Genomic DNA, 57671 nt, shown 5'->3' on the forward strand with positions numbered 1-57671 from the left:
GACATCCCCCACTATGAGCAGCTCTGGCGCGAGGGGCGGCTTCCGGTGGACAGGCTCATCACCTCACGCATCCGGCTTGAGGACGTCAACCAGGCGATGGACGACCTCGAGGACGGCCGCGCCGTGCGGCAGATCATCGAGTTCGACGCCGGACCCCTCACGGCGTCCTGACGCCCTGACCATCTCGCCACCTCCACCGACAGGAAGCATGACCATGGCTCAGACGATCCAGAACCTCGGGGACTCTCCGGGAGAGCCGGGCGACGGCGCCCCCTCCTCACCCCATTGGAAGGCCGGCCCCTTCGAGATCCGGCTGCCCTTCGTCCACTACCGGCTCGAATGGCCCGACTACACCCAGGGCCTGCTCATGTGCGCCGTGGACCTGGCGGCCATCCCGATGATGATCACTCTGCTGGGGATGCCCTTCGAAGTGGCGCTCGCGGTGATCCTGCTGAACGGCTTCCTCTACCTCACCCACCACCTCCTCGGAGACCCTGTGGTCCCCGGGTGGATCACACCGGCGATCCCTCTGGTGATGGCCTACTGTATGACATTCCCTGAAGGACCCGAACGCGTCCACGCGCTGATCTCCTTCCAGATCCTGCTGGGCGTCTTCTCCATCCTGCTTGGGGTGACGGGGCTGGCCAAACGCGTGGTGCGCGCCATTCCGCCCGCCATCAAGGCCGGTGTGCTCATGGGCGCCGGCATCGCCGCGGTGCAGACCGTCTTCGGCGAGGAGGGCCAGTTCAACCAGTTCCCGGTGACCATCACCCTCGCCATCGGGCTGGCGTTCTTCCTGCTGTTCTCGCGGCAGTTCCCGGCCTGGCGGGAGCGCAGTCGACTCGCCATGCAGATCGGCAAGCTGGGTGTGCTGCCGGCCATCCTGGTGGCGGTCATCATCGCGCCGTTGGCGGGGGAGGCCCGCTGGTCCGAGATCGAGTGGGGCATCGTGCAGCCCGACTTCGTGACCCTGTGGCGCGAGTACACGGTCTTCGGGCTGGGCCTGCCGCCGCTGATGATGTTCGTGACCGCGATTCCGACGGTGCTTGCCACCTACATCGTGGTCTTCGGCGACACCCTCCAGGCGAACTCCGTGCTCAAGCAGGCCAACAAGGCCCGCCCCGATGAGAACGTGGCGTACAACCCGAACCGTTCGCACATGATCTTCGGCGCACGCAACGCGATCATGGGGGTCATAGGCCCGGACGTGGCGATGTGCGGGCCCTCCTGGTCGGCGATGCTCGTGGTCATCACCGAGCGGTACAAAGAGGGCAAGAAGGCCATGAAGTCCCTCTACGGGGGCGCGGGGTCCTTCCGCTGGGGCACCAATACGGGCCTGCTCCTGCTGCCCATCGTCACTCTGGTGGAGCCGGTGCTCGGCGTCGCGATGGCTCTGACGCTGCTCATCCAGGCATTCGTCAGCGTTCGGATCGGCATCATGGAGGCTCGGAGCCAGCGGGATCTGGGGATCGCCGGAGTGACGGCCGGGGCGCTGGCCCTGCTCGGTGCGGCCTGGGGTCTCGGTGTCGGGATCCTGCTGTGCCTGGTCATCTACGGCCGGGACTTCTTCCGCGGGGAGAACGACGGCACGTTCGCCGAGGAGCAGGACTGAGCCCTGCCCTACTGCGTTGTCTCCGCGGTTTGAGCCCTTCTGAGTCGTGATCCGACGTCAGAAGGGCCCGAACCGCGGAGGCAACATCGTCTGAGAGGCCTCACGCCCAGTGGCGTACGCGGCCTCCGGTGATCACCCCGGCCACCGGGATGTGCGGGAGGTCGGAGGGTGTGACGGCGTACGGATCTTCCCGCAGCACGGTGAAGTCGGCGAACATTCCGGGGCGGATCTCCCCGCTCAGGTGCCCCATTCCCGCGGCATGGGCGGCTCCGGTGGTGAAGCCGGCGATCGCCTCACCCACGCTGAGGCGCTCCTGGGGCTGCCAGCCGCCGTCGGGCCTGCCCTCCGGCCGTTGGCGGGTGACCGCCGCGTGGATCCCGCCCAGCGGCGACGGCGGCTCCACCGGCGCGTCCGAGCCGAAGGCGAGCGTGGCCCCGGCGTCGATCAGCGATCGCCAGGCGTAGGAGGCCATCGGCCGACCACCCATCAGGCGGTCGGCCAGCTCGAAGTCCGCGGTGGCATGCAGCGGCTGCATCGACGGCACCACGCCCAGCGCCGCGAAGCGCCGCACGTCTTCGATCCCGAGATGCTGGGCGTGCTCGATCCGATGCACCAGCGGAGACGACGGCACGACGCCGGAGCTCACCTGGTCCGCCAGCCACTGGTAGGCGTCCAGGACCAGCTCATTGGCGCGGTCGCCGATCGCGTGGGTGGCCACGGCCAATCCGGCGCTCGCGGACCGGACTAGGAGATCGCGCAGTCCGGCCTCCTCGGTCACCGCGACCCCGTGCCCGTGCCCGGAGCCTGCCAGCGGCTCATGCATCAGGCACGTGTGGGATCCCAGGGCTCCGTCGGAGAAGATCTTCACCGGCCCGGTGCGCAGCCAGGCGTCGCCGGAGCCGGTGAAGCGTCCTTCGGCCAGTGCCACATCCAGCTCGGGGGCGAGGATCGCCTTGGTGACCCGCATCCTCAACCGCCCCGTCTCGTGCAGGGCGGCGAATCCGGCGCGGATGTCCTCGCCGTCGAAGTCGTGCACACCGACCAGCCCCTGTGCCCAGAGCTGCCGCTGGGCGTGTTCCAGCTGAGCGGTGAGGTCCCCGGCGGCGCCTGAGGCCAGGATCTGGTCGACCGCTCGCCCCGCGGACTCCCGCAGGATGCCGGTGAGCTGCCCGGTGCAGTCGCGGTCGAAGCTTCCGCCCACCGGGTCCGGCGTGGAGGCGTCCAGCCCCAGGGCTTCCAGGGCGGCGGAGTTGACCCACCAGGTGTGGGCATCGGTGGAGTGCAGAGCGGTGGGGAAGGCGCCGGTGACGGCGTCGAGCGCTCGGCGGTTCGGCACCTGGGGGACCTCCCAGATGTTGTGGTCCCAGGCCTGTCCGAAGATCCACTGTGGCTGTTGCGGCCAGGCGCCCTCGGCCTTGGCGGCCTCCACCCGGTCCCGCAGGTGGGTCGCGACCCGCTGGAGGGCAGTCTCCAGGGAGGTGCAGTCCCGCAGGTTGGCTGAGAACAGCCCTCGTGCGTAGAGGCCGGTGTGGACGTGGGCATCCACGAATCCGGGCAGCACCACTGCGCCCTGCAGGTCGATGACCTCCTCGCCGGCGGCGAGATCGGGATGCAGTCGTGTGGCCTGTCCGACGGCGGCCACGCGTTCGCCGCGGACCAGCACGGCGTCGCCGCGGGCCTCACCGATGCGGGCTGAGGAGATCACTCGGGCGTTCACGAAAAGCGTCACGCGATCACTCTAGCGAGAGTGTGCCGGGGAGCCGGAGGTCGACACCGTCGGCCACTGGATGGTCCGGTCCCCAGGCATGGGCAGGGCGGCGCCGGGGCTCCCGACGCCGCCCGCTCCCGGCTCACGCGGCCGAAAGGCTCGGCACGCGTGAGGTCTGGTGCTCCGGTCCGAGGCTCAGCTCAGACCGGGCCGTCTCTCAACAGGGGTTGCCTGCGGTGACCTCTCCTTCTGAGACCTGCTGCTCGCCGGCGGCGATGCTGTAGTCCTGGTGGTCGTTGTTGTCCCAGGTGCCGACGCCGTCGTTGAAGGCGGCAGTGATGGTGCGGGCGGTGCCGAGGTCGATCTCGGTGTGGGCCCACCCCTCGCAGACCTCGGTCAGTGTCTCGCCCGGCGCCTCGGTCCACTCACCCTCGCCCACCTGGTAGTGGACGTGCGGGGTCTCCCAGTCGGTGGCGTAGAACAGGGACAGCTCGCGCTCTTCCGACGGCGTCGATCCGTCGCCGTCTCCGTCGCCGCTGGCCGGGGTGGCGCCCACGTGCAGAGCCACGGCGGAGTCCGGGCCCACGTGGGCGCTGAAGGTGCCGTCGGCCGCCACGGTCACAGTCTCCCCGGAGCAACCCTCAGAGGTGGCTGCTCCGGTGTAGACGTTGCAGTACTCGCCGGCCGGCAGGGAGGTCTGCCAGGTGTGCTGCACACTGTTCGGTCCGCTGTTGGCCACCAGGAAGCCCTGGTCGCCACGGCCGAAGGCCAGGGCGTGGGAGTCGTTGGTCCACGTGTCGGTCACCGGGGCGTCCCCGACGGCGTTGCGGAACCCGACCATGTTGGCCACCTCGGTTTGGGCGTGGAGGCACGTCCAGTTCTCCTCGCCGCAGACCGCGTCGCGGATCCGACCGTCCTCGTGCTGCACGGGGCCGGCGTCGTAGTCGCTGAACGAGTAGCCGGAGTGCACCGCGGGCATGCCGTACGGCCAGGCCAGTGTGAAGGCCTGGGCCAGGCGGTAGGCGTCCCCGTCCTTGTAGCTCAGGGTCTCGCCGTTGCGTTCGGTGTCGTGGTTGTCCACGAAGGTGCCGGCGTGCTCGTCGGCGATGAAGCCTTCCCAGGTCTCACCGATGCCCTCGCCGGAGAGCAGCCAGTGGATGTCGCCGCCGTCGAAGGCATCCTTGAGCGTGCGGCCCCAGGTGAACTCGTGGACGTCGCCCAGGTGCTGATACTCCTCGGGCTGGATGGGTTCGCCGCCGCCGCGGATGACCTCGGAGACCACATAGACGTCGGTGAGGTCCACATGGTCAAGGATCCCGGTGAGGTCATCGGCGGAGATGTGCTTGACCGCATCGATGCGGAAGCCCTCGACGCCCAGGTCGATGAGGTCCTCGAGGTGCTCGGCGATTCGCGTCTGGACGTAGTCGGAGCTTGTCTTCAGGTCTGCCAGTCCGAGCAGGTCGCATTCCTGGACCTGCCAGCGGTCGGTGTAGTCCTCCACCTCGCAGCCGTGGTTGTGGAAGTCGTCGGGGGAGTAGGTGCCGGGATAGTTCGTGTGGGTGAACTCGCTGCCGGTCCAACCCACGCCCTCGTCCTGTCCCGTCATGTGGTTGATGACGACGTCGGCGATGACCTTCACGCCGGCGTCGTTGCAGGTGGAGACCATGTCCGCGAACTCGTCGCGGGTACCCAGGCGAGATTCGATCTGGTAGCTCACCGGCTGATAGTGGGTCCACCACGGCTCACCGTGGATGTGCTCCTGGGCCGGTGAGGTCTGCACATAGCCGTAACCGGCCGGGCCGAGGGTGTCGCGGCATTCGCGGGCGATGCTGTTCCAGGTCCACTGGAACAGCACGGCCGTAGCCTCCTTGGGCCCATCCGGCTGGTGGGCCCCCGTGCGGAAGTCCGGGAGGCGATCGGTGTGGTGGGCCGAATGCTGTGAGGCGTTCTCCCCGCCGCGGTCACCGACATGCTCGGCCGCCTGGTCGGACGCCGGTTGCCCGCCGTCGAAGGCGGTGGCCGCAGGCATGGTAGCGGGTGCCAGCATGGCACCGGCCAGTCCGAGAGCCCCTGCCGTCCGCACCGCATGTTTCCGCAAGCGCTTCCAAGGTGAGTGCGGCGCAGGCTCCGCCGTACTCTGTGTCGTCGTCATCAGTGCTGTCTCCAAGGTGCTGGCTTCTCAGCCCGCCGGGAATCGGTTGAGAGGCGTCGTCGCCGAGGCTTCGGCGACCGCGTCGAGTCGACGTCTCCTGAGAGAAGATAGCGTGAATGTGACCCAGATCGCAAGGTAAGTGGAAGCGCTTGCAGAAAAGTGGTCGTTCAGTCCAGGCGCCAGTCCGAGATGCCAGTGCGCCAGCCGGTGTCCGGGCCGGGGTCCAGGAACTGCTCGAAGCGCACGTCGTCGTCCAGGTGTCGCTTCAGCCAGGCGATGCTGTATTTCGCGATGGTCGTGTTGGGGATGTTGGGGGCGAAGTGGCTGGCTCCGCGCAGCTCCAGGTAGGCGCGCTGTTCGGCGTTGGCCAGGGACTCGTAGAACGGGATGGAGTGGCTGCGCACCGGGGCGGTGCGGTCGTCCTCGGCCCCGATGATCAGGGTGGGGGCGTCCACGGAGCTCCAGTTCTTCTTCGCATTCCACGGAGTCAGCGGCACCACGGCCTGGATCTCGTCCCTGTCCTCGGCGGCCTGCAGGGCCCCGCCGCCGCCCATCGAATGCCCCATCACGGCCTGGCGATGCTCATCGATGAGAGGGCCGACGACGTCGTCGTCGATGGCGTGGTCCAGCGCGCTCAGCAGCTGGGTGGCGCGCTGGCGCGGCTGGTCATAGCGGGAGTTGGTGTCGAAGGTGACTGCCACGAAGCCGAAGGAGGCCAATCGGGGCCCCAGCCAGGAGATCGAGGATTCTCCGGCGGTGTAGCCGGGGGAGATGGCGACGACGCCGAAGGTCTCGTCAGTGCCGGTCGGGTAGTGCATCGTGCCGCCGCGGAAGCCGTCGGCGCTGAACCGTGAGATGCTGCGCTCTCCGACGCTGTAGCTGCCGCGGGTCTGCTCGATGGAGGAGTCTGTGGGGTCGGGTCCACGGGTGAACCCGGTCTCGGCGTGGGCGGCAGGTGCGGTCAGCCCGAGAAGAGCGGCGATGGCCAGGATCATCATGACTGCGCGTCTCATGACGTGTGTGGATCTCCCTTGCGCTTGCGTCGCCCGGAATGGACGACTAATACGTGATGACTTGGCACGATGTGTGCCAAGTCATCACTGTTCAGCTTGTGTCAGCTGATGTCAAGGGTTCATGCAGTCGGTGCGGAGGAACGGTGTCGACGGCTGGCGGTACCGCCGACAGCCTCGGCTCAGCTCTTCGCCGGACCCATCTCGGCCGCGGGGTCCGTCCACCGTCCCGCCCGGACGCCGCGGTGGTAGATCATGCCGGCGGAGATCGCCACGATGAACAGCACCGCCATGGGGATCAGCACGATGTAGACGCTGCCCGTGGCATACATGACCGGGATGGAGATCGCCGTGATCAGCCCTCCGCCGAAGAACGGCTCGAAGGCCAGCTGCTTGTAGCCGAAGGCCTCCAGCGCGGGGGACTCGTCATCCGGATCGGCCACGCGCAACAGCGCCAGACCGGTGGCGGTCACGCCCATGGACTGGCCGAAGTCGGCGATGCCGCGCTCCAGCCAGAACTCCGGGACGATCCGCGGGGTGAAGTAGAGCAGCATGAAGGTGCAGAACGCGACCCCTGCCACGGAGAGGATCAAGAAGGTCTGCCAGAACTCGGCGATCACCGTCAGCGAGATCGTGGCGAGCGCGGCGACGATCAGGATGTCCAGGGCGAGCCCCTGGATGCGCTTCATCATCTCGTGGTCCAGCAGGCTGGTGTTGCCGGTGCGGTCGAGCACCACCTGGATGATCACTCCACCGATCATGGCCAGCGGGAACAGCGGTACGTAGCCCAGCAGGGTGGTGCCCTCCTCCCCGGGAGCGGTCCACAGCGAGTCGGGCTGGCCCCACAGGGCGTCCTCGATCCATACGATCCCCTCCAGCAGCAGCCAGCCGATGATCACGGCGAGGCCGACGACGGCGACGTGCAGGGTCAGCGGCTCGATGGAGCCGGGGCGGGCCGTCATGCGACCGGCGTAGACGGTCTCGTCATCGGAGTAGAGGCCGCGCAGCTCGGCGGTGGACTGCTCCGAGACCTTCTTCAGCACACGGGTGCGACCCGTGCGCACACCCCAGTTCACCACTGCGACGCCGATGACGATCGCCGAGACCAGGCCGACGGTGGCCATCGCCAGGGCGAGGTCCGCGGCCTCCGGGATGCCCATGTCCTCGAACGCCGGCCGCATGCCGCCGGCGGTGCCGTGACCGCCCTCGAAGGCGATCTCGATCAGCGCCCCCATCATCGGGTCGATGCCGAACAGCGGGGCGAGCACCAACAGGGCGAGGAGGAGCCCGACCACATACTGGCCGGAGCCGTAGGCCACACCGATCGACAGCTGCGGGCCGGCAAGCTTGGCGACGCGCTTGGGAGAGGGGATCCGGGAACCGAGGAAGAGTGTGGCGAAGACCACCGAGATCAGCAGGCCGGGCATCTCGCCCCAGACGTCGAAGATGTCCGCGGTGAACATTCCGCCGTCGGCCAGCCACTCGATGCCCAGCGGCTCCGCGAGCCTCCCGATGACCTCCGGGCCGAGGATCAGTCCGAGGAACCCGGCGATGATGCAGCTGGGAAGCAGGAGCTTCTGGATGAACGGGACCTTCACGCGAAGGTACTTGCCGAGCAGCATGATCGCCGCCAGCAGTACGATCGCGAACCCGATGGACTGGGGACTCATCGTCGTGTCCTCTTCCTCCCGTGTCACGGGTGGTTCGAGCACCGCCGCCGTGGGTCGGTGCGCAGGTGGTCTTCCTCGCAGGGAGACGCCGGGTCGACGACGTAGACTGGGCTCGCCGTCCGCACCGGGCGTGACGGGCAGTCCGCTGTCGCGGCGCATCCCAGGGAGCCCCAGGCCAGCAGTTCTCTGGCCAGGAACGCCTCAGGGTGGTGTGATCCGTATCGCGTGACCTGTCTGACAGGCCCGGGATCCACAGTGTAAGGCGTGAAAGTCGAGTTCGCTATGCCCATCTCATCTCCCGCCGGAGAGTCCTCTGAGCACACCTCTGCAGGTCAGCCCACCGCCGAGGGTTCCGACGTCGCCGGCACCCCCGAGCAGCGCCGCACCACCGTGGTCGGAGACCTCGTGCGCGGCGCGCTCATCGGCACGGTGGAGACCGTTCCCGGAGTCTCGGGCGGCACCGTCGCGCTCGTCGTCGGGATCTACACCCAGTTGATCGAATCCGCCTCGCATGTCGTCTCGGCGGGCCGCAGGCTGATCACCGGGCCCGAGCGGCTGGTCGGCATGCGCCATCACCTCACCGCAGTGCGCTGGAAGCTGGTGATCCCGGTGCTGATCGGCATGGCGCTGGCCGTGTTCACCATCGCCGGCCCCATGGCCGACGCGGTGGAGAACCACCCGGAGGCCACCCGTGCCGCGTTCTTCGGCATGGTGCTGGCCTCCATCGCCGTGCCGCTGCGCATGGCCCTGCACGTCCCCGACGCCCAAGGGACCGGAAAGGGACGCACCTGGAGCCTGCGTGCGCTGAGCTGGCGTCACCTGGCCGCCGGACTGGTGGCCGCAGGGGCCACCTTCTGGCTGGTCTCCGTGCCGCCCGCCGCCGTGGAGGCGACTCCGGTGACCATCGTCCCCGCCGCCGCCGTCGCCGTGTCCGCGCTGCTGCTGCCTGGTCTCTCGGGCTCCTTCCTGCTGCTGACCTTTGGGCTCTACGAACCGACGCTGCGCGCGGTGGAGGAGCGGGACCTGGGCTACCTTGCGCTCTTCGCCGCGGGGATGGTGATCGGGGTGATCGTCCTGGTGAAGCTGCTGCAGTGGCTGCTGGAGCACCGCCACAGGATCACCATGGTGGTCCTGGCCGGGGTGATGCTCGGGGCGCTGCGCACCCTGTGGCCTTGGCAGGACGAGGACCGCGGGCTGCGCGCGGCGTCCGGGGACCTTCTGCCGATCCTCGGGCTGGCGGCGGCCGGGTTCGCGGTGGTCACGGTGCTGGTGATCCTGGATGCCCGGATGGTCGCGAAGCAGGAGCGGCAGGGGCAGGGCGTCTGAGCTGAGCGGACGCCCTCCCCGACCTTCCGCTCACCTCGACTGGGGGCTCTGGGCGCTCTGGGGCCGCGAAGGGCCCGATCGGGGTGCCGGTCGCCCGGTCGCTGAGGACAGCGGAGAGTGATCCACTCCGCGTGAGGCGGGTAAGATGGGCCACAGGTCAACTGAATACGCCATGCCCCCTGCATGGGAGAGCCCGGAGCGCGTCGCCGACAGGCGGGTGCGAACACCGGCGCCGAAGGAGCAACATCCTCCCCAGGAATCTCTCAGGCACCCGTACCGTGCAGGGGTGGCGACTCTGGAAAGCAGGACCCGCTGACAGGCCGCATGTGTGGCCCGTGACGTCGGTGTCCTCACCCACGGTGCAAGCCCGGCCTCCTCGACGGCGACATCTCGCCTGATGCCGGGTCAAACTCTCAGGTTCCCTACAGAGCTCGGGGAGGGACACGAACACGTCCACCCCCTCTGCTTTCCGGAAGGAACCCTCCCCGATGACGAGCAGCACCTCCAGCAGCACCTTCGGTCCCACCACCGACGACGGCGCCCAGCCCGCCTTCTCCGTGCCCGCCGGCTTCGCCTCCCGGCACATCGGCCCCACCTCCGAGGCGGCGGCCACCATGCTGGCAGCTCTGGGTCACGATTCGCTGGCCGAGCTGGTCGACGCCGCCGTCCCCGGCTCCATCCGGCAGTCCGCGCCCCTGGATCTGCCCGCCGCGCTCTCTGAGGCGGAGGCCCTGGAGGCGCTGCGCGGCTATGCCCGCCGCAACACCGTGATGACGCAGATGATCGGGCAGGGCTTCTCCGGTACGCACACCCCGCAGGTGATCCTGCGCAACGTGCTCGAGAACCCCGGCTGGTACACCGCGTACACGCCGTACCAGCCGGAGATCTCCCAGGGCCGGCTGGAGGCGCTGCTGAACTTCCAGACCATGGTCGCCGACCTCACCGGACTGGACATCGCCAACGCCTCACTGCTGGACGAGGCCTCTGCGGTGGCCGAGGCGATCCTGCTCATGCGCCGCGCCAACAAGAAGAAGGCCCAGGGCACCGTAGTGCTCGATGCCGACATCTTCCCGCAGACCCGCCAGGTCGTCGCGGGTCGCGCGAAGGCCGTCGGGATCGACGTGCAGATCGTCGACCTCGCCACCGAGGGTCTGCCGGAGGGTGAGCTGTGCGGCGTGGTGCTGCAGCAGCCGGGGGACTCCGGCGCCGTGGTCGACCACTCGGCACTGATCAGCGAGGCCAAAGAGCGTGGAGCGATGGTCACCGTCGCCGCCGACCTGCTGTCCCTGACGCTGATCACCCCGCCGGGGGAACAGGGTGCGGACATCGCGGTGGGCAGCTCCCAGCGCTTCGGGGTGCCGCTGTTCTTCGGTGGACCGCACGCCGCCTACATGGCGGTGCGCTCAGGGCTGCAGCGGCAGCTTCCCGGGCGTCTGGTGGGGGTTTCCCATGACGCCGAGGGCCGCCCCGCCTACCGGCTCGCTCTGCAGACCCGCGAGCAGCACATCCGCCGCGAGAAGGCCACCTCCAACATCTGCACCGCCCAGGCGCTGCTGGCCGTGGCCGCCTCCATGTACGGCGTCTACCACGGCCCGGAGGGCCTCACGCGCATCGCTGAACGTGTTCACGGCCACGCGTGCGCCCTGGCCGCCGGGCTGAAGGCCGGCCGACGTCGACTGGTCAGCGAGTCCTTCTTCGACACCGTCCAGGTGCGGCTGGACCTCGACGCCGAGGCCGAGCACATCCTGTTCGCCGCCGAGGAGGGCGGGATCAACCTGCGCCGGGTGGACGAGACCACCGTGGGCATCAGCGTGGACGAGACCACGACCGCCGAGCACGTGGACGCGGTGCTGCGGGCCTTCGGTGCCCCGTTTGAAGCCTCGGAAGGCACGCCGGCCGGCTCTGCGGCTGACTCAAGGGACGATCGCACGGCCTTCCCCGAGTCCCTGCGCCGCACCAGCGAGTTCATGACCCATCCGATCTTCCACGAGGTCCGCTCCGAGACCCAGATGATGCGGTATCTGCGAAAGCTCGCCGATCGGGATCTGGCCCTGGACCGCACCATGATTCCGCTGGGCTCGTGCACCATGAAGCTCAACGCCGCCACGGAGATGGAGGCCATCTCCTGGCCGGAGTTCGCCGGCATCCACCCGTACGCGCCGGCCGAGCAGGCCGCCGGCTGGCGGGCGCTCATCGAGGACCTCGAGGCGAAGCTGACCGCTGTGACCGGCTATGCGGCCGTCTCCATCCAGCCCAATGCCGGCTCCCAGGGGGAGTACGCCGGGCTGCTGGCCATCCACCAGTACCACCTGGCCCATGGCGACGCCGACCGGGACATCTGTCTGATTCCGGCCTCCGCCCACGGCACCAACGCCTCGTCGGCCGTGCTGGCCGGCCTGCAGGTCGCCGTGGTCGCCACTGCCGAGGACGGCACCATCGAGATGGCGGACCTGCAGGCCAAGACCGCCCAGTATCCGGACCGTATCGCCGCGATCATGCTCACCTACCCCTCCACCCATGGCGTCTACGAGGCCGAGGTCCGGGAGGTCTGCCGCATCGTCCATGAGGCGGGAGGCCAGGTGTACGTGGACGGCGCCAACCTCAACGCGCTGGTGGGTCTGGCCCAGCCGGGTGAGTTCGGCGGTGACGTCAGCCACCTGAACCTGCACAAGACCTTCTGCATCCCCCATGGGGGCGGGGGCCCCGGCGTCGGTCCGGTGGCCGTGGCCGAACACCTGAAGCCCTTCCTGCCCAGCACCGCAGTGGGCGGCGCGGGGGAGAACGGCGCGGGCACCGACGCCGTCTCCCGTGGGGGTGCTCCGGTGACCTCCACCCCCTACGGCTCGGCTGGGGTGCTGCCCATCTCCTGGGCCTACCTGGCGATGATGGGGGCCGAGGGCCTGACCAGCGCCACCGCTCACGCGCTGCTGGGCGCCAACTACATCGCTCGGCGACTGTCGGGGCACTTCCCCACCCTCTACACGGGCGAGGGCGGGCTGGTGGCCCATGAGTGCATCCTGGACCTGCGCGAGCTCACCAAGCTCTCCGGGATCACGGCTGAGGATGTCTGCAAGCGGCTCATCGATTACGGCTTCCACGCGCCGACACTGGCCTTCCCCGTCAACGGGACCCTGATGGTCGAGCCCACCGAGTCTGAGGATCTGGTTGAGATCGACCGGTTCATCGAGGCGATGATCGCCGTCCGGGCCGAGATCCAACAGGTCATCGATGGCGAGCTGGAGGCTGCGGACTCACCGTTGCGGCACGCACCCCACCCGGCCGCCGTCGTCGCCTCGGATGAGTGGGACCGCGCCTACTCCCGGCAGCAAGGCGCCTTCCCGGTCTCCGGAGTGCTGCAGGACAAGTACTTCCCGCCGGTGAGCCGCATCGACGGCGCCCACGGGGACCGCAACCTGGTGTGCAGCTGCCCGCCGCCGGAGGCCTTCGAGATCCGCTGAGCGCCGAGCCCCCGTTTCCGTACACGCTCCGTACCCGCACAGATCGTCTTCTCGTTGCGGATCGTCTCTGCATCCAGCGACGATCCGCAAGGAAGAGACGATGAACTGATCAGGAGAGCTCCTATGACCGAGACCACCTCACAGCCGGGCCAGACGACGACGTCGACGGCCCCGGACCTGCGCGACACGGCCCTGGCCGCCGAACACGAGGCACTGGGCGCCAGCTTCACCGACTTCGGCGGCTGGCGCATGCCGCTCAAGTACACCTCCGAACTCACCGAGCACCACGCGGTGCGCCAGTCCGCCGGTCTCTTCGACCTCTCCCACATGGGTGAGATCAGGGTGGCGGGCCCCGACGCCGCCGTCTACCTCAACACGGCCCTGGTGGGGAACTTCGCGAAGGTCCGCATCGGCAAGGCCAAGTACTCGCTGATCTGCCGAGAGGACGGCGGAATCCTCGACGATCTGATCGGCTACCGCATCACCGAGGACGAGTACCTCATCGTCCCCAACGCCTCGAACCGGGAGACGGTCTTCGCTGCGATGGAGGAGCGTGCCGCCGGCTTCGACGTCGAGGTCTGGGATGAGTCCGAGGCGATCAGCCTCATCGCCGTCCAGGGGCCCCAGGCCCAGGCCATCGTGTCCTCCCTGGTGCGCATGGACGAGACCACGATCGTGGAGAACCTGCCCTACTACGCGGCGGACACCGTGACCATCGGTGGGGAGGAGATCCTGCTGGCCCGCACCGGCTACACCGGGGAGGACGGCTTCGAGATGTTCCTGCGTGATGACAAGGTCGGTGCCTTGTGGCGGGCCCTGCTCAGCGGCGGCGAGGACTTTGGCCTGACTCCCTGCGGGCTGGCCTGCCGTGATTCGCTGCGTCTGGAGGCCGGCATGCCGCTCTACGGCAACGAGCTCTCCACCGAGCGGACCAGCTTCGAGGCCGGGCTGCCGGTGGTCGCGCTCTCCAAGGAGGAGGACTTCGTGGGCCGTGCCGCTCTGGAGCAGGCCAAGGAGGAGGGTCGCGGGAAGACCACCGGCCAGCGGCTCGTCGGACTGACGGGCCTGGGCCGCCGGGCCGGACGCGGCGGCCACCCGGTGCTCGCCACCGCGGGAGATCGCGCCGGCCAGCCGGTCGGCGAGGTGACCTCCGGTCAGCCCAGCCCCACCCTGGGCCACCCGATCGCCATGGCCTATGTGGACGTGGAGTTCAGCGAGCCCGGCACGCGGCTCGACATCGACGTGCGCGGCAAGGGGCAGCCTTTCGAAGTCGTCCAGCTGCCCTTCTACCGCAGGGAGAGGTGATCTGTCATGGCGATCAGTGTCTTTGATCTGTTCAGTGTGGGGATCGGTCCGTCGTCTTCCCATACGGTGGGGCCGATGCGTGCGGCTCGTCGGTTCGTGGTCGAGGAGCTGACCGCCCTTCTGGAGTCAGCGGAAGGCGGTCCTCTCGCGGAGGTCAGTGTGGACCTCTACGGCTCCCTGGCCGCCACCGGGCAGGGCCACGGCACGTTCGACGCCGTGCTGCTGGGCCTGGAGGGTTGGGATGCTGAGGAGATCCTTCCCGAGCAGGTCGAGGAGCGGCTGGCTGATATGCGGGCCACAGGCACGGTCCGTGTGGCCGAGCAGCTGGGGCGACGTCGTGACATCACGCTGCGTACCGAGGATCTGGTGCTGAGGCCCCTGACCTTCCTGCCGCAGCACAGCAACGGAATGGCCATCACAGCCCTCGACGACGACGGCGGCGTCTTGGTCGAGCAGACCTATTTCTCCATCGGGGGAGGGTTCGTGCTCACCGTGACCGAGGCTGAGGCTGCCTCCCTGGGTGATGCCGTGGAGTCCACCGAGGCGGAGGTTCCCCACCCCTTCACCACGGCGGCCGAGCTCATGGAGCACTGCCGCAGCACCGGCCGGGCTGTCTCTGAGGTGATGATGGCCAATGAGACCGTGATGCGCCCGGAGGAGGAGGTCCGGGCTGGGGTGCTGCACATCTGGCAGGTCATGGAGGAGTGTAAGAACTCCGCGTTGGGCCGCGCCGGGGTGCTGCCGGGTGGGTTGAACGTCCGGCGTCGTGCCCCGGGGTGGCATGCCCGGCTCACGGAGCAGGATCCGGATCGGTCGTATGCGTATTGGCAGGAGTGGGTCAATCTGGTGGCTTTGGCGGTCAATGAGGAGAACGCCTCGGGTGGCCGGGTGGTGACTGCGCCGACCAACGGGGCGGCGGGGATCATTCCGGCGGTGGGGTTCTATGCGACCCATTATGGGCCGGGAGGCAGTTTCATCGCGCCGGAGGATCGTGAAGAGGCGGTGGTGCGGTATTTGCTCACTGCTGCGGCGATTGGGGTGCTGTATAAGGAGCAGGCGTCGATCTCTGGTGCTGAGGTGGGGTGTCAGGGGGAGGTGGGTTCGGCGTCTTCGATGGCGGCTGCTGGGCTTTGTGAGGTCTTGGGTGGGTCTGCGGAGCAGGTGGAGAATGCTGCGGAGATTGCGATGGAGCACAATCTGGGGTTGACCTGTGATCCGATCTCGGGGTTGGTGCAGGTGCCGTGTATTGAGCGGAATGCGATTGCGGCGACTAAGGCGGTCAATGCGGCGCGGATGGCGTTGATGGGGGATGGGCAGCATCGGGTCTCGTTGGATGAGGTGATCGTGACGATGCGTGAGACGGGGGCGGATATGTCCTCGAAGTATAAGGAGACTGCTCAGGGCGGGTTGGCTGTGAACGTCATCGAATGCTGAGGTCGGATCGGTGAGGCGGCCGTACAGTTGGCCCATGAGGCTCTTCCGACGGCGCCGGCACCCGGTGGACCACCTGGACGCGCGCCTGCGCGAAGACACCCCGGAGCTTCTCGTCGTCCTCCTCGTCCACCGTGTCTCACGAGATGAGGCGGTCATCCAGGTGGTGGCTGACGAGCAGTCCGCGCAGGAGGTCGCGGCTACCGCCGAGGGGGATCCCGCGTGGTCCGTGGAGTGGCAGGCGGTGCCGGTCCTGGACGCCCACGGCGGGGAGCTCGTGCCCGGTGTGACGGTGCACCTGGTCAGCGACGACGGGCCCGCAGACGACGCCCCACAGGATGTCTCACCGGTGCCACGGGCGGCCTTCGTGTCCCGGGAGGAGGCCGAGGCCTTCGCCGAACAGGAGCGTCACGCCGACGTCGGAACGGGTGTCTCGCGGATCCTCACGCTGGTGATCGGCGCATCGATCAGCCCTGAGTCCGGCGGTATCGCTCATAGACCACGCGATTGCCGAAGACGCGGCTCTCCATGAGCTCCAGTGGCACGGCCTCCGGCACCGGTGGCAACAGCGGGGTCCCGCCGCCGACGATGATCGGGTATCGGAAGATCTGGAACTGATCGACCAGCCCGGCCTCGACGGCCTGACCCGCCAGAGTGGCGCCGCCGATCTCCACGTCCTTCTCCGTGGAGTCGAGCACCGCGGGGATCTCTTCCGTCAGCGGGCGATCAGCCAGCCGGGCATTGCCCTCGACCCGGTCCAGGGTGCGGCTGAAGACGATCTTCGGCAGGGCTACCCACGCGTCTGCGAAGGCGCTGAAGAGCTCGCCGTGCCGCATCGCCGGGTCGCTCTCCCAGGGAAGCATCGTCTCGTAGAGGCGCCGGCCGCACAGGCAGGCGCCGAGCTCGCGCACAGTGTCCAGGTGGAAGCGGAACTGCTCGTCATCCGGCATCGTCCAGTCGAACGCCCCGGTACGGTCGGCGATGAAGCCGTCCACTGAAGTGCCCATAGAGATCGTCAGCATGGTCGTCGAGTCCCTTCCTGCGTGGTGCACCGGCACGACCGGCGATCGGGACCGCCACCCTACGGCGGCGGACGCGCCGGTGGCGAGGCTCGACGCCCCAGGGATGCTCAGGCGAAGGCGGACACCCCCGTCAGGTCACGGCCGATGATCAGGCTCTGCACGGACTCGGTGCCCTCATAGGTGTGGATCGCCTCGATGTCGGCCATGTGCCGGGCCACCTTGTTCTTCAGCAGGATCCCGTTGCCGCCGAGCATGTCGCGTGCCACCTGAGCGATCGCCCGGGCCTTGCGGGTGTTGTGGTACTTGGCCATCGAAGCCTGCGGGCCGGAGAGTCGGCCCGCGGCGTCGAGCTCGGTCACCTTCCGCACGTGGAGCTGCATGGACGTCAGCTCAGAGGTCATCCAGGTCAGCCGCTCCTGGACCTGCTGGAAGCCGGCCAGCGGCTTGCTGAACTGATGACGCTGCGTGGAGTAGCTCAGCGCAGCCTCGACGACGGCGGCCGCGTGCCCGACGGCCGACCAGGCCACACCCAGGCGAGTCGCGAAGAGCACTTTGGAGGTGTCCTTGAAGGTGTGCGAGCCGGGCAGCACCGCGTTTGCGGGCAGCTCCACGTCCCGGTACTCGATGACGGCCTGATGGATGGCGCGCAGGGAGGCCTTGCCCTCGATCACTTCGGCACGGTAGCCGCGAGTCTCCTGGTCCACCAGGAAGCATCTGACCTGGCCGTCATGCGAGCCCCCGGCGACCCGCGCCCAGGTGAAGGTGATGCCGCCGGAGGCTCCATTGCCGATCCACTTCTTGGCCCCGTTGAGCACGTAGTGGCCGCTGGACTCGTCACCGACCAGCTGGGCGGTGGTCTCCAGGGACACCGAGTCTGAGCCGTGGGTCGGCTCGGTCAGCGCGAAGGACCCCAACGTGCGAGCGGTGGCCAGGTCTGCCAGGTGCTGCTCCTTCTGTTCCGGCGAGCCGAACATCGCCAGGGTGCGCAGTGCGAGGCCGCCCTGGACCGCCAGCGCAGTGCCCAGAGACCCGTCGGTGCGGGAGGTCTCCATGTTGACCAGTCCGGCGGCCAAGGGGGAGAGGGTGTGGAGGTTCGCCTCCAGGCCGTCGACCTCGACGCCGTCGGTCAGCAGACCCTGGGCTCCGGCTCGGCGGACCAGGTCCACCGGATACTCGCCCTTCTCCCAGTGCCCGGTCATGCGTTCCTCCAGCTCGGCGGAGAAGTCCCGTGCCCGGGTCCACCACGCGCGGTCCGCGTCGGGGACGTCAGCGAAGACGCCGTAGTAGTCCAGATCCAGCGGTGTGGTGACGTCGTAGTCCGGGTCGATCTCGTCTCGCATGGCGACCTCCAGCATCAGTTCGGGGCATGTGCGCTGCCCCACATGTTACCCGAGGGTCACTCAGCGTGCGACGCGGACCTCGGCCGGGGTCGAGTGGTCGCACTGTGTCACGCCGGGGAGATCTGCACCACATTCGATGTCTGGTGTCACGGGCCGATCTATCGCCTGGGGGGGCGTCCCGGGTGACAGGGGATCGGCCCGATGACAGGGCTGATGCGATTCAGGTGACGGCGGGGAGGGAAGGGTGTCGTGGAGTCTGGGCTTCCCTCTTCCAGGTTCCTCGCAGGATTACAGCACTTGAATGTAGCGTAATTGAAGTTATGCTCCCCTAACATGACAGCTTCACACGATGTCCTTCCTGATCAGCTTCCCTTCCTGCGCGGCGAGTCCAGCGCCGCCTACGACGCCCTGATGGCTGATGTCAGCTCACGGATCGCCCAGCGACTGGCCTCGTCCGAGGCGCCGTCCACCAACACTCCACAGCGCGAGTTGGCCGAACGCGCCGCACATCTCGACCTGGACGGCCCCGGCATCGGGGGTCAGGCCCTGCTGGAAGAGCTCGACGAGCTCTTCCTCGCCGAGGCGGTCTGGTACCACCACCCCGCCTACCTGTCTCACCTGAACTGCCCGGTGGACCTGAACGCCGTGGCCGCCGAGAGTGTCCTGGCGGCGGTCAACACCTCCGTGGACACCTACGACCAGTCGCGCATCGGCACGTTCATCGAGCGGCGGATCGTCAGTTGGATGACCGACCGCATCGGGTTCGCCCGCGGCGACGGGGTCTTCACCTCCGGCGGCACCCAGTCCAACCTGCAGGCCCTCTTCCTGGCCCGCGAGGCCGCGCTGACCGGCACGTCGGGACCCTCCCGCTCGGTGCGGCAGCAGCAGCTCGTCATCCTCACCAGTCCGCAGAGTCATTTCAGCATCGCCAAGGCGGCACTGATCCTGGGCCTGCGCGACGACGCCGTGATCACCGTGGCCACCGACCAGGCGGGCCGCATGGACCCGGCCGCGCTCCGCCGCGCGCTCCAGGATGTCGCCGGGGACGGCCGGGTGCCCATGGCTGTGGCCGCCACCGCGGGCACCACAGATCGGGGGGTCATCGACCCGCTGGAGCAGTTGGCCGAGATCTGCCGCGGGCAACGGGTCTGGCTCCACGTGGACGCCGCCTATGGCTGCGGGCTGCTCGCCTCTGCCCGGCACCGCCACAGGCTGGCCGGCATCGAGGCGGCACGCAGCGTGACCCTGGACTTCCACAAGGCCTGGTTCCAGCCCGTCTCCTCCTCCGCCCTGGTGGTCCGCGACGCCGCCGACCTGGGCCGTGGGGCCTGGCACGCCGACTATCTGAACCCCGCAGACGGTGGGGAGCCCAACCAGGTGGACAAGTCACTGCAGACCACCCGGCGCTTCGACGCGCTGAAGCTCTACGCGACGCTCCGGGGTGCTGGGCCCGACGCCGTCGGGCGCGCCTGGGATGCCCTGCTGGAGCTCACCGGGGAGGTGCGCCGCCACGTGGAGGACCACCCGGAGCTGGACCTGCTCGCCACCAGCGATCTCACCACGGTGCTGTTCCGCTGGCAGCCGCCGGGAGTGAGCGAGCAGGACGCCGACGCTCTCGTCTCTCTGGCGCGCCAGGTGCTCCAGGAGTCCGGGCGCGTGATGGTCGCCAGAACAGTCCTCGACTCACGGCCGTGCATGAAGCTCACGCTGCTGGACCCCGAGACGACCGTGGAGCAGGTCGCCGAGAGCCTTGAGGAGGTCTGCGCCTGTGCCCGCATCCTCCATCGGCACCGAGCCGGAGCGCCGGCCAGCCTCGCCGAGGAGGTGGCATCGTGAGCACCGCACGCCCCACGCCCGGGAGCACGGCGTCCGAGACTGTGCATGACGTCGTGGGGGTCGGGATCGGCCCCTTCAATCTGGGAATGGCCTGCCTGGCCCACCCGCTGGACGACGTCGACGCCGTCTTCCTCGATGCCCGGGACGGCTTCACCTGGCATCACGGGATGATGCTGCCGGAGGCCACGATCCAGGTGCCATTCCTGGCGGATCTGGTGACTATGGCTGATCCCACCTCCGAGTTCTCCTTCCTGAACTGGCTCAAGGAGACGGGACGTCTCTATCCCTTCTACATCCGGGAGGACTTCCACCCGCTGCGCAGCGAGTACGACGCCTACTGCCGCTGGGCCGCCGAGCAGCTGCCCACACTGCGCTGGGGGCGTCAGGTGGAGTCGGTGGAGCACGACGCCGTCAGCGACACCTTCGTGGTCACCGCAGTCACCGCCGAGGGGGTCGAGGTCCACCGGGGCCGAAACGTGGTGATGGGCATCGGCACCGCCCCTCAGGTGCCGGCGCTCCTGCGTGAGGATGTCGCCGACTCGCCACAGGCCACGCACTCCGCTGACTATCTGCACCGTCGCGAGGAGATCCTGTCCTCCGGCTCGGCCACCGTGGTCGGCAGCGGCCAGTCCGCGGCGGAGATCTTCCTGGACCTGCTCGAGGCCCACCGCGACCACGGACTGCGCCTGGACTGGATCACCCGGTCACCCCGGTTCTTCTCCATGGAGGACACCCGGCTGACCCTGGAGATGACCTCCCCTGAGTACACCGACCATTTCCACGGGCTTCCCGAGCAGACGCGGGACCGACTCACCCGGGAGCAGCGTGGCCTCTACAAGGGAATCAGCACCGCCACCATCGACCGCATCCATGACGCCCTCTACCGGCTGAGCGCCCACCAGCCGCTCGACGTCGGGATGCTCACCGACACGGAGGTCACGGCAGCGCCCTGGGACGCCGCCTCCGGGACCCACCGGCTGCGGCTGCAGCACCGGCAGCTGGGGGAGCAGGCCGAACACCGGACCGAACACCTGATCCTGGCCACCGGCTACGAGCCCCGAGAGCCGGCCTTCCTGGCTCCGGTGGAGCATCTGATCCACCGCGACTCGGCAGGACGGCTGGCCGTCGGGCGGGACTACCGCATCGACACCCTGGGCGGACGGATCTTCGTGCAGAACGCCGAAGAGCACACCCACGGACTCACCGCCCCCGACTTGGGCATGGGCGCCTGGCGCAACGCCTCGATCCTCGCCTCCCTCACCGGCGAGGAGATCTACCCGCTGGAGCGGCGCATCGCCTTCCAGCAGTTCGGACTCCCCACCACCGCGGAGGTGCCACGATGACACTGACCACCCAGACCACCACTGACACCCAGACCACCACGGACGCCGCACAGATCACTGCTGAAGGATCCGCCGGGCCGACCGGCAGAGACGCCTGGCTGCGATTCCGTCCCGCCGACCCCGCGCTCGACGCCGAGTACGTCCACCGCTGGCTGACCGACCCCGGCGCCCATCACTGGCAGATGGGGCACCTGAGCCTCGAGCAGGTCCGGGACTACCTGGAGGGGATCGCCGCCGACGACGCCCAGGACGCATGGCTGGGGGAGGAGAGCCTCGACGCCGTCCCCGGGGAGGAGCCCGGTCCCGCCGATCCGACGAGGCGGCCGCTGGTGTACGTGGAGACCTACGATCCCGCGCGTATCGTGCTCGCCGACGTCCATCACGTCGAGCCCGGGGACCGAGGCATGCATCTGCTCACCGCCCCCGCCCCGGCCGACCGCACCCGGCGTCGTCACGGACTGACCAGTGCCGTGATGCGTGCCGTGGTCGCCCACTGCCGGGCACTGGGGGCGCACCGGATCGTCGTCGAGCCGGACGTGGAGAACCACGCGGTGCGCCGGAAAAACCGCGAGGTCGGCTTCGAGGAGCTGCGTGCCGTCGAGCTGCCGGACAAGCGCGCCATGCTCAGCGTCCTGGGCCCGAGGACCCGCCCGGAGCCGAACGTCGAGCTGGACGAGACCCTGCGCCCGGACTCGGAGGCTCCGCATCTGCGCCCGGAGCATATGGTGCAGGCGCAGCGACATCTGGTGGCCAAGGCGTTGGCCGAGTTCAGCCACGAGAAGCTCATCACCCCGGTCCCGGACGAGTCCCGGGCCCAGGCGGCCTCTCATCAGTCGGCCATCCCTGATGGCGACACCGGGGGGATCCGCGCCTGGCGCCTGGAGATCCCCGGCGCCAGCGTGCATCGCTTCCGTGCCCGCCGCCTGCGTCTGGACCACTGGGTGATCGAGGAGGAGAGCATCCTGCGCCACGATCCCGTCGAGGGACACCAGCTCCCGCTGGACGCTCAGGAGCTCGTGGTCGAGCTCCAGGACCGCCTCGGCATTCCTGATGCGCTGCTGGGCACCTACCTGGAGGAGGTCTCCTCCACTCTCTCCAGCGCGGCCTATAAGCACCAGCGCGGCGGTCCCTCGGCCGCTCAGCTGGCCCGCGGCAGAAGAGACCTCGACGCGGCCGCAGACTTCCAGCAGACCGAAGCCGCCATGACCGAGGGGCATCCCTGCTTCGTGGCCACCAACGGGCGCATCGGCTTCAGCCTGGATGACCTGCGCGCCTACGCTCCGGAGTCGGGAGGGCGATTCCGCTACCTGTGGCTGGCCGCGCGCCGGGCCCATGCCCGCCTGGAGCTGAGCGCCGGTCGCAGCGAGGCGCAGCACTGGGAGGACGAGCTCGGCACCGAGGCCCTGAGCCGCCTGCATGCCCGCCTGGACGCGCTGGGCCTGGACCCGACGGAGTACGCGCTCCTGCCGGTCCATCCCTGGCAGTTCCAGCACCGGATCGCGGTGAGCTTCGCCCCGGACATCGCCCGACGGGACCTGGTGGTGCTGGGGGAGGGCCCCGGGGCGTGGCAGCCTCAGCAGTCCATCCGCACGGCCTTCGACGTCGAGCACCCCGGCCGCTCCTACATCAAGACGGCATTGTCCATCCAGAACATGGGCTTCCTGCGTGGCCTCTCTCCGGCCTACATGCGGGCCACGCCGGCGATCAATGACTGGGTCGCCACCGAGGTCCGCACGGACGCCCGACTGGCGGCCCTGGGCTTCGACGTGCTGCGCGAGCACGCCTCCATCGGCTACACCGGGGACGCCTACCACCGAGCCTCCAGCTCCTCGGACCAGCAGAAGATGCTGGCCGCCCTGTGGCGCGAGAGCCCCTTCGCCCGGCTGGGCGAACAGCGGGGGCAGCCGATGGGCCAGGACGACCGGGCGGGTTCCGGGGAGCGGCTGATGACCATGGCCGCGCTGCTCCATCGTGACGCCCGCGGCGCCTCCGTGGCCGCGGCGCTCATCGGCGGCTCCGGACTGGAGGCGCACCGCTGGCTGGCGGAGTATCTGCGCGCCTACCTGCTGCCGATCATCCACTGCCTGGAGGTCCACGAGCTGGCGTTCATGCCGCATGGGGAGAACATCATCCTGCGGCTGCGCGATGCGCGTGTGACCGGTGTCTTCATGAAGGACATCGGGGAGGAGGCCGCCGTCATCGGGCCTCGCGACCTTGATGCGGAGATCTCCAGGATGCGTCATGTGATCGACGACGACGAAGCCGCCCAGCTGATCTTCACCGACGTCTTCGGCGGGGTGCTGCGCCATCTGGCGGGGATCCTGCACACCGACGGCGTGCTGGACGAGTCCACCTTCTGGGCCACCGTCGGTGCGGTCGTGGCCGAGCAGGAGGAGGCGGGGGAGGCCGAGGACGTGCGCCGCCGTCGTCGGCTGGACCTGCGGGTGCGGCGCTACGCGCAGTCCTGTCTGAACCGGCTGCAGCTGCGCAACACCCGCCAGATGGTGGACCTGTCCGACGCCTCGGGCTCGCTCATCTACTCCGGCGAGCTGGAGAACCCGATCGGCCGGTGACGGGGAGCTGCGTTGCGGGGCTCGGCGGGTCGGGTGCTCAGTCCAGAGCGGGCTCGACCAGGCCGAGCTCCGTGGCGCGGATGATCAGCTGCACCCGGTCCCGCACCCCGAGGCGCTGCATGAGCCGCCCCATGTAGGCCTTCACCGTGGCCTCCGAGACCACCATCTGGGCGGCGATCTCTGCATTGGAACGCCCGCTGGCCAGCAGCTTCAGCCCCTGCAGCTCCCGCTCCGGGATCCGTGGCAGTTCCGGGTAGCGGCGCAGCATGGACTTCACCTGGGCGGGGTCGTCCCTCACCGAGAGCATCAGCTCATGGGCCACAGAGGGGGAGAAGGGCGCCATGCCGACGTGCACCTGCCGGATGGCGTCGATGATCTGCTCAGGTTCGGCGTCCTTGACGATGTAGCCGCCCGCCCCGGCGCGCAGCGCGGGGATCACATAGCGCTCCGTGGAGAACGTCGTCACCGCCAGCACCGAGACCGAGTCGAACATCCGGCGGATCTGCGCGGTGGCCTGGATGCCGTCGGTGCCCGGCATGTGCATGTCCATCACGACCACATCGGGCAGCAGCTGCCCGACCATCTCCACTGCGGCCTTGCCATCGCGGACCTCGCCGATGCAGCTCATGCCCGCGGTGGAGTCCACGTAGGTGCGCAGGGCCGTGGACATCATCGGATGGTCATCGGCGATGAGCACCCGGATCTCACCGACGGCGTCATTCACAGCACTCGCGCAGGTCATGACCATGATTCTAGGACCGCCGCCTGGACGTCCTCGTAGACTGTCTGCGTGCCGAGTGTCGCAGAGGAGTTCGAATCACAGGGGTTCTGGTACGCCCGGGACCTGAACAAATGGCTTCTGGTGGTCGTCACCCTGCTGTTCGGCATCGCCCTGGGCTCGGACATCATCCTGGAGATGCTCGAGGGCAAGTCCTTTCCCGTGGAGATCGCGGTCGCGGGCCTGCTCAGCGTGGGCTGCGTGGTGCTGCTGTGGGTCCGGGTGACCTGGGCCGCCGTCGTCGGGCTGGTGATGGTGGCAGTCAGCCTGTTCACCGAAGGGCTGGCCTACTCGCTGGTGCTGGCGGTGCTGCTCGTCGGCATCGGAGCGATGGTCACCACGAAGCTGTTCCGCCGCACCCTGCTGGCGGCGAGCCTGGTGTGGACGGGGTTCCTGACCAATCAGCTCGAGGAGCCCATCAACGGGCTGGTGCTCATGGCCATCATGGTGCTGCTGATCATGGGCTCCTACGGGCTCGGCTCCGCGTTCCGTAAGGTCACCAACGCCCGCCTGCAGTCCCGGCGCGAGCTCGAGGAGGTCGAAGCCGCGCATCGTGAGTCGGTGGCGGCCGAGCGCAAGTCCATCGCCCGGGACCTGCATGACATCGTCGCCCACGACATCACCATCATCGCCATGCAGTCCCGTGCGGCGCAGATGACCGGCACCGAGGACTCCTATCGCACCGCGGTGGAGGTCATCGGGGAGTCCTCCCGCGCCGCGCTGCAGGACCTGCGTCGCATGCTCAATCTGCTCCAGGAGGACGGCGCCCTCGACGACATCCCCTCGTCCTCGGCCACGGAGCTGGACATCCGCACCGGAGCTGCGACGTTCTGTCAGCAGCTGCGCGGACTCGGGTTCACCGTCACCTACGAGCTCGACGGAGACGTCGCGGCCCTCTCCCGCTCCGTACACGCGGCCCTGTACCGGATCCTCCAGGAGTGCACCACCAATGTGGCCCGCTATGCCGGGCACGGGCAGACCTGCTGGGTCCTGATCTGGTCGGGGGAGGAGGAGGCCGGGCTGACGGTGAGCAACACGGTGACCTCCCGTGGCAGGGCGGTGTCTCGCTGGTCCAGCTCAGGAGCGGGACTGATCGGCATCCGGGACCGCGCGGCGGCCTTCGGCGGCACCGCCCGCGCCGGCTTCGACCGCAAGGGTCACTGGGTGGTCACGGTCCAGGGCCTGAAGAAGGACTGAGATCCCGGTGCCCGGGGGTGTGCTGAGGAGTCTGCCGCCGACGCGAGGTACGTCCAGCCCACGTCAGGGATTTCGGGACCCCTGGAACTGAAGCGCGACACCCTGCCGCAGCCTGACGTGAACCTTGAAGAAAGCTGAAAGACACGCCGCGTGAGTCGCCGAACACTAGACGAAAGTCGACTAGAGCGAGCTTGGTTGCCAGAGGAAAATAGTTTGTGGCGTACAGAAACGGTGTACGTGCATCACGAGAACCTGGCTTGGAGACCCCGGAGGTTTCGGTGCAACGGCCTTCGGTGAGGTGCTCGGTCAGTGTACGGCCCGGGCGGTGAGAACGGCATCGCCCGGGCCTCTCTCGTGTCCAGGGCCTCAGGCGGACGCGCCGCTGCGGCGCAGGCCGCCCTGCCACAGGGCGTCGAACGGGGTCCCTCCGGCCACGCGCTGACGGATGCCGGCGGTGACGAACTCCTTCGCACGTCGGGCCGCCTCCAGCGGGGTCGCTCCCTGGGAGAGCTTCGCGGCCACGGCGGCGGCCAGCGAGCAGCCGGCTCCGGAGACCGCGTGCTCCCCGATCTTCGGTGCACGGAGCACCTCGGTGCCGTCCTCGCCCACGAAGACGTCGACCGCCTCCGGGCCCTCGAGCCGGACCCCACCCTTGGCGAGCACCGCGGCGCCCGAGATCCGGTGGATCTCCTGAGCGGCCGCGGTGAGGTCCTCCAGGCTGCGTACGGCCATCCCGGAGAGCTGCTCGGTCTCGAAATGATTGGGGGTCACGAAGGTGGCCTGGGGCAGGAGCTCGGTCTTCAGCGCGTTGTCGGTGTCCAGCGCGTGGCCCGGCTCCTGGCCCTTGCAGATCAGCACCGGGTCCAGCACCACGTGGCGAGGCCGTCGCTCCCTGATCGCCTGGCCCACGGTGGAGATGGTGGCCGGCGAGCCCATCATGCCCAGCTTCACGGTGTCCAGGGCGTCGGCGTCGTAGTCGCCGAACACCGCCTCGATCTGGTCAGCGATGACCTGCGGCTCCACGGGCACGAAGCGGTGGTTCCAGCTGTCCTTCGGGTCGAAGGAGACGATGCAGGTCAGCGCGATGATCCCGAAGCTGCCCAGCTCCTGGAAGGTCTTCAGGTCGGCCTGCGCGCCGGCGCCGCCGGTCGCCTCAGAGCCGGCGATCGTCAGAGCCATCGGCGGGCGGGCGGTCTGGGAGAGGTGGTCAGTCATCGTCACGTCCTTCAGCAGCAGCGGTGGGGGTGCGGTCGGCCGGATCCTCCACGGTCGTCAGCGGCTGAGCCGCCCAGCGGCCCACTCCCAGGAGTACGCCCGCGGGGAATCCGACCAGCGGAATGAGCATCGGCATCAGTCCGCCGGTGCCGGCCAGCAGCACCACGGGGCCGTACAGCAGGCCCACCAGCGCGTAGCCCAACACATGCACGCTGGGGTTGAGGTGGTGGCGGTACAGCCAGCTCACCAGCAGGGTCCCCGGGATGCCCACGGCGACGGCGGCGCCGCCGATCAGCGGGATGAGCGGAGTCAGGAAGCCCTGGTCGTCGAGGCCGGGGACGAAGGAGAGGCCCAGCAGCAGCCCTCCCATGACGGCGGTGGGCAGCAGCCAGGAGACGACCCATCCGGTGACGCCGAGTCTCAGACGCGCACGGTGAGTCGGGCGGTGCTGGCGCGGACGACGACGTCGGGCGGTCTTCTCCGGAGCGGGGGTGGTCATCGGGGGCCCTTTCAGCGATCGGCGGGCACTTCCTGCGGCGGCGCCCCAGTCTACCGGCCACGCCTGGACGTGGCGCGGCCTGGGCTCAGGGTCATCGTCTCGGTGAAGTTCGGGCGTGGGCAGCGGGTGGCGACGTCGTCGTGCGGTGGATGGTGCGCAGCTCCAGAACCTGGTGGACGCATGGGGAAGATCACAGGAAAACCCGCTGTGCCCTTCAAAAGTTCTGAATGTCGTGACAAACTGACAATTAAAGCGACGAAGGAGCACCCGTGACCCACGACCTCGAGATCACCCTGGACCGGTCATCCCCGGTGCCGCTGTATCACCAGGTGGCGTCGGCTTTCGAAAAGGCCATCAGGGACGGATCACTTCCTGCCGAGACCAAGCTGGAGAACGAGATCTCCCTGGCTAAGCGCTACAACCTCTCACGCCCGACCATGCGGCAGGCCATGGACCAGCTGGTGCAGCACGGATTGGTCGTCCGGCGCCGCGGAGTCGGCACCCAGGTCATCGGCGCCCCGGTCCGGCGCAACCTGAAGCTCTCCAGCCTGTACAACGACCTCCAGGACGAGGGGGCGACTCCGCAGACCACTGTGCTCTCCCTGGAGCTGACCCGCGCGGAGGCCGAGGTCGCCGAGAAGCTCAACCTCGCTCAGGGGGCCGAGGTCCATCACATGATCCGTCTGCGCAGCGTGGACGGCCGACCGCTGGCGATCATGGAGAACTGGGTGCCGCGGAGCATCGCTTCCTTCGACCAGGCAGAGCTCGAATCCGATGGCCTCTACAACCTGCTGCGCCGTGCCGGAATCGACTTCCGCATGGCCCACCAGACCGTCGGCGCCGACATCGCCGACGCCGACCAGGCCACGCTTCTCGCCACCGATGTCGGCGCGCCCCTGGTGATGATGGACCGGACCGCGCTGGACAGCCGGGGGATCGCCGTCGAATGCGGGCACCACGTCTATCGCGCCGACATGTACTCCTTCGACATCACCCTCGTGAACTGACCGCACGCCTGACGCTCCGTCTGCCAGGCCCCCTCGGAAAGGACAGCCATGACTTCCACACGCCCTGATGCCCCGACCTCGCCCTGGTTCCACCGCGCCGGCTCGGCCGCCCAGGGGGACTGGATGCTCGACCTCGGCACCCCCGACTCCACCACCGAGGTGCCGGGCTGGAAACACACCGGCCTGCGGGTGGCCGACCTCGGCGCCGGGCAGACCATCGCTCTGGACGCCCAGGAGGAGGAGCGCATCGTGGTGCCGCTCTCGGGCGCGTTCACCGTGGAGGTCGACGGGCACAGGTACGAGCTGGCCGGGCGGACGTCGGTGTTCCATGGCCCCACCGATGTCCTCTACACCGGCATTCGGCGCGCCGCCACCGTCAGCTCGGCCGGAGGCGGCCGAGTGGCGGTGGCCTCCGCACCTGCTACGGCGGAGCACCCGGTGCGGCATCTGCCAGCCGCAGACATCCCGCTCGAGCTGCGCGGCGCCGGCGTCTGTTCCCGCCAGGTGCACAACTTCGGCACTCCGGCCACCCTCGAGGCCGACCGGTTCATCGTCTGCGAGGTGCTCACCCCCGCCGGGAACTGGTCCTCCTACCCGCCGCACAAGCATGATGAGGAGGCCGAGGGGGAGACCGCCCTCGAGGAGATCTACTACTTCGAGATGCAGACCGCGCAGGACATGCCGGTGCCGAGCCCGGCGGAGGGCGGCCCGGATGCCATGGGGTACCAGCGCGTCTACGCCTCCGACGAGCGCGAGATCGACGTCACTGCCGAAGTGCGCAGCGGCGACGTCGTCCTGGTGCCCTATGGCTGGCATGGGCCGGCCATGACCCCTCCCGGCCACGACATGTACTACCTCAATGTGATGGCCGGCCCAGGCCCGGTGCGTCAGTGGCTGATCAGTGACGATCCGCACCACGGGTGGATCCGCAAGACCTGGGAGGGCCAGGATCTGGACTCCCGGCTGCCCTTCTCCGGCTGAGCCGCGTGGCGGCCCTCTGACCAAGGAGCATCTGCCATGACCACCGTCCTCGGGCTGATCGGCGTCGGGCGCATCGGCGTCATGCACGCCCGCACCATCCAGGCGCTCGCTGACGACGGCGTGGAGCTGATCCTCGCCGATGTCGACGTCGCTCGGGCTCGGCAGGTCTCCGCGGAGCTCGGGTGCCGGGTCGCCGAGGACGTCGACGCGCTCTTCGCCGCCGCGCCGGACGGCGTGGTCATCGCCGTGGGGACCCCGCAGCACGCCCCGCTGATCCTGCGAGCCGCCCAGGCCGGCATCCCCGCCTTCTGCGAGAAGCCGGTGGCCGAGTCGACCGAGGCCTCAGTGGCCGTGCTGGAGGCGATCGCCCGGCACGGCGCCACAGTCCAGATCGGCCACCAGCGCCGCCTGGACCCCGGGCACCTCGCCGCCCGCCAGGCCCTGCAGCGCGGGGAGCTGGGGTGGCTGCACACCATCCGGGCCATCACCGCAGACATGGCTCCGCCCTCGGTGGAGTTCCTGGCCACCTCGGGGGGCCTGTTCCGGGACTGCTCGGTGCACGACTTCGACAGCATCCAATGGCTCACGGGCCAGCGGATCGTGGAGGTCTACGCCCGAGGCTCCAACAACGGCGACCCGGCGATCGGAGGCGTGGGCGACGTCGACACCGCCGTGGCCCTGGCGACCTTGGAGGATGGGACGGTCGCCACCGTCTCCGCCACTCGGTACAACGGAGGCGGTCACGACGTGCGGCTGGAGCTCCAGGGCTCCGCAGGCACTGTGCAGGTGGGGCTTGACGACAGCTACGCCGGTCGCTCCGCCGAGCTCGGGGTCGACTTTCCTGCGGGACCCGCGCACCAGACCTTCCATGAGCGCTTCGCCGAGGCGTACCACCACGAGATGCGCGCCTTCCTCGAGCTGGTGCGCGGGCAGCGCGAGAACCCGTGCCCTCCGGGCGAGGCCGTGGACGCCTCCCGGGTGGCCGATGCGGCCCAGGAGTCCCTGGAGACCGGACGCCCGGTGCGCGTCCGGCGCTGAGCACGCCGCCGTCTGCGTCTCTGCGGCTCCGCCGAGGCGGTCTGGACTTCTGCCCTCCGTCATGTGCATGCCCTGCCGGCGGGTCCCCGTTTTGTGCGTATGTCCTGACATCCTATTGACAATGTGATGAGCGTCACTCAGGATGGAGCCACGAGGGCCACCGCATCCGACGCCTCGTGGCCACAGTCTCGAAGGAGAGACCATGCACCGTTCATCTCGCACCACCTCCGTTGACCCCGCTCCCATCGGTCCCGCCTCATCTCATCCATCGCGGCGTCGCATCACCGCCCGAAGCGCCGCCGTCCTCGGCATCGCCGCGCTGCTCGTCTCCGCCTGCTCCGGTGAAGGAGGCCGGGCGGACGCAGGGGGAGGCGATGACGCCGACCGTGCCGGAGGCGTCGACACCGAGGAGCGCACCGTCTACCTGATCACCCATGCGGTCGAGGGTGACACCTTCTGGGACTACGTGCGCAGCGGCGCCGAGGAGGCCGCCGCCAAGGACAACATCAACCTCGTCTACAACTCCCACCGTGAGGGCGCCCAGCAGGCCGAACTGATCCAGTCAGCCATCGACGCCGGCGCCGACGGCATCGCCGTCACCATGGCCAAGCCGGACGCCATGGCCCCGGCCGTGCAGCGCGCCATCGACGCCGACGTCCCGGTGGTCTCCCTCAACGCCGGGGAGGAGGAGGCCTTCGACGCCGGCGCCTTCGCCCACTTCGGGCAGAACGAGTCGGTCGCCGGCGAAGCCGTGGGGGAGTACCTCGAGGAGCAGGACATCTCCCATCCGATCTGCGTGATCCAGGAACAGGGCCACGTGGGCCTGGAGTCTCGCTGCGACGGTATCCGGGAGGTCCTCCCTGACACGGAGAACCTCTATGTGGAGGGCTCGGACATGACCCAGGTGGCCTCCACCGTGCGGGCCAAGGTCGACTCCGCGGACGACGCCGACGCGATCATCGGCCTCGGCGGTCCCTTCACCATGACCATCCTGGAGGAGGTGGAGTCCTCCGAGTCGGACATCACCGTCGGTTCCTTCGACCTCAACGCGGACATCGCCCAGGCCATCGTCGACGGCGAGATCCTCTTCGCGGTCGACCAGCAGCCCTGGCTGCAGGGTTACCTGGCTGTCGACTCGCTGTGGCTGCACTTCCATGGCGCCTTCGAACCGGGCGGCGGCCTGCCCGTGCTGACCGGCCCCAGCATCGTCGATGAGGACAACGCCGAGGCCGTCCTCGAATTCGCCGGCGACGGCCTGCGCTGAGCGAAGAAGGGACCAGACCATGACCACCACACCCACCGCCCCCGCCGGGGCGGCACCGGCACCTGTGAACGCCGGCGCCGATGAGCGGGTCAGTCGGCGAGGCCTCATCGGCACCCTCATGGCCCGCCCCGAAGTCGGCGCGGCGGTCGGCGCGATGGCGGTGTTCGTCTTCTTCGCCCTCGTCGCCCCACCGTTCACCACCGCAGGCGGCATCTCCACAGTGCTGTACGGGGCCTCCACCATCGGCATCATGGTCGTCGGCGTCTCGCTGCTGATGATCGGTGGGGAATTCGATCTCTCCACCGGGGTCGCCGTGATCTCCTCAGCGCTGGTGGCCTCCCTGTTCAGCTGGTACTTCGCCACCAACATCTGGGTCGGCGTCTCGCTGGCCCTGGTCGCCTCCTTGGCGGTGGGGGCCGTCAACGGGCTGATCTTCATCAAGACGAAGCTGCCCAGCTTCATCGTCACCCTGGCGATGTTCCTGATGCTCACCGGCCTCAACCTCGCCCTGACCCGGCTCATCGGCGGCTCGGTCTCCTCCCCGCCGATCTCCACCATGGACGGCTTCACCTCCGCCCAGGCGATCTTCGCCTCATCAGTGACGATCTTCGGGGTGAACTTCAGGATCACCATCTTCTACTGGATCCTGCTGGTGGCGGTGGCCTCCTTCATCCTGCTGCGCACCAAGATCGGCAACTGGATCTTCGCCGTCGGCGGTGACCAGAACGCCGCGCGCGCCGTGGGCGTCCCCGTGACCGCCACCAAGATCGGGCTGTTCATGGGTGTCGGCTTCTGCGCCTGGGTGCTGGGCATGCACCAGCTCTTCGCGTTCAGCACCGTCCAGTCCGGTGAGGGCATCGGCAACGAGTTCCTCTACATCATCGGCGCGGTCATCGGCGGCTGCCTGCTCACCGGCGGCTACGGGTCCGCCATCGGCGGGGCCCTGGGTGCCCTGATCTTCGGTATGGCCTCGCGCGGCATCATCTACGCCGAATGGAATCCGGACTGGTTCCGCTTCTTCCTGGGCGTGATGCTCCTGCTGGCCACGATCGTGAACCTGATGGTCCGCCGTCGGGTCGAGAAGAAGTAGGAGGGGCCATGGACGAGGCATCACAGGCACCCCACCACGGCGACGCCGCTGGGGAAGCCGGAGCAGATACCGCCGTGCAGGCCACGGCGCTGGTCGCGCTGGAAGGTGCGGGGAAGCGCTACGGCAACATCATCGCGCTGCGGGACGTCACCATGGACGTCCACGCCGGACAGGTCACCTGCGTGCTGGGGGACAACGGCGCCGGGAAGTCCACCCTGATCAAGATCATCGCGGGGCTGCACCAGCACTCCGACGGTGTCATGCGGATCAATGGTGAGGAGACCGTCTTCGACTCGCCTCGTGACGCCCTGGGGGCCGGGATCGCCACGGTCTACCAGGACTTGGCCGTGGTGCCGCTGATGCCGGTCTGGAGGAACTTCTTCCTCGGCTCGGAGCTTACTGTCGGCTGGGGGCCGTTCGCCCGGCTCGACGTCACCGCCATGAAACGCATCGCCAAGGAGGAGCTCTTCGAGATGGGCATCGACCTGCGCGACGTCGACCAGCCCATCGGTACGCTCTCCGGCGGTGAACGCCAGTGTGTGGCCATCGCCCGGGCGGTCTACTTCGGGGCGAAGGTCCTCATCCTGGATGAGCCGACCGCTGCGCTGGGAGTCAAGCAGTCCGGCGTCGTGCTGCGCTACATCATGCAGGCCAAGAACCGCGGGCTGGGGGTCGTGTTCATCACCCACAACCCGCACCACGCGTTCCCTGTGGGGGACCGGTTCATGGTCCTCAAGCGCGGCCGCTCCATCGGCAATCACGTCAAGGATGAGATCAGCATCGACGATCTCACCGCGCAGATGGCCGGCGGCGCCGAGCTGCAGGAGCTCAGCCACGAGCTGGCGCAGCTGGGCGGCCACACCGCGGAGATGAAACAGGTCGAGGCAGATCTCGAGCAGACGCTGCGTGGGCGTCCAGCGCAGTGAGGCGTCCAGCGCAGTGACGAGCTGCGGAGGCTCCCCGAGAACCGTGACCTCCCTTTCCGGGGCGGGCACTCTGATGGGGAGCCCTTCTCCGCACACGGGGTGGGGGAGTAGGGTCCTGATCACGAGGACCCCCGCGATCCGTCACAGGAGGAGACCACGATGCCCGATGTTCCAGAACCGGTGGGCAGCTTCATCGCCGCAGTGAACCGCCATGACGAACCGAGCTTCCTCGCCGCCTTCGGCGAGGACGGCGTCGTCGATGACTTCGGGCGGATCTTCACCGGCCCCGATGAGATCAAGGCTTGGAGCGACGTCGAGTTCATCGGTGCGCGCGGCACCATGGACCTCGAGTCGATCGAGGAGAAGGGTGACACCGTCACGGTGATCGCCGACTGGCGCAGCAACCACGCCAACGGACGATCGGAGTTCACCTTCACCGTCGACGGCGAGAGGCTGCGGGCCATGCGCATCCGCGGCGCCCACTGAGCCCGGTCGACGGTGCCGCCGCCTCTCCCGCCGGGAGTCGGATCAGCGCAGCCCGGCCTGCACTGCGGCGTTCAGGAGGACCTCGGCCGCCTCCTCTATGCCCTCCACCGGGCCGAGTGAGGTGTCCTCGTGTTCGATCTGGCATGCCATGTTCGGGTCCACCTCGTTCAGCGCATGAAGGAATCGCGCCCAGTAGTCCACGTCGTGGCCCCGTCCCAGGGCGACGAAGTCCCAGGCGGAGTTGCGGGGCCATTCGTTCGCCCACTCGTCGGCTCCGAGCTGCTGCCGGGGCTCGTCCGCCCCGAGTCGTCGGAAGCTGTTGTCCAGTACGCCGCACCAGGCGGCCTCCGGGTTGATGCGGACATCCTTTGCCGCCGCGTGGACGATGTGGGCGCCCAGCTGACGCACTACGTGGATGGGGTCCATCTGCTGCCAGAACAGGTGGCTCGCGTCCAGCTCCACCCCGATGTTCTGCGCACCGGTGCGTTCGATCAGCTCCAGGAACGAGGGCGGGTTGAACACCACGTTCTGGGGGTGGAGCTCGATAGCGACCTTGACCCCGTGCTCACCGGCCAACTCGTCGATCTCCCGCCAGAACGGCACAGCCACCTCCCACTGGTGCTCGAGCACGTCCAGGGCGCGTGAGGACCAGGCGTTGACGACCCAGCTCGGCTGGGCGGCACCCGGCTCGGCCCCAGGCAGGCCAGACATCGTCACGACACGCGTCTGGCCCAGCGCGCCTGCCACGCGGATGCTCCGGCGCAGGTCCTCGGCGTGCTGTTCCCCGGTCCGTCGGTCCGGGTGCAGGGGATTGCCGTTGCAGTTGAGCCCCTGCAGGCTCACCCCAGTGCCGGAGAAGGACGTCAGCCAGTCGCGGGCGACCGCCGGGTCGGCGTCGATCTCCTTGACCGGGATGTGGGCGGCCGGAAGGAATCCTCCGGTATTGATCTCGACGGCGTTCAGCCCAGCCTCGGCCACGACCTTCAAAGCATCAGCCAGCGGGCGGTCATGCAACGGTGCGGTATACAGTCCCAGGTGCATTAGCAGTCCCTTCTCGTCGGTGAGGTGTTCAGCGGGCTATGGTCCTCGGCGTGCCGCCGGAGGCTGCTGAGGCGGCGATCGCCTCGATGAGCTCCATGTTGTGCAGGCCATCCTCGAAGGTGGCGTTGCGTAGCCAGGAATCCTCCTCGGCCAGCCCGGCGACCTCCTCCAGGAACGCCCGGGCCTGGAAGACGAAGCCATCGTTCTGGCCGAAGCCGATGCCAGGGGCAGACATCGGGAAGCCCTCGCCCACATAGGGGTGGCCGGGGCCCAGCCTGATCGTCCGGAATCCGTTGTCGACGTCCCGGTTGCCCCCGATGTCTCGGGTGTGGACCTGGATCTCCGCCGGATTCTCCTGATCCCACACTGCGGCACCCTCGCGGCAGGAGATCTCCAGCCGCAGCGAGTTGGGGTGTCCGTGAGAGACCCGCGACGCTTCAAAGGTGCCCGCGGCGACGTCGAACTGCGCGGTGAAACCCGCCCAGTCGTCGTTGGTCACCGGTTCGGTCTCGGCGCTGACCTCGCCCCTGCCGTGACCCACCGTGCTGCCCAGCGGCAGGGGGCGCTCGGTGACCACGGTGCGGAAATGGGCACCTGCCACCGAACGCATCGGCCCGGCCAGGAACTCTGCGGCATAGAGCAGGTGGCTGCCGACGTCGGCCAGCGCGCCGGAGCCCGGAGCTCCTCGGTAGCGCCAGGTCATCGGCACCTGCGGATCACAGGCGTAGTCAGCCAGGTACCGGCCATGCAGGTGCACCACCTCGCCCAGTGCTCCTGAGGTCACCAGCTCGCGCAGCGCGGCGAGCCCCGGTGCCCGACGGAAGGTGAAGCCGATGCGCACCACCTGCCCGGAGGCCTCCGCCCCGAGCGCGGTCTGCGCCATCGCCCGGGCGTCCTCCATGGTGTCGGAGAGCGGCTTCTCACACAGCACATGTTTGCCGGCGGAGACCAGAGCCTCGACGATCTCCCGGTGCAGCCGATTGGCCACCACCACAGAGACGACGTGGACGTCGTCGGCGTCCAGCAGCGCCCGCCAGTCGGTCTCGACCCGTTCGAAGCCGTACCGGCCGGCGACATCACGGGCCAGCGGCTCGGCGATGTCGGCGATCGCGGTCAGCTTCACCGGCCGGGGGAACGGGCTGCGCACCGTGGTGGCCGCCCGCCAGGCTGCGGCGTGGGCCGCCCCTGCCATCCCGGCGCCGATCACGGCGATTCCGATCTGCTTTCCCCTCATGCGGGTTCTCCTTCCGGAAGTTCTGCTGAGACGTGTCGAGCTGGTGTGTTTCCGCCTGAATAACGGTGTTCCGACACGTCATTCAGGCGGAAACACACCAGCTCAACGGGGGATAGGGAAGCTCGGGATCCTCAGCGCATGCGCTTCGGGCTCGGGATCACCGGCATACCGGCGGTGTTGCGGAAGTTGGTCTCGATCTCCTCCAGGGACCTGCCCTTGGTCTCCGGCACCCGGAGGTAGGTGAACACCAGGGCGGCGAAGCAGATGACCGAGAATCCCGCGAAGAGCCAGCCGACACCGACGGCCTCGAGGACCGGCGGGAAGCCCAGGGCCACGACGCCGTTGGCGAACCACAGGGCCGTGGTGGCCAGACCCATCGCCGCCGCCCGCACACCCAGGGGGAAGATCTCACCGAGCATGACCCACACGATGGAGCCCCAGCTGGCCTGGAACATGAAGATGTAGATCGCCATGCAGGCCAGCGTGATGATGCCGACGACTCCGAAGCCGTCCGGCTCGGGAAGCAGCAGGTTGGTCAGGGCCAGGATCGCCAGGCTCAGGCAGCTGCCGATGGCGCCGGCGATCAGCAGCGGCTTGCGGCCCCAGCGGTCCGCGTAGGTCAGCGCCAGCCAGATGGCCAGGACGTTCATGACGCCGATGATCAGGTTGGAGGCGATGGCGGCCTGGTCGGAGAAGCCCACATTCTGCAGGGTGGTGGGCGCGTAGTAGATGATCGTGTTGATGCCCATGATCTGCTGGAAGATCGCCAGGCCCAACCCGACGAAGAGGATCGGCTTGACCCAGGGCTGCAGCAGCGCCTTGAGGTTCTGCGCGCCGGCGGCCTCTTCCTCCTTCTGGATGAGGTGGATCTCCATGAGCTCCCGCTCCGCCTCATCCGGGGTGCGGTCGTAGAGCAGGATCGTCAGGGCCTCGTCTTCGCGGCCCTTCTTGACGAGCCAGCGCGGGGTCTCCCAGATGAAGGCCAAACCGACGGCGAAGAGGATGGAAGGGATCACCGAGAGGCCCAGCATCCAGCGCCAGGACTCCATCGGGGCGAAGCTCAGGCCGATGATGAAACCGATGAACTGCCCGGAGACGATCGCCAGGGCGTAGAACGCGGTGACCTTGCCGCGGATGCGAGCCGGGGAGATCTCGGAGAGGTAGACCGGCAGCGTCACGGCGGCCAGGCCGGAGCCCAGACCGACGATGAAGCGGAAGATGAACAGCACCGTGGCATCCGGGGCCAGGGCCATGCCGATGGGGGCGATGATGAACGTGACCGCGGTGGCCAGCAGGATCTTCCAGCGGCCGTACTTGTCGGAGAGCCGGCCGCCGACCGCCGCGCCGAAGACGGCGCCGATGATCAGGCCGGTCACGATCCAGCCCTCGGCCCAGCTGGTGAGCTCGAAGTCGGGACGCAGGTAGACCAGCGCTGCGGAGATGACGCCGGTGTCATAGCCCCAGTTGAGCCCGCCGAGGGCTCCGAAGAGGTAGATGAGCATTGCGCTCTTCTTCCGTCCCGCGCCGGGAGCCCTGTCCGGGGCCTGCGGAGTTCGATGAGATTCCATGATCCTGTAGATCCTGTCTGTTCCGGTTGATAGGTGCGCCTGATCGGGTCCGGACAAGGAGTCGAACGCCTGGAGCAGGCGGCGAGGGGAGGTCTCCGGGTCACCCCCGGGCGGCCTCCATGCGGTCGCGCATCTGGCGACGCTGGTACTTCGAGACCTCCACGGCATCCTCGTTCTCGCCGAAGACGCTGCTGACCATGACGGTCTCCTCGCGCTGGTCGAAGCCGTTGCGGGCGAGCTCGGAGAAGAAGTGATCCCAGTCGACGTCGCCCACGCCGATCTTGTTGTGCTGGTGGACCCGGGCCGGGGTGCCGGGCGGGTTGGTGATGTAGCGCAGCCCGTTGGAGCGGTGGTGGTCGAAGGTGTCGGCCACGTGGATCACCCGCAGCCGGTCGCCGACCTCGTCGAGCACGGTCGCCATCGGGTCCTCGTAGTGGAACGTGTGCGGGGCGACGTAGGCGAAGCTGAGGTTCTTGGAGTTCGCGCCACGGATGACCCGCCAGCCGGCCAGGCCCTGCTCCACGAAGTCGTCGGGATGCGGATCGATGGCCACATTGATGCCCTCCGACTCGATGATCGGCAGCAGCTCCTCCAGGGAGCGGTAGAACGCCCGCTCGGACTCCTCGGCCCGCTCGGGTCGCCCGGAGAACTCGGTGTTCATCTGGTCCACACCCAGGTCCACGGTGATCTGGATCGCGCGCTTCCAGTAGCGCACCGCGGCCTCGCGGGCGTCCGGCTCGGGGGAGGACCAACGCAGCACCGGCAGCACCGAGGCGACGCCGACGCCGGCGTCGGAGCAGGCTTTGCGGAACCGGGCGACGAGGTCGTCGTCGGCCTTGGGATGGTTGTGGAAGGGGATGAAGTCGGCGTGCGGAGTCATCTGCAGCCATTCGAAGCCGAGCTCCGCAGCGAGCTTCGGAAATTCCAGCAGCGAGTGCGTCTGGTGGAACGGCGTCGGGTCCAGGGCATACTTCATGACGGTGTCCTTCGGAAATGTCGTGGCGGTGGCTCTCGGTGCGGGGCGGAGCGGGTCAGGTGAGCGCGGGAGATCCGGTGTGGCTGCTGTAGAAGCTGGGCTTCGGCGCCAGTTCCACGTGCTCGATCGTGCCGTTGCGCTGGGCGGCGACTCCGGCGGCGCAGCAGGCGGCGGTGGCGTAGCCGTCCCAGGCGCTCGGCCCGTCGATTCTGCCGTGGAGGGTGGCGTCCACCCACTGCTGGACCTCGAGGTCGTAGGCGTCGCGGAAGCGAGTCACGAAGCCGGCGTCGATCTCGTGGCCGGAGCGACCTGCGGTGGTCAGCTCGAACTCCGAGCCCTCGCCGATCTTCACCAGGCCGTTCTCGAAGGTGGCCTGGGTGTGGACCTGGTAGCCGATCTGGGCGTTGACGAAGATCTCCACGTCAGCCAGCAGCCCGGACTGGGTCTGTACGGTGACGTGCTGAGGATCGCGGACCGTCCCGGCGCGGGACGTGGTGCGTCCGATGCGGACGGAGACGTTGGTGATCTCCTCTCCGGTGAAGTAGCGCACGGCGTCGAACTCGTGGACCACGGAGTCGTGGATGACCATCTCGTCGGTGAACTCCGCCGGTGCCTCCGGGTTGCGGTGCTGGTGGTGCAGCATCAGCAGCTCGCCGAGCTCAGCGGAGTCGATCGTCTCCTTGAGGCGCCGGTAGCCGGCGTCGAATCGGCGCATGAAGCCGACCTGGATCAGCTGACGGCCGGCGGCGACCTCGGCCTCGACCACGCGCAGCGCGGACTCGGGATCCGGAGTCAGGGGCTTCTCGCAGAGCACCGGCAGCCCGGCGTCGATGATCTTCAGCAGCGCCTCCTCGTGAAGGAAGCCGGGGGTGGCCAGCACGACGGCGTCGGCGATCCCGGAGGCGAGGAGCTCGTCCACGCTGGAAAGGACCTCCGCGCCGCCCGCGTTCGCGGCGACAGTGCCGGCGCGCTCGACGTCGACGTCCACGACGGCGCTGACCCTGGTGCGCAGGGTGTGGTGGGCGAGACGGTCCACGTGGTCCGAGCCCATTCGCCCGGCGCCCACGACGGCGACGCGGAGTTCGTCCTGCTGCGGTGTCGACATTGCCTTCAGCTCTCCTCTGTCCTGCGGATAGATCTGCGGGGTGCGGCCGGTGGTCTGCCGGGGTCGCGGATGGTGTGGGCGCTCACTGTGGGGAGCACGGAGGAAGCGCCTGCACCTTGTGATGACACTCACTGTAGGACGCATCACAGTACTTTGTCCAGACATTCGGACGAAATGACTTTCGAGGGTCGTGAGCGCCGCTGTCCGCGCGCTCGGCCCTGATACACAGATCGTCCCTCCATTGCAGGTCGTCGCTGAATCCAGAGACGATCTGCCACGAAGGGACGATCTGCGGGGTGGGGCGCTGTGGGATGCCCCACGGCGCCCGCGACGGAGGTTTCAGCCGTTCGACGGGAAGTTCATCGAGGCGGTGGACTCGTCGTTCTGGTGCGGCCAGCGCTGGGTGATGACCTTGCCGCGGGTGTAGAAGCGCACGCCGTCGGGACCGTAGATGTGGTGGTCCCCGAACAGGGAGTCCTTCCAGCCGCCGAAGGAGTGCTGGGCGGCCGGCACCGGGATCGGCACGTTCACGCCGATCATGCCCACAGTGACCTGCCGCTGGAAGGTGCGGGCCGCATTGCCGGAGCCGGTGAAGATCGCGGTCCCGTTCCCATAGGGATTGGCGTTGATGACCTTGATCGCGTCCTCCAGAGAGTCCACACGGACCACCGCCAGCACCGGGCCGAAGATCTCCTGCTCATAGGCGGACATGGTCTCCTGCACCCGGTCCAGGACGGTCGGGCCCACGAAGAAGCCCTCCTCGTGTCCGGAGACCGTCAGGTCCCGGCCATCGACGACGACGGCGGCACCGTCCGCCTCCGCCTCGCCGACCAGTCGCACCACGCGGTCCTTGGAGGCGGGGGTGATCAGCGGGCCCATGTCCGAGGAGCCCTCGGTGCCGTCGCCCACGGTGATGTTCCGGGCGCGCTCACCGACCTTCTCCACGATGCCGTCGGCCGCCTCGCCCACGGCCACGGCCACCGAGATGGCCATGCAGCGCTCGCCGGCGGAGCCGAAGGCCGCCGCCGAGAGGTGGTCCGCGGCCAGGTCCAGGTCGGCGTCAGGCATGACCACCGCGTGGTTCTTCGCACCGCCGAGGGCCTGGACGCGCTTGCCGTGCCGGGTGCCCGTCTCGTGGACGTACTTCGCGATCGGGGTGGACCCTACGAAGGAGACCCCGTCGACCAGCTCATGGGTCAGCAGGCCGTCGACGATCTCCTTGTCCCCGTGCAGCACCTGGAAGACGCCGTCGGGCAGGCCGGCCTCCTTCCACAGCTTTGCGAGCAGAACAGAGGCCGACGGGTCCCGCTCGGAGGGCTTGAGCACGAAGGCGTTGCCGGTGACGATCGCCACCGGGGCCATCCACAGCGGCACCATGACGGGGAAGTTGAAGGGGGTGATGCCGGCGACCACGCCTAGCGGCTGACGGAAGGAGTAGACGTCGATGCCGGTGGAGACCTGATCCGAGTAGTCGCCCTTCAGGGTCTGCGGGGCCGCGCAGGCGAACTCCACGACCTCCAGGCCGCGAGCGACCTCCCCGGCGGCGTCGTCGAGCACCTTGCCGTGCTCGGCGGTGATCAGCGCGGCCAGCTCCTGGGTGTGGGAGTGCACCAGCTCACGGAACTTGAAGAGCACCGCCATGCGCTTGGACAGCGAGGTCTCGCCCCAGACGTCGGCCGCGCGGCGGGCCGTCTGCAGGGCCTTCTCCAGGTCCTCGGCGTCGCCCAGATGCAGGCTGCCGGTCACCTGCCCGGTGGCAGGGTTGTACACGTCCTGGCGGCGCTCGCCGTGGCCGCCGTCGGCCGCACCGTCGATCCAGTGGGTGATCTCGGTGACGGTGCCCTCAGACTGGGCGGGGGAAGTGGTCTGGGTGGTGGTCATCAGTGGTTCCTCTCGTGGTCGTCGCGGCCGTCGCCGAGCAGCAGGCGCTGGCGGGACTTGTGGTCGCTGTAGGTCGTGAATGCTTCATGGGTGGAGTCCAGCTCCGAGACGCCGGTCACCGGCACGTCCCACCAGGACTCGGAGTCCGGGGCGTCCAGGTACAGGTCGGAGTTGATGTGGATCAGCACCGGCCCGTCAGCCTCCGGACGGGCCTTGGCCTCGGCGACGGCGGCGTTCAGCCGGTCGACGGCGTCGGCGCCGGGGTGCACACGGATCACGTCCACACCGAGGGACTCGGCGTTGGTGGCGATGTCGATAGGCAGCTCGTGGGCGCCGTCGAACCGCTGCTCCTCCTCCAGGTAGCGGTACTTGGTGCCGAAGCGCTGGGAGCCCAGTGACTCGGAGAGCGAGCCGATGGAGGCATAGCCGTGGTTCTGCAGCAGCACCACGATCAGCTTGATCCGCTCCGCCACCGCGGTGACCAGCTCGGTGTGCATCATCAGATAGGAGCCGTCCCCCACCATCACGACGACGTCCCGGCCGCCCTGTGCGGACCTCCCCTCAGCCTCGGCCTCAGCCAGCGCAGCGCGTTTGACTCCGAGGCCGCCGGCGATCTCATAGCCCATGCAGGAGAAGGCGTACTCGACGTGATAGCCGTGGGAGTCCTTGACGCGCCAGAGCTTGTGCAGGTCGCCGGGCAGCGAACCGGCCGCGCAGATCACCACGTCACGGTCGTCCATCGCCGCATTGACGGTCCCGATGATCTCTGTCTGCGCCGGCAGCGGCTCGTTCCGCACGGTGAAGGACTCGTCCACCGCGGCGTCCCAGCGGGCCTTCTCGGTGCGCACGGTCTCCGCGACCTGGTCGCTGGTGCGGTAGCCCACCGACTCCAGACGCTCGCGCAGCTTCGGCAGCGTGGTGCCGGCGTCGGCCACCACCTGGACGCCGGCGCCCATCTTGTAGGCGTCCAGCGAGGTGATGTTGACGTTGACGAACCGCACCCAGGGGTGCTGGAAGGCGGTCATCGAGGCGGTCGTGAAGTCCTCATACCGGGTGCCGACGCCGATGACGACGTCGGCGTCCTGGGCATAGGCGTTGGAGGCGGTGGATCCGGTGGAGCCGATCGCACCCAGGCACAGCGGGTGGTCCCAGTCCAGGGTGCCCACACCGGCCTGGGTGTAGGAGACCGGGATGCCTGTGGCCTCGGCCAGCGCCCGGAGCTTCTCGGTGGCGAAGGCGTAGTGCACGCCGCCGCCGGCGATGATCAGGGGGCGCTTCCCGTTCCGGATGGCCTCCACGGCCTCGGAGAGGTCCACCTCCTCGGGTTCGGGCCGACGGATCCGCCATTCGCGGGGCGCCAGGAACGCCTCGGGCACCACGATGCGCTCGGCCTGCACGTCCTGGGGCAGGGAGACGGTGACCGCACCGGTCTCGGCAGGGTCCATCAGCACACGCATGCCGTTGAGCAGCGCCGAGAAGAGCTGCTCGGGCCGCTGCACGCGGTCGAAGTAGCGGCTGATCGGGCGGAAGAGGTCCGCACAGGTGATGTCATAGGCGTGCGGCAGCTCCAGCTGCTGCAGCACCGGGTCCGGTGCGCGAGTGGCGAACTCGTCAGAGGGCAGCAGCAGCGCCGGCAGCCGGTTGGTGGTGGCCAGGGCCGCCCCGGTGGCCATGTTGGTCGACCCGGGGCCGATCGAGGCGGTCACCGCGTAGGTCTGCCGGCGCCGTGTGTGGCGTGCGTAGCCGACCGCCTGGTGGACCAGGGCCTGCTCGTTGCGGCCCTGATGGTAGGGCATCAGGCCCGGCTGCAGGATCTGTGCCTGCTTCAGCGCCTGGCCGACCCCGGCCACGTTGCCGTGTCCGAAGATCCCGTGCATCCCGGGGATGGTGCGGACCTCGGTGCGTTCGCCGTCGATGACGTCGACGGTGACCTGGTTGGCGAGGAACTCGACCGTGGCCTGGGCCACGGACATCTCACGGGTGGTCATCAGTCCTCCTTCACAGCGCCGGCCGGGGTGAGCCCCCGGGTCGACGCAGAATCTGCGATGCTCGGCGTGCTGTCCACCAGCAGCGAGGCGGCCTGGTCCACGGCGGCGGCGACGTCGCCGTCGTCGGGGTAGAGCAGGGTCCGGCCCACCGTGAGTCCCTGGACCCCGGGCAGCGCCAGGGCGCGGCGCCAGGTCTCCAGGACCTCATCGGTGCGGCCGGAGGGATCCCCGCCCAGCAGCACCGTGGGAAGCGTGGTGGCGGCCATGACCCGTTCCATGTCCTCCACCACCGGCAGCTTCATCCAGGTGCCGGCCGAGCTGGCGCCCAGGCCCTGGGAGATCGCCACCGACTGGACCACGGCGTCGGTGGAGAGGTCGTTGACGACCCGGCCGCTGTCAGTGCGGGAGATGAAGGGCTCCACCATGGCGATCAGCCCTTGGGCGTGCAGCTGGTCCACCGCCTGGGCGGTGGCTTCGAGGACCGAGGTGGTCGCCGGGTCGTCGAAGGCGATCCGGGTGAGCATCTTGCCGCCGTCGGCGCCGATGGCCCGCAGGGCGGGCGCGGTGTGGCCGGTGAAGCGATCGTCGATCTCGTTGACCAGCCCGGGCAGGCCGGCGCGGTTCATCGAGCCGAAGATCAGCTTGTCGTCCAGGGCGCCGAGCAGCAGCAGGTCATCCAGCACATCGGGGGAGGCGAGCACGCCGTCGACCTTCGGGTGGGCCAAAGCGATGCGCAGCCTGTCCAGCAGGCGGCGGCGATCCGCCATGGCGTGCGGGTCGGACTTCACGGCCAGGGCTCCGCGGGCGGCGTGATCGGCGGCGATGATGAAGCTCTGCCGACCGTGCACCGGGCCCCGGTGGCGGGGTCGGGCGGCAGCGGCGGCGGCCACGGCCTCCGGGTGCTCCAGGCGGACCCGGGTGAGCGGCTCGTAGCGGCGCGGGTCCTCCTGACCGGCGGTCACAGGCTCCGGGGGAGAGATCTCTGCGCGCAGCTGGTGCACCGGGGTCAGGGCCTCGGCGGTGTCGGGGCGGCTCATGCCGAGACCTCCTGCGGGACGGTGCGGCCGCGATCAGCCAGCATGGTGTTGACCTTCTCGGGGGTGGGCATCGCCTCCGAGCAGGCGATCTCCGCGGCGACCAAGGCGCCGGCGGCGTTGGCGTAGTCGAGCACCTGCTCCAGCGGCCAGCCGGAGAGCAGGCCGTGGACCAGCGCGCCGCCGAAGGAGTCGCCGGCGCCCAGGCCGTTGACGGTCTCCACCGGCAGCGGCTTGGAGACCACCCGCTCCTCAGCAGTGGCCGCCATGACGCCCTCGGCGCCGCGTTTGACCACCGCGAGCTTCACCCCGGCTTCGAGCAGCCGGTCCGCCTGCTCGTCGGGGGTGCCCTCGCCGACGGCGACCGCGCACTCCTCGGAGTTGCCCACCGCCACGGTGACCTGAGGCAGGATGCGGGAGACCTGCTCACGGGCCTGCTCCACCGAGTCCCAGAACATCGGCCGGTAGTCCAGGTCCAGGATGGTGTGCTGGTCGGTGTCCAGGGACTCTTGCGGGCGCGCCAGGTGTGCGGCGACCTGCGCCTCCCGGGAACGTGCACGGGAGAGCCCGGTGACGGTGGACCAGAAGATCCTCGCCGCGGCGATCGCGTCGGTGTCGAGCTCCCCGGCTGCGATCTCCCAGTCCGGGGCGCTGGGGGAGCGGCCGTAGAAGTAGAGCGGGAAGTCCTCCGGGGGCTGGATCGCGCAGAACGTCACCGGGGTCTGCAGCGCGGGCACCGGGGCGACCCACTGGTCGTCGACGCCGTAGCGGAGCAGCTCCTGGTGGAGGAACTCGCCGAAGGGGTCGTCACCGGTGCGGGTGATCACCGCGGTGCGCCGGCCATGGCGGGCCGCGGCGACGGCGACATTGGCCGGGGAGCCGCCCAAGTACTTGCCGAAGCTGGTGACATCGGCCAGGCCGACGCCGATGTCGTGGGGGTAGATGTCGACGCTGATGCGCCCCATCGTGATGAGCTCGTGGGTCATCGGTGCTCCTTGAGATCTGCGAGGAGTCCTCTGTGGTTCCTCAGCTGGTCGGGGCGGATCCGGGAAGGGATCCTTCGGGGTCTGGGCCGGCGCCTGGGCTGGGAGGGCTCAGCGGATGCGCGTGCGGGAGCCGCAGCCGCACAGGTACCTGCGGGTGCGGGTGGCGATCGGCAGAGGAACGTCGAAGGACTCGACCGGGTACATGTCCTGCTCGACGATCCCGAAGAAGGAGCGGTCCAGGCGCTCCAGCTCGTCGATGACGACGGAGAGGTCCGGCAGCCCGGCCGGGGGCTCGACCATGACGCCGGCCTTGTTGGCGGCCGCCCAGGTGAGGTCGTCGCGGCGCACGACCTCCATGATCTTCGGATCGATCTGCTTCAGGTGCAGGTAGCCGATGCGGTCCGGGTGCCGGCGGATCAGCTCTGCGGAGGAGGCTCCGCCGTACTCGGCGTGGCCGGTGTCCAGGCAGAGGCTCACCCGCTGCGGATCGGTCTCCTCCAGGAAGCGGAGGATCTCGTCCATGGAACACACATGGGAGTCGGCGTGGGAGTGGAACTGCTGGGCCAGTCCGTACTTCTCCTCGAGGACCGCACCGAGCTCGTCGTGGCCTGCGGCGAGTCGGCGCCAGCCGTCGGAGTCGAGGGTCCCCGGCTCCACGGCCTCGCCGGTGACGTCGTCGCGCCACATCGCCGGGATGACCACGATGTGCTCGCCGCCGACCGCCGCGGTGAGCTCGGCGACCTGATGGATCTGGTCCCAGGTGGCCTGGCGCTCGTCGGCTCCGGCGCGGTGGAAGGCGGTGAAGACCGTTCCGGCGGAGACCTTCAGATCCCGGGCGGAGAGCTCATCGGCCAGGCGGGAAGCGTCGGTGGGCAGGTATCCGTAGGGGCCGAGCTCGATCCAGTGATAGCCCGCCTCGACCACCTCGTCGAGGAACCGCTCCCAGGGGGTCTGCTGCGGATCGTCCGGGAACCAGACGCCCCAGGAGTCCGGGGCCGTGCCGACGAGCACGGGAGAGGTGGTGCCGTCCTCGGCGGTGCTGGGTGTGCGGGCGGGAGTGGTGGTCACTTCGGCCTCCTCGACGGCGACGGCCGCAGGGGCCGCCGGGCGGGTCATGACGTGGTGTGCACCACTCTGCTCCCTTGATGTTCTAATGTCAAGACATATGACCATGGAGGCGCAGATTCGGCGTGATGCTCGTGTTTGCGCGAGGGCGGAGGGAAGAGGTGAGGCGGGGTCAGCCGGTGAAGCCGATGTGCCCCAGCGCCTGCCGGACGAGCTGTCCACGGCCGCCGACGAATTCGCCCTGGACATCATCGCTGAGCACCTGATCAGGTGAGAGCCAGGACAGCTCGAGGGCATCCTGCCGCGGCTGGCACTCACCGGAGACCGGCACCACGTAGGCCAGGGACACGGCGTGCTGACGATCGTCGACCAGGCCCGTCTCGCTCGGATACGGGAAGTACTCAGCCACGGTGAACGGCGTCGGCGAGGGTGGGAGCTGCGGCAGACACAGCGAGCCCAGATCCTTCTCGATGTGGCGCAGCAGAGCCGCCCGGATGGTCTCCCGATACAGCACACGGCCCGAGACCACGGTGCGGTAGAAACGGCCGTCGTCGTCGGCGGTGTAGAGCAGACCGACCTCGGTCACATATCCCAGGGAGTCCTGCCGGACCGGGATGGCTTCCACGTAGACCATCGGGAGTCGTCGGCGAGCCTCATGGAGGTCAGCCTCGTTCAGCCATCCCGGGTTGGGATCGGGGGTGCGCACGCTCATGGTCCATTCATACCTCACCGCAGCCCGGACTGCCCATGGACGCTCCCGACGTGAGACAGATCCGCCCTCGGCGGACAGGGCCGAGGGCGGATCTCAGAAGCTGCGTCGAGGCTCAGGGCCCCATGGGGTGGCGTCAGATGATGTCGTCCACGGGGCGCCCCATGGCCGCGCGCCGTTCGGCGTGGTTGATCCTGTGTCGTCGGGACTCGGTGGCGAGGATGACGATGAACGCGCCCATCGCCGCGCCGATCGCCACCCAGACCGACGGGGTCTCGGAGAGCAGCCGCGGGAAGATCAGCCAGAACATCCCCCAGCCCAGACCCAGGGCGATCGTCATCCGGCCCCGCTCGGTCATCGCATAGAACGCGCCGACCCAGATGCAGGCGACCAGTCCGATCATGGCCCACAGGATCGCCGGGAAGCCGGGGATCCGCACACCCATCATGGTCAGCATGGCCGAGACGGAGGACATCGCCCCGACCAGCGCCCAGCCGGCGAACAGACCCACGACGGCGTCGGTCAGGCGTCGCTCGACCGCGTTGCGCGCCGTGTGCAGGGTGAACTGGCGCACGGCATCGACCAGCGCCAGTGCCGCGGCCAGTGCCGCCAGCACTGCGGCGGTCATCATCCCGGCGTGGACCGCTGCGGTCCACATCAGCATCAGGATCGAGGCCAGTCCCACCAGCCAGCCTGAGCGGCGCTGCCGAGGCGTGGAGATCTGCGTAGTGGTCCACTGGTACACCGCATGCCCGACCAAGCACAGCGCGATGACCGGCCACAGCCAATAGTGTCCGGCGTCTGGCGTCAGCAGCGCACGGTTGCCGGAGTACCAGCCGTCGACCAGGCTCTCCAGGCCGTTGCCTCCGATGATCGCCGGCCCGGTGAAGAGGCCCAGCATCCACAGCGCCGAGGTGACGGCGGCCAGCGCGCCGATGGTGACGAAGATCTGGCGAGCCATGTCCTGTCCGCGCGGCACCGGGTCGGGATCCCTGGAGGGAAGGTTGTACGGCGGGATGTAGGTGTAGAGGTCCTCTTCCTCATCCGCGAACTCCTCGGAGTCCGGGTCCTCATGACCCGTGGCCGCCTCGATGGCGGAGGCCTTCTCCAAGATCACCGCGCGACGCCGCGCCGCGCTCGCGTCCTGCAGACGGGCCTGCTCGGCCTGCTGCTCACGGACCTCCCACGGCAGGGGGCGCCCGTCGCCTGAAGGTGGACGGGGAAGCGCGATCCGGCTCGTGCGCGGGTCACCGGTCTGGGCGTCGATGGGGGGAAGGGTCACCATGGTGGCGTCCTCTTCCGGGTCGATGTCCGCGGTCGGCAGCGACAGCGGGGCGTGGTCCTGCTGCTGGTAGGCGTCCAGCTGGGAGGCGGACTCTGCGTCAGGCAGATCGACGTCGTCGGCGAGGTCCTCCTCGAGGTGTGCTGGGAGATCTGCGGGGTAGGAGGTGGCGTCATCGTGGGCCGAGATGGACTCCTCCTCCCACGAGGAGCCGTCCTCCCACGCGTCACCCTGGCCCTGGGGAGCCTCTTCGGGCTCCTCGGTGTGGTCCCGGACGGGCCAGGTGTCCACGCGGGCCGAGACCTGCTCGCCGGGCTCCGGGCGGCGGAAGGCGCCGGCGAGCCTGCCTGTGGCCTCGGCGACGCGGGCGTCGAGGGTGTCGAAGAAGTCGCTGAGGGTGGTGTCCTTCGCCTCGGGTCGCGACTCGGGCGGAAGCACGGGAGTGGCGTGGCTCAGCCGGATGCTCTCGGTGGTGGGGTGCGTGCTCGACTGCTCCGACTCGGCGTCGTCGTCGTCCGGAGCCTCGCCGTCGGCGGGGTCGACTTCGGCGAGCGGTCCGGTGACCTCGCCGAGTTCAGCGTCCTCAGCCGATTCTGGGACCGCAGGAGTCTCAGCGCTCTCCGGGGCCTCGGCGCGTGGGGAGTCGTCGCTCTCGGCGGGGGATGGTGCGCTCACGGTCTCCTCGGAGTGCTGCTCCGGCCGCTCGACAGCAGGGGAGGCGGCCCACGTCGTGGACTCGGGGGACCGGTCGGTCACTGGGCTCTCTCCCCTCGTGCGGATGCGGGTCGTCTGGGCACTGGTGATCCCGGTGAGCGTGTCTGCGGATGGTGGACATCCCAGACCCTCTGCCAGAGCTCAGGACGTGCTCGTGCGTGATCGGCGCCGTCGCGCGGAGACCACGGCGATGATCAACCCCACCAGCGTACCCACTCCGACGGCTGCGACCGTGCTGGCCCACGGGGGAAGCCCCGTAGTTGTTCCCGTAATGTAACCTAACCCGACCAGCCACAACGACCAGGTCACGGCGCCTGCCAGCGCCAGAGGGACGAGGAAGGGCCAGGTCAGGCGCATGATGCCAGCGGTCGCCATCGACGCGCAGCGACCTCCTGGGACCGCCCGGATCAGGAGCAGCCCCACCCAGGTCGACGGGCCCCCGGCGCGCAGGGACATCCGCAGCAGCTTCCGGTGGATGAGCCTGCCCCACCTCCAGCGGTGCAGCAGGCGGATCAGCTGATACCGGAACAGCAGGTACACCCCGATGTCGCCCAGCAGGCAGCCGAGCGTGGTGACGGTCAGGACCATGCTCAGCGGCATCAGCCCGTCGGCGGCCATCGAACCGGAGGCGATGACCATGACCTCGGAGGGGAAGGGCGGCACGAAGGCGGTGAACGCCACCGCCGCCAGCTGAGCGGCGAAGTACCACCAGCCCCACTCCTCGAGCAGCGCAGGGTCACCGAGACCCTGGGCCGCGGTCATCAGCTCGTCCACGGGGGCGCCTCCGAAGGGGTCTCGGCCAAGGTGCGCCGGGAGGTGAACTCTCGCGCTTCACCGCTCAGCGGGTCGGTGAAGCTCAAGGTGCGGGCCAGCAGCTGCAGGGGCTCGTCGAAGTCATCCGGGGCATCGTCGAGCAGCTCCGGGTAGAAGCGGTCGTGCATGATTCCCAGCCCCAGCAGCGCCATGTGGATGCGGAGCTGATGGGTCTTGCCAGTGTGCGGAGTGAGGCGGAAGTGCCCGGCGTCGACTCCGGTGCGGCCGTGCCCGACTCCCAGCAGCTCGACCCTCGAGGAGGAATTGGCACCCGGGACGGGAGTGGTGCGGCGTCGCCCACGCCGCGGAGCACGGCGGTCGTGGGGCCGCCTCCCCGAGTCGGCGACCTCGTAGGGCTGCAGCTCGGAGACGACCACGCCCTTGGTCTTGGTGATCCGGTTGCGGATCACCAAGGGGAAGCGAGCGGCCAGCCTCTCGCCGCAGCGGATCGGCCCCGGGCCGGCTGCGGGGTGCGGCCCAGGTGGGAGGGCGCTGACACATTCATAGGTCTTGAGCACCCGGCGGTTCTCGAACAGCAGCTGGTAGGCACCGCGCGTGCTGGGCTCCTTGGAGAAGATGACGACGCCGGCGGTGCCGCGGTCCAGCCGGTGGATCGGGATGAGGTCCGGCAGATCGAGTCGACGTCGCAGCCGCACCAGCAGGGACTCCTGCACGTACCGGCCGGCCGGCGTGGTGGGCAGGAAATGCGGCTTGTCCACGGCGAGCAGGTGCTCGTCCTCGTGCAGGATCTCCTCGGTGACCGGCAGCGGCTGCTCATCGCTCACGGATCGGTAGTACCAGAGGAACTCGCAGGTCCCCAGCGGGGTCGCGGTGCTCAGCGGGCGGCCCTCGACGTCGACCACCTCGCCGTCTTCGAAACGCCGGGTGATCCCGCCATGGTCGATATGTCCGAAGGTCTCCAGGACATAGTCGTGCAGGGTCTCCCAGGGGCCGGTGAGCGGAAGCCGCAGGCGGGTGGCGTTGACCCCGTCACGCACGGGGAGAGGAGACTTCTGAGCCACCCGTCCAGCCTACCGCCTTCCCGGGGTCCGCCTCGACGGGCGGGGCGCGGAAGACCGTGCTCCGGCTCAGCCCCAGTCGGGAGCCTGGGCCTGGGCGATGTTCTCGTCAGGGGCGGTCAACGGGTGGTTGACCTGCCAGCACATGCCGAAGCGGTCCTGCACCCAGGCGAAGTTCTTCGCGAAGTCGTAGTCACCGGGCTCCATGAGGAAGGTGCCACCCTCGCTCAGCTTCTCGACGACGTCGTCGAACTCGGTGCTGCTGTCCACCACCACTGCCACGGAGACGGAAGGGGTGAAGCTGAAGTCGTGCCGGACCAGGCTGTCCTGGATCATCAGCATCTGGCCGCCGACCTGCACCTGCGCAGTGGCCACCAGGCGGGTCGGAGGTGCCTGCTCCTGCTCAGCCTCGACCGTGGTCAGATCGGTGCCCGTGGATGGGGAGGTCTCCTCGTCCTGGGCGACGTCCTCACCGTCGGTGTCCTCGCCGTGGGCTGCGGGGTCATCCTCGGAGGGGGTACCGTCCTCTGCGTCGCCGTCCTCCGCGTGGCCGTCCTCTGCGTGGCTGTCCTCTTCGACCTCGTCCTCCTCGGGCGGGCCGACGTCGAGGATCTCCGTCCCCTCGGGGTGGAGCTGGATCTCGATGAGCTCGGCGTCCGAGAACGTCTCCAGGTACAGGTCGATGGCCTCTTGGGCCCGACCTTGGAACATCAGGAACGGAAGGCAGAGAGTCATGGCATCAGCCTATCCGGAAAACCTGAGGCCCGACGGTGACGAATGGAAGCCCGCCCGGCGCAGCGCCTCCCCGAGCCGCGTGGACAGCACCGGGGACCCATTGACGCGCTCGACGGCGACCCGTCCTGTGCGAGCCTGCCGGAGTCGCTGCACCAGGGCCTCCGCGGCCGCATCGATGAGCCGGTCCTGCTCGGTGAACAGCAGCATCGTGCGTCCGCCGCGCTCCATGTAGAGCACCAGCTCCCCGTGATGGAGCACCACGACGGCGCCGGCCTTGCGGCCGGGGCGGTGTCTGTTCTCCTCCAGCTCCGGCCAGTCCAGGGCCGCCCCGTAGGCGTTGGCCGGGTCTGTGGCGGCCAGCACCAGCATCTCGGGGGAGGACTGCTCGGAGATCGAAGGGTCGTCGAGGGCCTCGGAGGTGGCGCGCAGCGAGTCGATGGTGGCCGAGGTGGTGAACTGGGCTGCGCCCAGGTGCTCCACGAAGTAGCCGCGACGCACTTGCCCGGCATCCTCGGCGGTGGCCAGCACCTTGTACACCGCGGCGAACCCGCCGGCCAGCGGGCTCTCTGCCAGGGCATCAGTGTTGGCGGCGCGCGCGGAGGGGGCTTCTCCGGTCTGCTGCTCGGCGAGAACCGATCCACGGGTCACCACCCCGTAGCGGTCCAGGAGGATCTCAGCTCGGGCATAGGCCAGGGCGGTGACCCGCTCCCGGCGCTGCTGCGTCGGGGCCGGCACTGGCCCGGGCGCGGAGGACCATCTGACCCCAGGAGGCCGCGACGCCGCGCTGCGCAGACCGGCCTGGGTCGGGGAGCCGCCGGCCACGGGACGGCGAGCGTCCACGGATAGGCGCAGCGCCATCCGCCGGGAGGTGTGCCGGCTGCGGGTGGGGCGGGCCGTGGCCTTGTGCGCGGTGCGTCCACCCGAGAGCATGCTGCGGATCGCGGTGAAGCTGTCCGGGAGGACCCGCCCTGCCCAGAAGAGCTCCCACAACGCCTCGGAGACCTTCTCGGCAGAGGCTGATCCCGCGGGGCCCGATCCCGCGGAGGCCGACTCGCCGTCGTGCGGCTCGCGACGCCGGGCCAGCTGATCGGCCAGCGCCTCGGCGAACCAGGCGCCGCCGTCGTCGAGGATCTGGAGGACCTGCTCCTGCAGCACGGTGGGGGTGTGGTCGCGGACCACCAGCAGGCCGGCCTCGGCGTCCTCCCGCGGATGCAGCGCGATCCAGCCGTCATGGCCGGAGAGCGCCCCGCGGCCGGCCACCACAACGTCTCCGGAGCTGACCAGTTCATCGAGCATCGCGGGCCGATAGTCCCGGATCCTGGCCGGCAGGATCAGGCTCTCCCAGGCGCTGGCCGGGGCGGCGGCACCGGAGAGCTGCGCGATGACATCGACCAGGGCCCCCTGCCCCTCCATCCGGGTCTGCGGGGTCACCGAATGCCAGCCGGCCAGGAACTGGGCGAAGGCGCGCGGGGGCACCGGCTCCACCTCAGCCCGCAGCGCGGCCAGCGAGCGCCGCCGGATGCGGCGCAGCATCTCCGTCTCGCACCATTCGGTCTCTCCGCGGGAACCGGGCTCCACATCGGGTCGGAAGAGCCCGCGGATCAGCCGTGCGTCACCGGCCAGCTCCTCCAGCACCTCCGCCACGACGGCGGTCCCGAGCCCCAGGGCGCCGGCCGCCTCGGCGGTGCTGAAGGGGCCATGGGTGCGCGCGAATCGGGAGACCAGATCTCCGAGGGGATCTTCCACCGGGTCCAGGAACACCTGGGGGATGCCTGGGGGCAGCGGGGCACCGAGGCCGTCGCGCAGCCGGGAGGCGTCCTCCACCGCGGCGTAGCGGTCCTGCCCGAGCCAACGCACGCGGAACGCGCGCTGCGCGGCCACCAGGGACTCGGCGTGGCCGCGCGCGGTGGCGACGTCGAGCGGCGGGGGATCGGCGGCGTCTGTGTCGGCGTCCACGGCGGCGTCCTCGTCGCCCGCCGGGGCCGGACCTGCCAGCCGGGCCGCCAGCTCATCGGCGCTGAGCGGCCCCAGCAGGCGCAGCAGATCTGCGGCACCCTCGACGCCGCGCAACCGCCGGGAGGGCGAGAGCCGCTGGGCATGGGCCTCTGCGGTGGCGATGATGTCGGCGTCGAGGAAGTCCCGCAGCTCCACCCGGCCGAGCAGCTCGCCCAGCAACTCAGGATCCACCGAGAGAGCGGCGGCCCGGCGCTCCGCCAGGGGTGAATCACCCTCATAGAGGAACTGGGCGATGTAGCCGAAGAGGATGGACTGCGCGAAGGGAGAGGGCCGCTGTGTGGTGGCCTCCACCAGGCGGATCCTCCGCCGACCGATGTGTCCTATGACCTCGAGCAGGGCGGGCATGTCATAGACGTCCTGGAGCACCTCCCGCATCGCCTCCATGATCATGGGGAAGTCCGGATGCCCGGCGGCGACCTCCAGCAGCTGGGCAGAGCGCTGCCGCTGCTGCCACAGGGGCGTGCGCTGTCCGGGATTCTGCCGAGGCAGCAGCAGTGCGCGGGCAGCCGCCTCGCGGAACCGCCCGGCGAACAGCGCCGAGGAGCTGACCTGCGCGGTGACCAGTTCCTCGAGCTCATCGGGTTCGAACCGGAACAGATCCGCTCCGGGCGGGTCATCGTCCATCATCGGCACCCGCAGGACGATGCCGTCGTCGGAGGCCAGGGCGGAGCCGTCCAGCCCGTAGCGCTCATGCAGGCGTTCGCCCACGGCCAGCGCCCAGGGGGCGTGGACCGGCAGCCCGTAGGGGGAGTGCAGGATGATCCGCCAGTCGCCGAGCTCGTCACGGGTCTGCTCGATCACCAAGGTGGTGTCTGTGGGCAGCGCCCCGGTGGCCTCCTGCTGCTCGGTCAGGTACCGGACCAGGTTCTCCCTCGCCCAGGTGTCCAGGCCGAGGGCCCGCAGCCGGGCGGTGGCCGTGGCCTCGTCCTCGGTGCGGATCTCCCGGTGGAACCGGCCCAGCGCCTCACCGAGCTCCGCGGGCCTGCCCAGTCCGTCACCGCGCCAGAACGGCAGCGCGGCGGGCTGCCCGAAGGCCGGTGTCACCAGGACCCGGTCGAAGGTGATCTCCTCGATGCGCCAGCTGGTGGCACCCAGGGCGAAGACGTCCCCCACCCGGGACTCGTAGACCATCTCCTCGTCCAGCTCGCCCACCCGGCGCCCGCCTGTGCGGGCGGAGCCGGATTCCTCGCCGCTGGCCAGATAGACGCCGAACAGCCCACGGTCCGGGATGGTGCCGCCGGAGGTGACGGCCAGCCGCTGGGCCCCAGGCCGGCCGGTCAGCGTGCCGGCGTCGCGGTCCCAGACGATCCGCGGGCGCAGCTCGGCGAACCGGTCCGAGGGGTACTTGCCTGCCAGCAGGTCCAGCGTCGCCTCATAGGCGGAACGCGGCAGGGAGGCGAAGGGTGCGCTGCGGCGCAGCGTCTCGAACCACTCCTCGACGTCCAGACTCTCCAGCGCGACGGCGGCCACAGTCTGCTGGGCGAGGATGTCCAGCGGGTTGCGGGGAATGTGCAGTGCCTCGATCCGACCGGCCAGCATACGTTCCACCACGACGGCGGTGGAGACCAGATCCCCGCGATGCTTCGGGAAGAACCATCCCACCGAGATCTCGCCCACCTGATGTCCGGCACGACCGATGCGTTGCAGGCCCGAGGAGACTGCGAACGGCGCCTCCACCTGGATCACCAGGTCCACCGCGCCCATGTCGATGCCCAGTTCCAGGGAGGAGGTCGCCACCACGCAGCGCAGCCGTCCGGCCTTGAGGTCCTCCTCCACCAGCTTGCGCTGCTCCTTGGAGACCGAGCCGTGGTGGGAGCGGGCGAGGTCCGGCGGGGCGGCGTCGTCGTCGGGGCGATCCTCGGTGCCCCGGGAGGCCTGACGCTCCGACCAGATCTCATTGAGGCGGCCGGTGAGCTTCTCCGCCAGGCGACGCGAGTTGACGAAGATGATCGTGGAGCGACGGGAGGCGACCAGATCCACGATCTGATGTTCCACATGGGGCCACACGGAGGGCTGCAGCGGCTGTGAGCCCGGGATGTGGGCGAGTTCGGCCACGCCGTCCCACTCGTGGTCATCACCGGGGCGGTGTCCTTCGTCGTCGTCCCGGTCCTCCTCCGGAGCGGAGGACTGACCGGGCAGCGGCCCGTGCGGGTTGGCCAGGTCCTCCACCGGCACGGAGACGGTGATGTCCCATTGCTTCTCGGCCGGCGGGGCGACGATCTCCACCGGCTGGCGCCCGCCCAGGAAGCGGGCCACCTCATCCCGAGGCTCCACGGTGGCGGAGAGACCGATCCGCTGGGCGGGGGAGTCCAGCAGGTCGTCCAGCCGCTCCAGGGAGACCGCCAGGTGGGCCCCACGCTTGGAGCCGGCCAGGGCATGGACTTCGTCGACGATGACCGTGCTCACCTGGGAAAGGGTCTGCCGCGCCTGGGAGGTCAGCATCAGATACAGCGACTCGGGAGTGGTGATGAGGATGTTCGGCGGGCTGCGGACCAGATCCCGGCGCTGCTTGGAGGTCGAGTCCCCGGTGCGTACGCCCACTGTGACCTCCGTGGGCTCGTGTCCCAGCCGGCGCGCAGTGTGGCCGATCCCGACAAGCGGGCTGCGCAGGTTGCGCTCGATGTCCACCCCGAGGGCCTTCAACGGGGAGATGTAGAGGACCGTCGTCCCGGCGGCGGGCTCGGCGAAGAGCCGGTCCACCGACCAGAGGAAGGCTGAGAGGGTCTTGCCGGAGCCGGTCGGGGCGACCACCAGGGCGTTGTGTCCTCGGGACACCGCATCCCAGGCGCCCGCCTGCGCGGCGGTGGGCGCGCCGAAGGACGCCGTGAACCACTCGCGGGTGGGCGCGGTGAAGGGTGCGAGGGCCTGGTGGGGATCGCTCGACGCATCCATGGACGCCACTGTAGCGAGATCCGGTGACGTCTTCGGGCTCTCGACGGAGGCAGGAGGGCGCGGGGCCATCGAACGGCATCACTCGGTTGCCCTGACCTCCCACCTCGGCGAGGATCGAAGGATGGACAGTCACTCGTATCAGGAGGCCCCCTCGCCCGCCTTGCCCGTCAGCGAGCTGCGCGAGGTGCTCGGGGCCAGCCTGGTCGGCGGGGCGGGCTGGCTCCGCGCCCGGCTCAGCGGCGTCACCGGTGGGCGCCAAGAGGTCTCGGCGACGTGGAGTCCGGACACCGAGCAGGCGCTCGTCGACGACTTCGACGACCTGCTACCCGCGGACCAGCCTGGTGTC

General features: G+C 69.1%; 44 protein-coding genes and 1 riboswitch (2 of these 45 running past the window's edge). Of the genes, 19 read left to right on the forward strand and 25 right to left on the reverse strand.

Annotated features, from left to right (window positions below):
- Nucleotides 1-171: the 3' end of an alcohol dehydrogenase catalytic domain-containing protein gene (locus HNR09_RS10895; protein ID WP_179542055.1), read on the forward strand. 957 nt of this gene lie to the left of the window's left edge; only the last 171 of its 1128 coding nucleotides appear in the window; its start codon lies beyond the left edge, outside the window; it ends in the stop codon at nt 169-171.
- Between the two features lie 43 nt (nt 172-214).
- Nucleotides 215-1612: a permease family protein gene (locus HNR09_RS10900; RefSeq protein WP_179542056.1), complete on the forward strand. Its 1398-nt coding sequence runs from the start codon at nt 215-217 to the stop codon at nt 1610-1612.
- Nucleotides 1613-1712: 100 nt separating this feature from the next.
- On the opposite strand, the gene HNR09_RS10905 is transcribed toward HNR09_RS10900, so the two are convergent.
- From HNR09_RS10905 to HNR09_RS10920, 4 genes are all read right to left on the reverse strand, one after another.
- Nucleotides 1713-3341, reverse strand: a complete 1629-nt coding sequence (locus HNR09_RS10905) for an amidohydrolase family protein (protein ID WP_179542057.1) — start codon at nt 3339-3341, stop codon at nt 1713-1715.
- 196 nt (nt 3342-3537) lie between these two features.
- Complete coding sequence (locus HNR09_RS10910) at nt 3538-5367, reverse strand: carbohydrate binding domain-containing protein (RefSeq protein WP_179542058.1); 1830 nt, start codon at nt 5365-5367, stop codon at nt 3538-3540.
- 272 nt (nt 5368-5639) lie between these two features.
- A complete protein-coding gene (locus HNR09_RS10915) occupies nt 5640-6485 on the reverse strand; it encodes an alpha/beta hydrolase family protein (protein ID WP_179542059.1) in 846 nt (281 codons plus the stop codon).
- 179 nt (nt 6486-6664) lie between these two features.
- Complete coding sequence (locus HNR09_RS10920; protein WP_179542060.1) at nt 6665-8152, reverse strand: sodium/glutamate symporter; 1488 nt, start codon at nt 8150-8152, stop codon at nt 6665-6667.
- Between the two features lie 282 nt (nt 8153-8434).
- On the opposite strand from HNR09_RS10920, the gene HNR09_RS10925 reads away from it, so the two are divergent.
- The 5 genes from HNR09_RS10925 (at nt 8435) to HNR09_RS10945 (ending at nt 16204) form a co-directional block, all read left to right on the forward strand.
- Nucleotides 8435-9478 (forward strand): DUF368 domain-containing protein, encoded by a 1044-nt coding sequence (locus HNR09_RS10925; protein ID WP_179542061.1) that lies wholly within the window; start codon nt 8435-8437, stop codon nt 9476-9478.
- 174 nt (nt 9479-9652) lie between these two features.
- A riboswitch (glycine riboswitch) is annotated at nt 9653-9767 on the forward strand.
- Nucleotides 9768-9966: 199 nt separating this feature from the next.
- A complete protein-coding gene (gene gcvP / locus HNR09_RS10930; protein ID WP_179542062.1) occupies nt 9967-12936 on the forward strand; it encodes an aminomethyl-transferring glycine dehydrogenase in 2970 nt (989 codons plus the stop codon).
- A gap of 123 nt (nt 12937-13059) precedes the next feature.
- Nucleotides 13060-14241, forward strand: a complete 1182-nt coding sequence (gene gcvT / locus HNR09_RS10935) for a glycine cleavage system aminomethyltransferase GcvT (RefSeq protein WP_179542063.1) — start codon at nt 13060-13062, stop codon at nt 14239-14241.
- 6 nt (nt 14242-14247) lie between these two features.
- The gene (locus tag HNR09_RS10940; protein ID WP_179542064.1) at nt 14248-15675 is read left to right on the forward strand and encodes an L-serine ammonia-lyase; all 1428 of its coding nucleotides are present in this window, start codon (nt 14248-14250) and stop codon (nt 15673-15675) included.
- 34 nt (nt 15676-15709) lie between these two features.
- Nucleotides 15710-16204, forward strand: coding sequence for a hypothetical protein (locus tag HNR09_RS10945; protein ID WP_179542065.1), 495 nt, complete (start codon nt 15710-15712; stop codon nt 16202-16204).
- On the opposite strand, the gene HNR09_RS10950 is transcribed toward HNR09_RS10945, so the two are convergent.
- Nucleotides 16140-16694 (reverse strand): dihydrofolate reductase family protein, encoded by a 555-nt coding sequence (locus tag HNR09_RS10950; protein ID WP_179542066.1) that lies wholly within the window; start codon nt 16692-16694, stop codon nt 16140-16142. The genes HNR09_RS10945 and HNR09_RS10950 overlap by 65 nt on opposite strands.
- Nucleotides 16695-16801: 107 nt before the next feature.
- The gene (locus HNR09_RS10955; protein WP_179542067.1) at nt 16802-18034 is read right to left on the reverse strand and encodes an acyl-CoA dehydrogenase family protein; all 1233 of its coding nucleotides are present in this window, start codon (nt 18032-18034) and stop codon (nt 16802-16804) included.
- 333 nt (nt 18035-18367) lie between these two features.
- Between HNR09_RS10955 and HNR09_RS10960 the strand changes: the two genes are divergently transcribed.
- The 3 genes from HNR09_RS10960 to HNR09_RS10970 are packed head-to-tail and all read left to right on the forward strand — an operon-like array spanning nt 18368 to nt 23786.
- Nucleotides 18368-19870, forward strand: a complete 1503-nt coding sequence (locus tag HNR09_RS10960; protein WP_179542068.1) for a pyridoxal phosphate-dependent decarboxylase family protein — start codon at nt 18368-18370, stop codon at nt 19868-19870.
- On the forward strand, nt 19867-21213 hold the full coding sequence (locus HNR09_RS10965) for a lysine N(6)-hydroxylase/L-ornithine N(5)-oxygenase family protein (protein WP_343047520.1): 1347 nt from the start codon (nt 19867-19869) through the stop codon (nt 21211-21213). Before HNR09_RS10960 ends, HNR09_RS10965 begins: the two co-directional genes overlap by 4 nt.
- The gene (locus HNR09_RS10970) at nt 21210-23786 is read left to right on the forward strand and encodes a GNAT family N-acetyltransferase (RefSeq protein ID WP_179542069.1); all 2577 of its coding nucleotides are present in this window, start codon (nt 21210-21212) and stop codon (nt 23784-23786) included. Before HNR09_RS10965 ends, HNR09_RS10970 begins: the two co-directional genes overlap by 4 nt.
- A gap of 37 nt (nt 23787-23823) precedes the next feature.
- On the opposite strand, the gene HNR09_RS10975 is transcribed toward HNR09_RS10970, so the two are convergent.
- Nucleotides 23824-24528, reverse strand: coding sequence for a response regulator transcription factor (locus HNR09_RS10975; RefSeq protein WP_179542070.1), 705 nt, complete (start codon nt 24526-24528; stop codon nt 23824-23826).
- Between the two features lie 48 nt (nt 24529-24576).
- Between HNR09_RS10975 and HNR09_RS16500 the strand changes: the two genes are divergently transcribed.
- Nucleotides 24577-25761 (forward strand): histidine kinase, encoded by a 1185-nt coding sequence (locus HNR09_RS16500; RefSeq protein WP_179542071.1) that lies wholly within the window; start codon nt 24577-24579, stop codon nt 25759-25761.
- A 366-nt stretch (nt 25762-26127) separates the two neighbouring features.
- Here HNR09_RS16500 and HNR09_RS10985 read toward each other — a convergent pair whose 3' ends face one another.
- Together HNR09_RS10985 and HNR09_RS10990 are read right to left on the reverse strand one after the other, a co-directional pair.
- A complete protein-coding gene (locus tag HNR09_RS10985) occupies nt 26128-26976 on the reverse strand; it encodes a hydroxymethylpyrimidine/phosphomethylpyrimidine kinase (RefSeq protein WP_179542072.1) in 849 nt (282 codons plus the stop codon).
- The gene (locus HNR09_RS10990; RefSeq protein ID WP_179542073.1) at nt 26969-27475 is read right to left on the reverse strand and encodes a hypothetical protein; all 507 of its coding nucleotides are present in this window, start codon (nt 27473-27475) and stop codon (nt 26969-26971) included. The genes HNR09_RS10985 and HNR09_RS10990 overlap by 8 nt, the downstream gene beginning before the upstream one ends.
- Before the next feature lie 269 nt (nt 27476-27744).
- Between HNR09_RS10990 and HNR09_RS10995 the strand changes: the two genes are divergently transcribed.
- The 7 genes from HNR09_RS10995 to HNR09_RS11025 all read left to right on the forward strand — a co-directional run bounded on the left by HNR09_RS10995 (nt 27745) and on the right by HNR09_RS11025 (nt 34267).
- Complete coding sequence (locus tag HNR09_RS10995; protein ID WP_179542074.1) at nt 27745-28482, forward strand: UTRA domain-containing protein; 738 nt, start codon at nt 27745-27747, stop codon at nt 28480-28482.
- A 48-nt stretch (nt 28483-28530) separates the two neighbouring features.
- Nucleotides 28531-29463, forward strand: coding sequence for a 5-deoxy-glucuronate isomerase (gene iolB / locus HNR09_RS11000; RefSeq protein WP_179542075.1), 933 nt, complete (start codon nt 28531-28533; stop codon nt 29461-29463).
- 36 nt (nt 29464-29499) lie between these two features.
- Nucleotides 29500-30501, forward strand: a complete 1002-nt coding sequence (locus HNR09_RS11005) for a Gfo/Idh/MocA family protein (RefSeq protein ID WP_179542076.1) — start codon at nt 29500-29502, stop codon at nt 30499-30501.
- A gap of 202 nt (nt 30502-30703) precedes the next feature.
- Entirely contained in the window at nt 30704-31765 is a 1062-nt protein-coding gene (locus HNR09_RS11010) for a substrate-binding domain-containing protein (RefSeq protein WP_179542077.1), read from the forward strand.
- Nucleotides 31766-31784: 19 nt separating this feature from the next.
- Nucleotides 31785-32855, forward strand: coding sequence for an ABC transporter permease (locus tag HNR09_RS11015; RefSeq protein ID WP_179542078.1), 1071 nt, complete (start codon nt 31785-31787; stop codon nt 32853-32855).
- Between the two features lie 8 nt (nt 32856-32863).
- Complete coding sequence (locus tag HNR09_RS11020) at nt 32864-33781, forward strand: ATP-binding cassette domain-containing protein (protein WP_179542079.1); 918 nt, start codon at nt 32864-32866, stop codon at nt 33779-33781.
- Between the two features lie 159 nt (nt 33782-33940).
- Complete coding sequence (locus HNR09_RS11025; protein ID WP_179542080.1) at nt 33941-34267, forward strand: nuclear transport factor 2 family protein; 327 nt, start codon at nt 33941-33943, stop codon at nt 34265-34267.
- Between the two features lie 42 nt (nt 34268-34309).
- Here HNR09_RS11025 and HNR09_RS11030 read toward each other — a convergent pair whose 3' ends face one another.
- The 16 genes from HNR09_RS11030 to HNR09_RS11105 all read right to left on the reverse strand — a co-directional run bounded on the left by HNR09_RS11030 (nt 34310) and on the right by HNR09_RS11105 (nt 57325).
- Entirely contained in the window at nt 34310-35308 is a 999-nt protein-coding gene (locus HNR09_RS11030) for a sugar phosphate isomerase/epimerase family protein (protein WP_179542081.1), read from the reverse strand.
- A gap of 28 nt (nt 35309-35336) precedes the next feature.
- Nucleotides 35337-36542, reverse strand: coding sequence for a Gfo/Idh/MocA family protein (locus tag HNR09_RS11035; protein ID WP_179542082.1), 1206 nt, complete (start codon nt 36540-36542; stop codon nt 35337-35339).
- 131 nt (nt 36543-36673) lie between these two features.
- A complete protein-coding gene (locus HNR09_RS11040; protein WP_218881926.1) occupies nt 36674-38110 on the reverse strand; it encodes a sugar porter family MFS transporter in 1437 nt (478 codons plus the stop codon).
- Between the two features lie 100 nt (nt 38111-38210).
- Complete coding sequence (locus HNR09_RS11045) at nt 38211-39086, reverse strand: sugar phosphate isomerase/epimerase family protein (RefSeq protein WP_179542083.1); 876 nt, start codon at nt 39084-39086, stop codon at nt 38211-38213.
- A 55-nt stretch (nt 39087-39141) separates the two neighbouring features.
- Nucleotides 39142-40191, reverse strand: a complete 1050-nt coding sequence (locus HNR09_RS11050; protein ID WP_179542084.1) for a Gfo/Idh/MocA family protein — start codon at nt 40189-40191, stop codon at nt 39142-39144.
- A gap of 339 nt (nt 40192-40530) precedes the next feature.
- A complete protein-coding gene (locus tag HNR09_RS11055) occupies nt 40531-42072 on the reverse strand; it encodes a CoA-acylating methylmalonate-semialdehyde dehydrogenase (protein WP_179542085.1) in 1542 nt (513 codons plus the stop codon).
- On the reverse strand, nt 42072-44060 hold the full coding sequence (iolD, locus tag HNR09_RS11060; protein WP_246348800.1) for a 3D-(3,5/4)-trihydroxycyclohexane-1,2-dione acylhydrolase (decyclizing): 1989 nt from the start codon (nt 44058-44060) through the stop codon (nt 42072-42074). The genes HNR09_RS11055 and iolD overlap by 1 nt, the downstream gene beginning before the upstream one ends.
- Nucleotides 44060-45097: a Cgl0159 family (beta/alpha)8-fold protein gene (locus HNR09_RS11065; protein WP_246348802.1), complete on the reverse strand. Its 1038-nt coding sequence runs from the start codon at nt 45095-45097 to the stop codon at nt 44060-44062. The genes iolD and HNR09_RS11065 overlap by 1 nt, the downstream gene beginning before the upstream one ends.
- Nucleotides 45094-46080, reverse strand: a complete 987-nt coding sequence (gene iolC, locus HNR09_RS11070; RefSeq protein ID WP_179542086.1) for a 5-dehydro-2-deoxygluconokinase — start codon at nt 46078-46080, stop codon at nt 45094-45096. The genes HNR09_RS11065 and iolC overlap by 4 nt, the downstream gene beginning before the upstream one ends.
- A 108-nt stretch (nt 46081-46188) precedes the next feature.
- Nucleotides 46189-47196 carry a sugar phosphate isomerase/epimerase family protein gene (locus HNR09_RS11075; protein ID WP_179542087.1) on the reverse strand — a complete coding sequence of 336 codons (1008 nt, stop codon included), beginning with the start codon at nt 47194-47196 and terminating at the stop codon, nt 46189-46191.
- A gap of 121 nt (nt 47197-47317) precedes the next feature.
- Nucleotides 47318-47857 carry an NUDIX hydrolase family protein gene (locus tag HNR09_RS11080; protein ID WP_179542088.1) on the reverse strand — a complete coding sequence of 180 codons (540 nt, stop codon included), beginning with the start codon at nt 47855-47857 and terminating at the stop codon, nt 47318-47320.
- Nucleotides 47858-47990: 133 nt separating this feature from the next.
- Complete coding sequence (locus tag HNR09_RS11085; protein ID WP_179542089.1) at nt 47991-49811, reverse strand: hypothetical protein; 1821 nt, start codon at nt 49809-49811, stop codon at nt 47991-47993.
- 180 nt (nt 49812-49991) lie between these two features.
- Nucleotides 49992-50624: a DedA family protein gene (locus HNR09_RS11090; protein WP_343047522.1), complete on the reverse strand. Its 633-nt coding sequence runs from the start codon at nt 50622-50624 to the stop codon at nt 49992-49994.
- Nucleotides 50612-51685, reverse strand: a complete 1074-nt coding sequence (locus HNR09_RS11095; protein ID WP_179542090.1) for a pseudouridine synthase — start codon at nt 51683-51685, stop codon at nt 50612-50614. Before HNR09_RS11095 ends, HNR09_RS11090 begins: the two co-directional genes overlap by 13 nt.
- Before the next feature lie 66 nt (nt 51686-51751).
- Nucleotides 51752-52417 carry a VOC family protein gene (locus HNR09_RS11100; RefSeq protein ID WP_179542091.1) on the reverse strand — a complete coding sequence of 222 codons (666 nt, stop codon included), beginning with the start codon at nt 52415-52417 and terminating at the stop codon, nt 51752-51754.
- Nucleotides 52418-52426: 9 nt separating this feature from the next.
- Nucleotides 52427-57325, reverse strand: a complete 4899-nt coding sequence (locus HNR09_RS11105; protein WP_179542092.1) for an ATP-dependent helicase — start codon at nt 57323-57325, stop codon at nt 52427-52429.
- 121 nt (nt 57326-57446) lie between these two features.
- Here HNR09_RS11105 and HNR09_RS11110 point away from each other — a divergent pair, with 121 nt between their 5' ends.
- Nucleotides 57447-57671 carry the 5' portion of a hypothetical protein gene (locus tag HNR09_RS11110; protein ID WP_179542093.1) on the forward strand. The gene runs 204 nt beyond the window's last position, so only the first 225 of its 429 coding nucleotides appear in the window; its start codon is at nt 57447-57449; its stop codon lies off the right edge, out of view.

Source organism: Nesterenkonia xinjiangensis (genome assembly GCF_013410745.1).
Classification (GTDB): domain Bacteria; phylum Actinomycetota; class Actinomycetes; order Actinomycetales; family Micrococcaceae; genus Nesterenkonia; species Nesterenkonia xinjiangensis.

Excerpts from the sequence above, each read along its gene's own strand:
- HNR09_RS10925 (WP_179542061.1), top strand. The coding sequence starts at position 8,435 with ATGCCCATCTCATCTCCCGCCGGAGAGTCCTCTGAGCACACCTCTGCA.
- HNR09_RS10990 (WP_179542073.1), bottom strand. The coding sequence starts at position 27,475 with ATGACCACCCCCGCTCCGGAGAAGACCGCCCGACGTCGTCGTCCGCGC.
- HNR09_RS11080 (WP_179542088.1), bottom strand. The coding sequence starts at position 47,857 with ATGAGCGTGCGCACCCCCGATCCCAACCCGGGATGGCTGAACGAGGCT.
- HNR09_RS11065 (WP_246348802.1), bottom strand. The coding sequence starts at position 45,097 with ATGAGCCGCCCCGACACCGCCGAGGCCCTGACCCCGGTGCACCAGCTG.
- HNR09_RS11025 (WP_179542080.1), top strand. The coding sequence starts at position 33,941 with ATGCCCGATGTTCCAGAACCGGTGGGCAGCTTCATCGCCGCAGTGAAC.
- HNR09_RS10975 (WP_179542070.1), bottom strand. The coding sequence starts at position 24,528 with ATGACCTGCGCGAGTGCTGTGAATGACGCCGTCGGTGAGATCCGGGTG.
- HNR09_RS11045 (WP_179542083.1), bottom strand. The coding sequence starts at position 39,086 with ATGAAGTATGCCCTGGACCCGACGCCGTTCCACCAGACGCACTCGCTG.
- HNR09_RS11055 (WP_179542085.1), bottom strand. The coding sequence starts at position 42,072 with ATGACCACCACCCAGACCACTTCCCCCGCCCAGTCTGAGGGCACCGTC.
- HNR09_RS10900 (WP_179542056.1), top strand. The coding sequence starts at position 215 with ATGGCTCAGACGATCCAGAACCTCGGGGACTCTCCGGGAGAGCCGGGC.
- iolD (WP_246348800.1), bottom strand. The coding sequence starts at position 44,060 with ATGACCACCCGTGAGATGTCCGTGGCCCAGGCCACGGTCGAGTTCCTC.
- HNR09_RS11035 (WP_179542082.1), bottom strand. The coding sequence starts at position 36,542 with ATGAGGGGAAAGCAGATCGGAATCGCCGTGATCGGCGCCGGGATGGCA.
- iolC (WP_179542086.1), bottom strand. The coding sequence starts at position 46,080 with ATGACCCACGAGCTCATCACGATGGGGCGCATCAGCGTCGACATCTAC.
- HNR09_RS10920 (WP_179542060.1), bottom strand. The coding sequence starts at position 8,152 with ATGAGTCCCCAGTCCATCGGGTTCGCGATCGTACTGCTGGCGGCGATC.
- HNR09_RS11010 (WP_179542077.1), top strand. The coding sequence starts at position 30,704 with ATGCACCGTTCATCTCGCACCACCTCCGTTGACCCCGCTCCCATCGGT.
- HNR09_RS11020 (WP_179542079.1), top strand. The coding sequence starts at position 32,864 with ATGGACGAGGCATCACAGGCACCCCACCACGGCGACGCCGCTGGGGAA.
- HNR09_RS10945 (WP_179542065.1), top strand. The coding sequence starts at position 15,710 with ATGAGGCTCTTCCGACGGCGCCGGCACCCGGTGGACCACCTGGACGCG.
- HNR09_RS10970 (WP_179542069.1), top strand. The coding sequence starts at position 21,210 with ATGACACTGACCACCCAGACCACCACTGACACCCAGACCACCACGGAC.
- HNR09_RS10950 (WP_179542066.1), bottom strand. The coding sequence starts at position 16,694 with ATGCTGACGATCTCTATGGGCACTTCAGTGGACGGCTTCATCGCCGAC.
- HNR09_RS11005 (WP_179542076.1), top strand. The coding sequence starts at position 29,500 with ATGACCACCGTCCTCGGGCTGATCGGCGTCGGGCGCATCGGCGTCATG.
- HNR09_RS11015 (WP_179542078.1), top strand. The coding sequence starts at position 31,785 with ATGACCACCACACCCACCGCCCCCGCCGGGGCGGCACCGGCACCTGTG.
- HNR09_RS10955 (WP_179542067.1), bottom strand. The coding sequence starts at position 18,034 with ATGCGAGACGAGATCGACCCGGACTACGACGTCACCACACCGCTGGAT.
- HNR09_RS11050 (WP_179542084.1), bottom strand. The coding sequence starts at position 40,191 with ATGTCGACACCGCAGCAGGACGAACTCCGCGTCGCCGTCGTGGGCGCC.
- HNR09_RS10940 (WP_179542064.1), top strand. The coding sequence starts at position 14,248 with ATGGCGATCAGTGTCTTTGATCTGTTCAGTGTGGGGATCGGTCCGTCG.
- HNR09_RS10915 (WP_179542059.1), bottom strand. The coding sequence starts at position 6,485 with ATGAGACGCGCAGTCATGATGATCCTGGCCATCGCCGCTCTTCTCGGG.
- HNR09_RS10985 (WP_179542072.1), bottom strand. The coding sequence starts at position 26,976 with ATGACTGACCACCTCTCCCAGACCGCCCGCCCGCCGATGGCTCTGACG.
- iolB (WP_179542075.1), top strand. The coding sequence starts at position 28,531 with ATGACTTCCACACGCCCTGATGCCCCGACCTCGCCCTGGTTCCACCGC.
- HNR09_RS11105 (WP_179542092.1), bottom strand. The coding sequence starts at position 57,325 with ATGGATGCGTCGAGCGATCCCCACCAGGCCCTCGCACCCTTCACCGCG.
- HNR09_RS10910 (WP_179542058.1), bottom strand. The coding sequence starts at position 5,367 with ATGCTGGCACCCGCTACCATGCCTGCGGCCACCGCCTTCGACGGCGGG.
- HNR09_RS11100 (WP_179542091.1), bottom strand. The coding sequence starts at position 52,417 with ATGACTCTCTGCCTTCCGTTCCTGATGTTCCAAGGTCGGGCCCAAGAG.
- HNR09_RS11075 (WP_179542087.1), bottom strand. The coding sequence starts at position 47,196 with ATGACCCGCCCGGCGGCCCCTGCGGCCGTCGCCGTCGAGGAGGCCGAA.
- HNR09_RS11040 (WP_218881926.1), bottom strand. The coding sequence starts at position 38,110 with ATGGAATCTCATCGAACTCCGCAGGCCCCGGACAGGGCTCCCGGCGCG.
- gcvP (WP_179542062.1), top strand. The coding sequence starts at position 9,967 with ATGACGAGCAGCACCTCCAGCAGCACCTTCGGTCCCACCACCGACGAC.
- gcvT (WP_179542063.1), top strand. The coding sequence starts at position 13,060 with ATGACCGAGACCACCTCACAGCCGGGCCAGACGACGACGTCGACGGCC.
- HNR09_RS11030 (WP_179542081.1), bottom strand. The coding sequence starts at position 35,308 with ATGCACCTGGGACTGTATACCGCACCGTTGCATGACCGCCCGCTGGCT.
- HNR09_RS10960 (WP_179542068.1), top strand. The coding sequence starts at position 18,368 with ATGACAGCTTCACACGATGTCCTTCCTGATCAGCTTCCCTTCCTGCGC.